This window comes from Pseudomonas sp. SWRI154 (assembly GCF_014268645.1).
Taxonomy (GTDB): Bacteria; Pseudomonadota; Gammaproteobacteria; order Pseudomonadales; family Pseudomonadaceae; genus Aquipseudomonas; species Aquipseudomonas marvdashtae.
On the sequence record NZ_JABWQW010000030.1, the window covers coordinates 1 to 57,671 of the forward strand.

Below are 57,671 nucleotides of genomic sequence, written 5' to 3' on the forward strand. Positions count from 1 at the left end.
GTTTATCCGTATAACCTGAACCGCCGTATACGGAACCGTACGTACGGTGGTGTGAGAGGACGGCGGATGTAAATCCGCCTCCTACTCGATGCACGCTCGCACAAGGATCTACGCAGACGCTGAAACATATTCATCCAACGGCGTCCTAAGAAAACTCCCGCCTCTGCCGTTACAGCGATGGCAGTGTGACATCCGTCACATCCCGCGTGCCTTAATGATCCAGTTGCAGGCACAATGCCATCTTTGATCAGCCGGGTCGGAGCTTTACCCTTGCCGCGTTTTTCTGCAATGCGTTTCAGCCATTTCCTACCGTCGACTGTGCTATTGCTTGCGGGGCTGGCGGCTGCCTACGTCAAGGACCTCAACGTTTTCTTCACCTCCCTGTTCAACGTGCTTCCCACGTTGGTGCTGCTCTTGGGAGGTGCGTACTGCGCGGTTTACCGACGTCAGCGTGAACTGTTTCTGATGGCAACGGTGTACATCGCTTATTTCCTGCTGGACACCCAAACCGATTTCTACCGCGATAACGGCAAGGTCCGCGAAGACGCGGCTGTAGTGTTCCATCTTGTCTGCCTGTTGTTACCGCTGTTGTTCGGGCTGTTCGCGGCGTGGCAGGAGCGTACTCACTTGTTCCAAGACATGGTGGCGCGTTTTGCGGTGCTACTGGCATTTGGTGGCGTGGCCTTGGCCTTGGAGCAGAGCTTTCCCCAAGCCTTGCTGCTGTGGCTCTCGGAGATCCGCTGGCCGGCGTTGCACGGCGCCTGGATGAGCCTGATCCAACTGTCCTACCCGGTGTTCGCCGCTGCGTTCTTGCTGCTGGCCTGGCAATACTGGCGCAACCCGCGTCCGTTGCACGCGGCGCAACTGGTGGGATTGCTGGGGCTGTTCTGGATGCTGCCGAAGACATTCATCTTGCCGTTCACCCTGAACATCATGTGCAGCCAGGTGATGCTGATGATCGCCGCCGCGGTTGCCCATGAGGCCTATCAAATGGCCTTCCGCGATGAGCTGACCGGCCTCCCGGGCCGTCGGGCATTGAATGAACGCATGCAGCGGCTGGGACGCAACTACGTGCTGGCGATGAGCGACGTGGACCACTTCAAGAAATTCAACGACACCCACGGCCATGACGTGGGTGATCAGGTGCTGCGCCTGGTCGCCAGCAAATTGTCGAAGATCGGCGGTGGCGGTAGGGCATATCGCTACGGCGGTGAGGAGTTTGCCCTGGTATTCGCAGGCAAGACCATCGATGAATGCATGCCCCATCTGGAAGTCATCCGCCAGTCCATCGAGACGTATGCCATTCAGCTGCGCAATCCTGACAATCGTCCCCAGGACGATCAACAGGGTCGCCAGCGTCGCGCCGGCACTGGCGCCTCCAGCGTCTCGGTGACGGTCAGCATCGGAGTGGCCGAGCGCATCGACCAGCGCACCCCCGAAGAGGTGCTCAAGTCGGCGGATCAGGCGCTCTATAACGCCAAGGGCGCGGGGCGTAACTGTGTGATTGCCTTCGGGCAGAACCGGCGCGGCGCGGTGCGCATGGAGGCCGCCGCGGGTTGAGTGATGACGGCGCATTCAGCGTCTGGACTGTGATTGTGGGCCTTGATCGCCGGCAGTAGGTTGAAACGATCTGCTACCGGAGAAAACCACCATGCCCGAGTACAAAGCCCCCCTGCGCGACATGCGCTTTCTGATCGATCACGTCTTCGATTTCCATGGCCGTTATGCCGAATTGGGCGCCAGCGATGCCAGCCCGGACATGGTCAGCGCGATCCTGGAGGAAGGTGCCCGGTTCTGTGAAAGCGTGCTGGCGCCACTCAATCGTCCAGGTGACGAAGAAGGCTGCCATTTCGACAATGGCGTCGTGACGACGCCTACAGGTTTCAAGCAGGCTTTCGCACAATACGTAGAAGGCGGCTGGCATGGTCTGGCGGCGGATCCGGCCTATGGCGGCCAAGGCCTGCCCAGTTCACTGGGTCTGGTCATCAGCGAAATGATCGGTTCCAGCAATACGTCCTGGGGCATGTACCCGGGCCTGACTCACGGCGCCATGTCGGCCATCCACGCCCACGGCACCGAACAGCAGAAGCAGACCTATCTGGGCAAACTCACCGCCGGCCAGTGGACCGGCACCATGTGCCTGACCGAAGCCCACTGCGGCACGGACCTGGGCATCATCAAGACTCGCGCCGTGCCCCAGGCTGACGGTAGCTACGCGGTGACCGGTAGCAAGATATTCATCAGCGCCGGCGAGCACGACATGAGTGACAACATCATTCACTTGGTGCTCGCCAAGTTGCCGGAGGCCCCCGCCGGCACCAAGGGCATTTCGCTGTTCATCGTGCCCAAGTTCCTCCCCGACGCCACGGGCGAGGCCGGCGAGCGCAATGGTGTTTCCTGCGGATCGATCGAACACAAGATGGGCATCAAGGCATCGGCCACCTGCGTGCTGAACTTCGATGGGGCCAAGGGTTTCCTGATCGGCGAGCCGAACAAAGGCCTCAACTGCATGTTCACCATGATGAATCATGCTCGCCTCGGTACTGGCATGCAGGGCCTGTGTCTCGGCGAGGCAAGTTTCCAAGGCGCGATCAAGTACGCCAACGATCGTTTGCAGATGCGCTCGCTGACCGGCCCCAAAGCGCCGGAAAAAGTCGCCGATCCGATCATCGTTCATCCCGATGTGCGTCGGATGCTGTTGACCATGAAAGCCTTCAACGAAGGCAACCGTGCGCTGACGTATTTCACTGCGCAGTTGCTCGACACCGCGCATTTGAGCCGCGACGAAACCGCCCGCCAGGAAGCCGAAGACCTGCTGGCCTTCCTGACCCCGATCTGCAAAGCCTTCATGACCGACACCGGCCTGGAGGTGACCAACCACGGTATGCAGGTCTTCGGCGGCCACGGCTTCATTCGCGAATGGGGCATGGAGCAACTGGTGCGCGACTGCCGCATCGCGCCGATCTATGAAGGCACCAATGGCATCCAGGCCTTGGACCTGCTGGGGCGCAAGGTCCTGGGCAGCCAAGGCAAGTTGCTGCGCGGCTTTACGAAGATTGTCCATAAGTTGTGCGTGGCCAACGCCGCACACCCGCAGCTCAAGGATTACATTGCCCAGCTCGACGGGCTCAACCAGCAATGGGGCGAGCTGACCACCCAGGTCGGCATGGCTGCTATGAAAAACCCGGATGAGGTGGGGGCCGCCTCGGTGGATTACCTGATGTACAGCGGTTACATCATCCTGGCCTACCTTTGGTTGCGCATGGGACTGGTGGCGCAATCGCAACTGGATGATGGCAGTGGGGACGCAGATTTCTGCCGGGCCAAGTTGGCGACTTGTGAGTTTTATTTCAAGCGTCTGCTGCCACGTACAGCCGCTCATCGGGCCGCTATCGAGGCAGGAAGCGATTGCCTGATGAAGTTGCCGGCGGAGCTGTTTGCCCTCTGAGTTTGTGACCGTTAGTTGAAGATAAGTCACAGGTTGACCCTATGTGTCTCAAAAGTTGTTGAGGTACACTCCCGATCACTGCGAGAGCCGTTTTCCTACGAACCAATTGTTTAGATCCTGCGAGGTTTGCCATGGCTGACTACAAAGCGCCCCTGCGCGATATGCGCTTCGTCCTCAATGAAGTGTTCGAGGTCGCGAAACTCTGGGCTCAACTGCCGGCGTTGGCCGAAACCGTAGACGCTGAAACTGTCGAAGCGATCCTTGAAGAAGCCGGCAAGGTCACCAGCAAGAGCGTCGCGCCTCTCAGCCGCGCGGCTGACGAGGAGGGTTGCCACTGGGCCGACGGCGCTGTCACCACACCGGCAGGTTTCCCACAGGCTTATAAGACTTACGCTGAAGGCGGTTGGGTCGGTGTCGGTGGTGATCCAGCGTACGGCGGCATGGGAATGCCCAAGGCTGTGTCGGCCCAGGTCGAGGAAATGGTCAACTCCGCCAGCCTCTCCTTCGGCCTGTATCCGATGCTGACAGCCGGGGCCTGCCTGTCGATCAACGCCCATGCAAGCGACGAATTGAAGGCTGCGTACCTGCCGAACATGTACGCCGGTATCTGGGCCGGCTCCATGTGCCTGACCGAACCGCATGCCGGCACGGACCTGGGGATCATTCGCACCAAGGCTGAGCCCCAGGCCGATGGTTCCTACAAAGTCAGCGGCACGAAGATTTTCATCACCGGCGGCGAACACGACCTGACCGAAAACATCATTCACTTGGTGCTGGCGAAACTCCCCGACGCACCGGCGGGCCCAAAAGGCATTTCGCTGTTCCTGGTGCCCAAGTTCATGGTCAATGCCGATGGCAGCCTGGGCGCGCGTAACGCGGCCAACTGTGGCTCGATCGAACATAAGATGGGCATCCAGGCGTCGGCCACCTGCGTAATGAACTTCGATGAAGCGGTGGGTTATCTGGTTGGCGAACCGAACAAAGGCCTCGCGGCGATGTTCACCATGATGAACTACGAACGCCTGGGCGTTGGCATCCAAGGCCTGGCCACCGGCGAACGCTCGTATCAGAACGCCATCGAATACGCCCGTGATCGCCTGCAAAGCCGTTCGCCTACCGGCGCGCAAAACAAGGACAAGGTCGCCGACCCGATCATCGTCCACCCGGACGTGCGCCGCATGTTGCTCACCATGAAAGCCTCGAACGAAGGCGGTCGCGCATTCTCCACCTACGTGGCGATGCAACTGGACACCGCCAAGTTCAGCGAAGACCCGGCCACCCGCAAACGCGCCGAAGACCTCGTCGCCCTGCTGACGCCAGTGGCAAAGGCCTTCCTGACCGACCTCGGGCTGGAAACCACGGTCCATGGCCAGCAGGTTTTCGGCGGCCACGGCTACATTCGCGAATGGGGCCAGGAACAACTGGTGCGCGATGTTCGCATCACCCAGATCTACGAAGGCACCAACGGTATCCAGGCGCTGGATCTGGTTGGACGCAAGATCGTTGGCACCGGCGGGGCGTTCTACAGATTGTTCGCTGATGAAATCCGTCACTTCACCGCTACCGCGAGCAGCGACCTGGCGGAGTTTACCCAGCCATTGAACGATGCTGTCGGCACTTTGGACGAGTTGACCGAGTGGCTGCTGGACCGGGCGAAAAACAACCCTAATGAGATTGGCGCGGCTTCGGTGGAGTACCTGCAAGCCTTCGGTTACACCGCCTATGCCTACATGTGGGCCTTGATGGCAAGAGCAGCCATGGGCAAGGAAGGCCAGGATGACTTCTACGCGAGCAAACTGGGCACGGCGCGATTCTACTTCGCCCGCTTGCTGCCGCGTATTCATTCCCTGAGCGCCTCGGTGAAGGCCGGCAGCGAGTCGTTGTTCCTGCTGGAACCCGGTCAATTCTGAAATGTGACGTCATGTAAGCAAATGCTTACATGACGTGCTGGCGATTTCCCTCTACCGGCCGATTGGATCCAGGGCTAATCTAGCTTCCATGGACGTAGCGCAGGACGCGCAAGTAACAACACGGACACGTAGGATTCTGCCAGGAAGGCGGAGTGAAATGGATGTCAGGGAAACAGTCTGCAAAGCCCCGCTTCGGCGGGGTTTTCTTTTAGCCGCGTTTTTTGTCTTGTCCAAAGGCCCGTTCGGGCCGTCTCTGTGTCGACTCTCACTGAACCCTGACGAGTGGTCAGGTGTCCATGGGCTATATGGCAATGTGGCCATCGTCTCAGGAGCTATCCATGGATTTCGTTCGCATCATCATCGCCATTCTGCTGCCACCGCTGGGTGTCTTCCTGCAAGTCGGGTTTGGCGGGGCGTTCTGGCTGAATATTCTGCTGACGCTGTTGGGTTATATCCCTGGCATCGTGCATGCGGTGTACATCATCGCCAAGCGCTGAGTTCTCTGCCGGAGATCGTATCTACTGTGGCGAGGGAGCTTGCTCCCGTCGCAAGCGCTTGGGGCCGCTACGCCCGAAGCGTCGGACCGGCCCAGCGGGAGCAAGCTCCCTCGCCACAAAAACTCGCCATTTCATAAACCAGCGTCCATCACCTTGCGATAAAACAACCACTCCTGCTCCAGCGCATGCGCCTGGTTCGCAGCCTTGCGAAAGCCGTGACGCTCATCGGCGTAATAGTGCGCCTCGACCGCGACACCGTTGTCCTCCAATGCCTTGACCATGTCCCGGGTCTGCTGTGGCACGACCACCGCGTCCAATTCGCCTTGGAAAAATATCACCGGGGCGCGAATGCTTCCCGCGTGCAGCAGCGGAGTCCGGGCCCGGTAGCGTTCGACGTCCTGTTGCGGGTCGCCGATCAACCAGTCCAGATAGTCTCCCTCGAATTTATGGGTGGCATGGGCCAGGGCGATGGGGTCGCTGACGCCATAGAGACTGGCGCCGGCACGGAATACATCACGGAACGCAAGGGCGCACAGCGTCGTGTACCCACCGGCGCTGCCTCCGCGAATGAATGCACAACGGCCATCGATCCGGCCTTGCTCGTTCAAGTACGCAACGACCGCGCAGGCATCCTCGACGTCCGCTACGCCCCAGTCCAGATGCAGTGCCTGCCGATAGGCGCGGCCGTAGCCGCTGCTGCCGCGGTAATTGAGGTCGGCAACGGCAAAGCCGCGCTGGGTCCAGTACTGGATCCGCGGATCGAACATCGGGTAGCAAGCTGAAGTTGGCCCGCCGTGGATAAACACCACCAAGGGCGGTTGCTCTTCGGCGTTCATGGCCGGATAAAAGAATCCGTGGGCTTCACTTGAGGCAGAAGGGTAGCGCAGGGTTTGAGGGCGACTGATCTGCTCGGTGGGCAATGGCGCGATGCCGCCCGCCAATACCACCGCTTCACGGCTTTGCCGTTCGATGACGATGATTGCCGATGGGCTGACCGGCGAGGCGGCAACGGCATAAACGAATTGCTCATCGAGCGCCAGGCTGCGAAAGCGGCTGTAACTGCCGGTGAGATCTTCGAGCACGCTGCCGCTGCGCAGGCCCAGCCGCCCAAAGCCGGCTTCGGTCCAGCTTGCCAGGTAAGTGGTTTCATCTACCGGCAACCAGGTACAACCGCCTAACTGCCAAGGTGCGGGGCCGTGATCGGCGTCGACGGCGGACAGCGGCTCGAGAACGCCGGCACGTTCAACCCAGGGCTGCCAGTACCCGCCGCGGTCGGTCAGGCAATAGAGGCGACTGGACGCATCGAAGCGCGGCTGTTGAATCGACTCTTCGTCCTTGTCGCCTGCCACACAACGCGGCTTTTCCCAACCTGTGGCGTTGCGCTCGGCAAGCATCAGCCGCGTCACCGTCCAGGGCTGGTGTGGGCGACTCCACTCGATCCAGGCGAGTCGCAGGCCATCGGGGCTCTGCGTCGGCGCGGCATAGAAATCAGCACCGGCTGCCAGCACGCGCCGCTGGTGGTCCCCCAGCCCGATCGAGACCAACCGATGCTGATTGGCCTGTTCTTCCACCGCCAGCACCTGCCCGGCGGCGAAGCGCAAATCCCCATATCGACAGTCGCCCCGGGTCAGAGCCAACGGAGGCCCTCCCGCCAGCGCCTGGTGGTACACCTGTTGGTCCGCCTCGTTGACAAACAGCACGCCGTCATCGCTCAGGCAGAATGATCCGCCGCCGTATTCGTAGACCCGACTGCGTGCGCTGAAGCCGTCCGGGGTCAGGCAGCGGGCCTTGGCGTCTTGCCACTGCCAGATCCGGCAAGCGCCGTCTTCGGGACGGTATTCATTCCAGAACAGTCCCTGATGCCCCAGTTGCAGTTCGGCAAAGTCGACGCCCGCCGCGACGGCTTGGGCGGCGCTGAAGGGCTCAACCCTTAACGATGAGGCGCGAGTTTCGTTCATTGCGAAAGGCCAGTTGCTCGATGGTTTGAGTGGCGTGCTCGGCGTCTTCGCGAGCCTGGAGGATCATCCCGTGATGCGCGGATTTGCTGCACACCGGATCGGCATTGCTGGCGTCGCCCGTGAGCATGAACGCCTGGCAGCGACAGCCTCCGAAGTCCTTTTCTTTTTCGTCGCAGGAGCGGCACGGTTCGGGCATCCAGTCATAACCGCGGAAACGGTTGAAGCCGAACGACTCGTACCAGATGTGTTGCATGCTGTGGTCGCGCACATTGGGAAACTGCACCGGCATCTGCCGGGCGCCGTGGCATGGCAATGCCGTGCCGTCCGGCGTGACGGTCAGGAAAATACTGCCCCAGCCGTTCATGCAGGCCTTGGGACGTTCTTCGTAATAGTCCGGGGTTACGAAGATCAACTTGCACGGATTGCCCTCGGCTTCCAGCTTGGCGCGATATTCGTTGGTGATGCGTTCGGCCCGCACCAATTGTTCACGAGTAGGCAGCAGGCCGACGCGGTTGAGGTGTGCCCAGCCATAGAACTGGCAGGTGGCGAGTTCGACGAAGTCGGCTTCCAAGGCGATGCAGAGCTCGATGATGCGGTCGATCTTGTCGATGTTGTGCCGATGGGTGACGAAATTCAGCACCATCGGGTAGCCGTGGGCTTTCACCGCCCGAGCCATTTCCAGTTTCTGCGCGAAGGCTTTCTTCGAGCCGGCCAGGAGGTTGTTCACCTGCTCGTCGCTGGCCTGGAAGCTGATCTGGATGTGATCCAGCCCGGCCTTCTTGAAGTCGCTGATCTTCTGCTCGGTCAAACCGATGCCGGAGGTGATCAGGTTGGTGTAGAAACCCAGCTTGCGCGCCTCGCCGATCAGCTCGGCCAAGTCCTGGCGCACCAGCGGCTCGCCACCGGAAAAACCTAACTGCGCGGCGCCCATTTCCCGGGCTTCGCGAAACACCTTGAACCACTGCTCGGTGCTGAGCTCCTTGCCTTGCTCGGCAAAGTCCAGCGGGTTGGAGCAGTACGGGCATTGCAACGGGCAACGATAGGTCAGCTCGGCCAGCAACCACAGCGGTAGGCCGACGTCCGGCTTGGGCGGCAGGCCGGTGATGTCAGGCAAGTTCGATCCAGTGCTCTGCACGGGCGACCTCCATGAATTGCTCGATGTCGTCACCGAGTTCCGGCACGTCGGGGAACTGCGTCGACAACTCGCCGATGATCGCCGTAACATCCCGTTTCCCGTCGATCAAGCCGCCGATCAGCGCCGCGCTGTCATTGAGCTTGATCATGCCTTCAGGATAGAGCAATACATGGCCTTTCTGGGCCGGTTCGTACTGGAAGCGATAGCCCGGGCGCCAGCGAGGGGTTTTGCTGCGATCGAAACTCATAAGGAGATCCCTTTGTGCCAGACGCGCTGCCCGGTCACGCTGTGATAGGGCGGGCGATTCAATTCGTAGGCCATGCTCATCGCGTCAAGCATGCTCCAGAGGATGTCCAGTTTGAACTGGAGAATCTCCAGCATGCGCTCCTGACCCGCACGAGTGGTGTAGTGCTGCAAGGTAATGGCCAAGCCATGCTCGACGTCGCGCCGGGCCTGGCCCAGGCGGGTGCGGAAATACTCGTAGCCGGTCGGGTCGATCCAGGGGTAATGCTGCGGCCAGCTGTCCAGGCGCGATTGATGGATCTGTGGGGCGAACAGTTCGGTCAAGGAACTGCTGGCGGCTTCTTGCCAAGAGGCGCGGCGGGCGAAGTTGACGTAGGCGTCCACCGCAAAGCGCACGCCCGGCAACACCAATTCCTGGGAGCGCAGTTGATCGGGGTCCAGGCCCACCGCTTCGCCCAGCCGCAGCCAGGCTTCGATACCACCGTCTTCGCCGGGCGCGCCGTCATGGTCGAGCAGGCGCTGGATCCACTCGCGGCGGATTTCCCGATCCGGGCAGTTGGCCAGGATCGCGGCGTCCTTGAGCGGAATGTTTACCTGATAGTAAAAGCGGTTCGCGACCCAGCCCTGGATCTGTTCGCGAGTGGCGCGGCCTTCATACATCGCCACGTGATAGGGGTGATGGATGTGGTAATACGCGCCCTTGGCACGCAGGGCGGCTTCAAATTCTGCAGTGGTCAATGGTGTGTCAGTCATTCCGGGCGCTCCTACAGTTCGATGCTCATACCGTCGTAAGCGACTTCGACATTGCGTCGCGCCAACTCGGCCCGCTCGGGAGAGTCTTCATCGAGGATCGGGTTGGTGTTGTTGATGTGGATCAGCACCTTGCGCTGCTTCGGCAAATGCTCCAGCACTTCGAGCATGCCGCCCGGGCCATTTTGTGCCAGGTGGCCCATTTCCCGGCCAGTGCGGGTACCGACACCACGGCGCTGCATTTCATCGTCGTCCCACATCGTGCCGTCCACCAACAGGCAGTCGCTGCCGGCCATGATCTCCAGCAGCGGGGCGTCGACTTTTCCAAGGCCCGGGGCATAGAACAATTTACCGCCTGTACGCAGGTCCTCGACGATCAGCCCGATGTTGTCGCCCGGATGCGGGTCGAAGCGGTGCGGAGAATAGGGCGGTGCGGCGCTGCGCAGCGGCAGCGGGGTGAAACGCAGGTTCGGGCAGGCCGGGACGGTGAAGCTCTGGTCCAGTTCGATGCGGTTCCAGCTCAGCCCGCCATTCCAGTGAGTCAGCATATTGAACAGCGGAAAACCGGTGCTCAGGTCTTCGTGGACCATGTCGGTACACCAGACCTGATGCGGGCAGCCCTCGCGCAGGCTGAGCAGGCCGGTGGTGTGGTCGATCTGGCTGTCCATCAGGATGATCGCGCCAATGCCAGTGTCGCGCAGGGCCCGGCCAGGTTGCATCGGAGCGAAGCCCTGGAGCTGCGCGCGGATGTCCGGGGAGGCATTGCACAACACCCAACTCACACCGTCATCGGAGATCGCGATGGACGACTGGGTGCGCGCCTGGGCCCGCAGGCTGCCGTTGCGAAAACCTGCGCAATTGGCGCAGTTGCAGTTCCACTGGGGGAAACCGCCGCCGGCGGCGGAACCTAGAATCTGGACGAACATGGCCGCTCCATCTGCAAACCGAAATAAAAACGCCCCGGATGACCGAGGCGTTGTGTTGCGTACTGATCGCCTGCTGCCATTAACGGCTGGCGAAGTACATGGTGACTTCAAAGCCGATACGCAGATCGATATATGCGGGTTTGGACCAGGACATGGGAATACTCCTTTGGTTGGGGTGCTTGGGTTAGTTAGGACTATTGGGACCTATACATATAGTCCATCTCCGACAGAAGATGTTCAGATGCCTAAACACCTATGTTACTAAATCTGACAAATTCGTTCGCCGCGATTCTTTGAGAAAGCTCGTTGCACTGGCTGCAATGATCACTGCGCCGCTTGCCAAGAGGCTCCCGGAGACGGCTCGTTGCTGAGGCAATAATACCCTCCTTGCGCGTTGATCAAGCGGCGGGCCGCGTTTATCAATGGCTCGCGCTCCATCTGCACGATGGCGTCGGCCAGCAGCTGCAGATAGTCCGAAGAACGTCCGGCCAGTTTGCCTTGCCAGAGCAATTGCGCCGCTTGTGCACAGGGCAGCACGGCGCTATCAAGTTGGCGGGCCAGCGCTTGCTGCTGGCTGGCCAGGCTTGAATCATCGATCTGTTCGATCAGCGCCGGCAACTCGCCCAGGAACTGCTCCATGTGAGCAATCAACTGCGCTGCCGAGGCGCTGGGGGATTGGGCACCGAACAACAGGCCTGTCTGGCCGTTGATCTGCTTCAAGCCACTGAACACGGCATAGCCCAATTGCAACTCAACTCGCAGGCGCTGGTAAAACGGCGTCTGGCAGAGATGGGCAAGCAACCGCCACGCGGCCTCGTCAGACAAGTCTTGGGTCGGTGTGGGGCAAAACAGCAAAACGGCGTATTCGTCGCCCTGGGTCTCAAGCCTGTTCCAGACGCAGCCGCGGGATTGCACCAAGGCTGGCGGGTCGTCCTCACTGGCGATGCCTGGAACCCGGGTCAGCGCAGGGCCCATGGCGGCCTGAGTAGCGGCCGAGAGTCCGATGGCCAGGCCATCCCAACGGGCGCTTGTCCAGATACCTTGTTCGCTGTCGGGCCGTGGCAACGCCGGGTCTTGTGCATGTGGCTGACAATGATTCGGCAACGCCTTCAACAGGTGTCGAATCGGTATCAAGGGCGTGTCGCTGTCGGGCTGGGCGGGGGGCAGCGGTTGCCCAAGCTTCGTCAGGAGGTGTTCGAGCACTAGCGGCATCGGTGCCTGCAAGCCAACCATTTTCAGCAGCCATTGATTGCCGCAAGGTTCAAAGACAAGGTCCACGCCGGCCTGCCGAGCGTCTTCGCGCAAGTCCGCCAGATGCTGGTCGAGCCTGGACTGAAGATAGAGCGGCGCCCGAGTCGCCAATCGCCAGCGCACATACACCGCACTTTCACGGGTGTCATCCGCCAGCGCCTGGCTGAACTGCATCGGCGAGCGTTCCCGCCGGCCTCGGCTGCGGTCCTGTGCAAACGTCCGCAAGCCACGGTGGGCGCTGGTTTGGCCGCGTATCAAGCCGGCGCGGGGCGGCTCGCTGGCTGTTTGCAGGAACGGGTTGGGCGGCGGCAATTGCCATGGCCCGGCGACGTTATCCACCGGGTGCAATTGCGTGAGGATTGCCCGGAGCCGCATCAAGTCGTCTTCCGATAGAGGCCCGTCGCGTCCTTCGCTGTCCCCACGAGCCAGTTGCAGGGCTGTTGCCGTCTCCTGACGACGTTGCAGCCGTGCGTTGAATTCCTTGCGCAACGGCGCCCAATCGTCGTGGGCGGCTAAGAACCCCAGCCAATCGCGTAATAAAGGCTGGATATCGGCAGGTACTTGGTCGTTGTCGAGCTTGAGTTCGATGTGCAACAGCGCCTGGCCGGCAAATTCGTACAGCGGCGTGGCCTTGAGGCTGTCGGCCAGGCTGCGCTGGCGCAACAGCGCCAACAAGCTGCCCGGTTTATTGGTGTTCAGCCAGTTGCACAAGAAATCCAGGGCTTGAGGCGAGGCGGCCGGCAGTTGTTCGAAGGCAAACAGCATGTCCCGCCCGCCCGCACGAGTGCGTTGATAACTGGGCTCGGAGGCCTCCATGAGTGGTGGCGGCAATTGCCTGTCCACCGTTTTACCCGCAGGCACGCTTTCAGCAAACGTGGCGGCCAGCGTACCCAAGGTCTCGATGTCTTGCGGGCCGACCAGGCTCAAGGTCATTTGCCCGCTCTGATAGAAGCGCTGGTAGAAACCTTGCAGTGCCGTTTGGAATTCAGGCTTTGACACTGCCAGGCTGTCGCGATTGCCGGCATGAAAGCCTCGCAGCGGGTGAGCGGCCGACAATCCGTCATGCAGGGCAACTTGTCGCTGGGCTGCTGCGTCTTGGGACCAGGCAATGAATTCGGCGTGCAGCACTTCCCGCTCGCGCAACTGACTGTCTTCGTCCAGGCGCGGATGACGGAGCATGTCCGACAGTCGCTCCAGTCCGCCGGCGATAGCGGCGGGCGGTAATTCAAGAAAAAAATCGGTGGTGCGTTCGCTGGTGCGGGCGTTGATTTGCCCGCCGTGGCCCTGCACGTAGGCCATCAGGTTCTGCCCTGTGGGAAAGCGCTCTGTCCCCAGGAAGAAAAGATGCTCGAGAAAGTGCGCCAGTCCCGGCCAGGCCTCAGGCGCATCGTGACTGCCGGCCGCCACGCGCAACACCGCTGCGCAGCGTTTGAGGCCGCAGACATGACGTAATGTCACCTGCAGACCGTTGGCCAGGGTTTCGGTGTGAGGATGAAGGGAATCGGCGGCCAGCATGAGCACTTCCAGGAAAAAGATCTGCTCATGCTAGCGGATTCGTTCGGGTCAGTGTTTATGCAAGTCGCCGTAAAGCGTTGGTTGACGGTCGTGCAGATAGCTGTAGGCGGCACGGGAGTCCTCCATCAGTTGGCGATCCAGCTCACCCACGATCAGGGCCTCGTCCAGCCCAGCCAGGGCAGGGCGGCTGCCGTCCGGTGCGGCGATGCTGCTTTGGCCGCAATAGCGCAATTCGCCTTCATGGCCGCAATAATTGGCGTAGGCCACGAAGCATTGATTCTCGATAGCCCGCGCACGCACGGTGACGTCGGCGATGAAGTCGTAGGGCTGCATGTTGGCGGTCGGCACCAGGATCAACTCGGCGCCGGCCAAGGCCAGGCGCCGGGCATTTTCCGGGAATTCCAGGTCATAGCAGATCAGGAAACCGAGCTTCCAGCCGTTGAGCTCCACGATAGGCAGCGCCGCGTCGCCGGCGCTGAACATCGTATGATCCAGGTCGCCGAACAGGTGGCTCTTGCGATAGTTGGCCAGGCGTTCGCCGTGGGCATCGATCAGTTGGACGGCGTTATAAATCTGCCCGTCTGCGCTGCGTTCAGGATAGCCATAAAGAATCGCCAGGCCGGCCGCCTTGGCGATTCGACCAATCTGCTGCGCCCATTCGCCGTTGTAGACCTCCGCCAGTACATTTACCGCATCGACGCCAATGTTGTAGCCGGTCAGGAACATTTCCGGCAGCACCAATACATCGGCGCCCCTGGCTTCCAACGCGACCTGGTGCAGGCGCTGCAGGTTGCCGGCCGGGTCCATCGGCAGTGGTGGACATTGGTAAAGGGCTACGCGCATCGAAAACTCCTTTTATTCGGGTAGGACGATGGGGCCGATTTCGTCGAACACATCACCTGGGCCCGGGTTCTCGGGGTGAGTTTCACCACCGAAGTGCTTCATGATTCCCCACACGGCATTGAGCGAGGTCTGGACCGCGCCTTCGACCCATGCAGGTGTCCATGAGACGTCGTCACCGGCGATAAAGATCCCTTTTTGTTCGGCCGGCATATCGTCCTGCATGAAATGCGCGTACATGCGCTGGTTGTAACGGTAGTGGCCGGGCAGGGCGCCCTTGAATGCGCCAAGGAAATACGGATCGGCTTCCCAGGACACGGTAATGGGATCGCCAATGATCCGCGCCGCGATGTCCACCTTCGGATAGATTTTCTTGAGGGCATCCAGTGCCAGCCTCACGCGTTTCTCCACGGGATACGGGAGCATCTTCAGCGCATCGCTCATCCAGGAGTAGGACAGGCAAATCACCCCTGGCTTGTCATCGCCGTTATCGAACAGGTAGGTGCCACGGGTCAGGCGGTCGGTGAGCGTCATGCTCATCAGGTCGCGGCCGGTTTCCGGATCCTTGTCCTTCCAGAATGGCCGGTCGACCATCACGAAAGTCTTTGACGCCTGCATATAGCGGGTGCGGTCCAGGGCCATCCACATTTTTTGCGAGAACAGCGCTTCCTCGCACTCGATCTGGGTGGTCAACAGCCAAGTCTGGCAGGTCACCAGCACGGCGGCATATTCACGCGTGTCGCCCCAGACGTCAGTCACGCTGAACCGACCGTTGTCGGCTCGTGCAATACGTTTCACGCCGCTACGAGGCGCGCCCAGGTGCAACGAGTTCAGGCTGGTGCCTTGCGGCCAATGCGCGCAGCGCTCCGGTACGTGTTTCCAGATCCCGTGCGGTACCTGCTCCACCCCGCCAACCACCAGATGCTGATGATCGTCACAGTTGGTCATCACCACGCGGAAGATCTCGAGCATCGAGTTGGGGAAGTCCGAATCCCAGCCGCCGGTGCCGAAACCGACCTGGCCAAACACTTCGCGATGTTGGAACGAAAGCTTGGCGAACGCCTTGGAGGTGGCGACGAAGTCGTAGAAGGTGCGGTCATCCCACAGCGGCACAAGGGTGTTCCACAGTTCCTTCAGGCGCGGCACGTCGCGGTCGCGGATCGCTTGCTGGATATCGCCGAAGCGCGAGCCGGCCTCCAGTGCATCGGCCCAGGCGTCGGCGACTTCCTGGAACAGCGCGGGTAGGTCAGCCATGCTCTCGGCGTAATAGGTCTGGCCTTCCAAATCGATCACGGTACTGCCTGAAGCCGAGGTCAGCGGGTTGGGGAAGGGTTTTGTCTCCAGGCCCAGCTTGTCGACGTAGTGATAAAACGCCGTGGACGACACCGGGAAACGCATGCCACCCAGCTCGGCGACGATGCCGTCGGCGCCGTTGAACGCTTGGGAACGCAGGCGCCCGCCCAGCTTCGAGGCCTCATAGACCACAGGCTTGAGGCCCATTTTCATCAACTCATAAGCCGCCACCAGGCCAGCGATGCCGGCCCCGACAATCGCCACTTCGGCCCCGTGGTTGTGCTTGGGAATAACGCCGAGGCCGGCCGGGTGTTCGATCCAATCGTCAAAGGCGAACGGAAAATCCGGTCCAAAAATGGTGATGGGCTTCTTGCCGTCTGCGGGGTGGCGATTGTTCTTGTTCATGGCTGACCTTGAAGGGCGACTCGACGCGGCGTGAGCGTCTGAGTATAGGAAAGATGCCAGCCATTCTAGAGAGGGTGAAACACGTTAATAAGACGCAATGTGTCGTCGTTTTTAGCGGGTTTACGTCAATATGACGACGCGATGATCGTTAACGACGAGTATTCTGCTGGCAGGCTTCAGACTGGCTGTCCCCGATCAATCTTGCTGCTGAGAATGATCGATGTGGTGGTCTTATCAACCCCGTCCACGCCACCGATCTGGTCGAGCAACTGATCCAGTTGCTCCGGTGAGTCCGTGCGCAGCCACGCCACGTAATCGAATTCGCCGCTGACCGCACACAATTGCTGGACTTGAGCCATGGCGCTCAAGCGTCGCAGCACTTCCTTGCCGGAGCGCGGTTGAACCTTGATTCCAACGTAAGCCTGCAAGCCGCCATCGATCACTCGTTGCCCCAGGCGCACGCCATACCCGGTGATCACCTTGGTTTTTTCCAGTCGCGCCAGCCGTGACGTCACCGTCGTTCGGGCAATGCCCAATTGTCGGGCGAGCATGGCGACGCTTTCGCGAGCATTGATTTGCAGCGCCGCGATCAACTGGCGATCGATTTCGTCGAGGACGGGGGGGCGGGTGTCAGTCACGGTCGGCTCCGGCGCAAGCATCAAGGTCGGGCATGTTACAGGCTCTGGCGCTCGAAATAGCCAATGGCAGGTAAAGCCAGCGCTTGCCAGGCGGTTGCCCGCTGCGTTTGCGAAGCGTTGAGCCAGAAGCCGTCCTGGCAGACCAACTGCTCAATGGGCGCTTGCAGTAAAACGTCCAGCGAGAAAGCCTGCACCGAGCCCGGGTCCTCAGCGTCTTGCGCTTCCCATTCCCGCTCGAAACAGCGTATGCGCAGCTGACTTTCATCGAAACCCTCGAACAACGGTCGATTGCCCAGCCATTGCGGATGAACCCGCAACGTGCGGTCCTGAACATCAAGCAGCAGCAGTTGCCAACCCCGGTAGCTTCCACACTGTTCTGTCACGTCGGTTGCCATGCGGGTCAGGGCCAGATAACGCCCATCTTCCGACCAGATCATCGAGGGCGCCAGGTCAACCAGCGCGCAACCTGACGCCGTCAGCAGATGCCCTCCAAGACGGGGCGTACCGGCACGCACCCAACTGTCGGCGTATTCCGTCTCGCTGCCAAACAGCCAGGCGGCATCCTGATGATTTGGAGCGGGCTGAATGAAGTCGCCGTCGGCGATGGCCGCTTGTGGGCGATCGACCAGTCGCCAGGGGGCGACGACACTCAATTGGGAATCTTTCGGCTGCAACTGCATCGTGTCGTAAAAAAGCCGGGTTCGCTCGTCAGGGCGAAAGAAAGACGAGTCGTTGCCGACCGCTGGCGCGGCGACGCTGAAGCGCTGCAACGGGGTGGTTTCCACATCGTTATCAAGACGACCTGCGATCACCGCCAGACTCAACCGTCCATCACGAAAATCGAGTATTCGCTCTACCCACATCGCGGGTCCCTGCAGTAGACGTTGACCCTGCACGTCCGCGACCACGCCGTGGGTGGCGATCTTCGACGAGTCTTCAAAAGGCAGCAGCGCCAGATAGCGCCCGCAATCAGAGACCCGGTGATCCAGGAACCAGCTCCCCGGCAACGTCCATTCTCCGATCTGGCAGCGATAACCTCCCAGTCCTTCGCGATTGTCACAAAGCCAGGTCAGGCGAGCCCTTGCTCCGTCCTGCAAAGGTTGCGTCTCGATGGACGAGTCGCCTCGCCGCCCCTGGCTGTCCAACGGCATCACAATGGCCATGCGGCTCAGTTTGAATTCGCCGACCTGCACCCGACCTTGGGCGTCATGACCGGTCTGGGTCTCGGTATCGCTGTGGATACTGTCCAGGCGATAGCCATACCGGCCGGAACCCGGGCGCGGATAGTCGAGGTACGCGCCGATACGCACATGGCTTGCATCGAGGCTCAACACGTCATGCCAGTAGAAAGAAGGCTCGGCGGCGGCGCTTACCCAAGGCGAGGGCAGGGCGCGCCAGCCGCTGTCCAGTTGCCATAGCCAGTACTGGTCGCCATCCGCATCGTTGGTCTGCTCGCGGGCCAGGCACACCAAGGTGCGGTGATCGGTGCCCCATACCAACGGCGCATCGGCGGCCATCGCCAGCCCGGACGATTGCCCATTGACGCTGACGGCATAGCGCGGCGCATACAACGGCTCCAGCGGTTGATCCAGGTCGCGAAAAGTCGAGGGCAATAACAGGCGGCCCTCCAGGCATTGACGTCCATCGGCAGACGGTCGCGCGAAGCTGTGCGCAACATTGTCTGGATGCCAGCCAGGCTCCAGCCAAAGGTCCGCGACGGCAATCAGGTCGGTGACTTCGGCGGTTTGTAGCAGCTCATCCAGCCGGGCCTGACGGACGCTGTTGTCCACCAGTGGGCTATGGCGGCCGCTCAACTGGTCAAGGTCCATGGCGTCCAGCTCCCAGAACTCGCTGTCGGCACAGCGGTATACCTTGCGTTGCTGGCGGTCGAGGACCACCAGTCCCCATTCCTGTCGGGACGGCACGGGCGCTGCAAAGTAACGACCGTCATTGGAAAACACCGCCGAAGCACCGAGTCCTTGCAAGAGCACGCCATCGGGAAACAGATAGTCGCAACAGACAGGGCCGCCCATGGCGATTTCGCCGTGGTTGAACACCCGGATCGGCTCGCCCTCGGGCGTCAGATGCGGCTCGTTTCCACCCCAGGCACTCGGGCCATTCCTGAGCGCCGACGCCGGCGCCAATCCGAGACGTCGCTCCCAGCTACTGACGCAAGCGAGCCCGACAACGATGCCGACAATCGCCGCCAAAATCCCCCACCACTCAGGCAACGCCCGACCCAGGCTGAAACCCAGGCCAAACACTGCCCCGACTGTCAGCCGGGCAACGCCTCGTCCCACCGCTGAAAAACCTAGTCGCGCGGCGAGTCCCATCATCAATCCGAGGAACACCACCGTCAGCAAAGCCAGCGGGGGCGGCAGTATTGTGACAAAAAAGGCTGGCACCACCAGGATGCTGAGTTGCCAGAAAAGTTCGAGGAAGAGTCGGGACAGGCTGGGGCTGGCGATGATGGGCGTCTCGATGGGGGGCGGGAATCTTCGATTGTAAGTGAGGGGAAGCAAAAAAAACGATGGCGTGGCCTGGATTTTCCACGCCCTGGAACGACAAAAGCCGCGCAATGCGCGGCTTTCAAGATGGTGGGCCCACACGGACTTGAACCGTGGACCAAAGGATTATGAGTCCTCTGCTCTAACCAACTGAGCTATAGGCCCTCAGTAGGCCGCGGATTATAGCGACGGTTTCTCGGCTGTGCTATCCGAAAAATCCGATACGGTCACATGCAGAAACGTCGCGGCGAATTCTTCGGCGCACAGGGGCAGGCTGACGATGTAGCCCTGGATCTGCTCGCAGCCCTCCTCTGCGAGGAATTGCTGTTGGGCCAAGGTTTCGACGCCTTCGGCGATGATGGTGAATTGCATGCTCCGGCCCAGGGCGATGATTGCTCGCACGATGGCCGCATCGTGCGGGTCGTCGGGCAGGCCGCGGACGAACGACTGGTCGATCTTGAGAATGTCCAGCGGCAGGCGCTTGAGGTAGCTGAGGGAGGAATAACCCGTGCCGAAGTCGTCGATGGCCAGTTGGACGCCCAGTTTTTTCAGTTGGTGCAGCACCGCCAGGGCTTCCTCGGCCTGGCTCATGATGAAGTTTTCGGTAATCTCCAGTTGCAATAAGCCAGGCTCAAGATGGTTTTCCCGCAATAGCTGCTCGATGCGACCCAGCAGATTGGGTTGGCGCAGTTGGACTCCCGCCAAATTCACGGAAAGCGGGCCGAGGCTATCGTGGTTGCTGTTCCACTCATGAAGTTGCCGGCAGGCGGTTTCGAGCACCCAGTCGCCGATCTGCAGGATCATGCCGTTTTCTTCGGCCAGGGGAATGAAATGCTCTGGCGGTACGTCGCCAAATGTTGGATGTGTCCAGCGAATAAGCGCTTCGGCGCCCACCAGCCGGTTGTCGATGAGGCTGATTTTCGGCTGGAAAGACAATGACAACTCGTTGCGCTCTATCGCCCGTCGTAGTTCATGTTCCAACGCCACGCGCTCACTGGCTTGGGCGGTGAGGTCGCGGGTGTAGCTTTCCACCCGGTTGCGGCCCTTGGCCTTGGATCGGTACATCGCCGCGTCGGCATTCTTGACCAGCGTGGCGACGTCGCAGCCGTCCTGCGGATACAGGCTGGTGCCTATGCTGGCGCTGATGAAGAACTCGTGCTCGCCGGCCTGGAACGGCGCGCCAAAACAGCTAAGGAGTTTCTGGGCGATATGCTCGGCATCGCTGGGCTGTTGCAGGCCGGGCAGCAGGATGATGAATTCATCGCCACCCAGGCGCGCCACGGTGTCGATATCCCGTAGCTGCTCGCGCAGGCGCACGGCAATACCCTTGAGCAGCAGGTCGCCGACCGGGTGTCCGAGACTGTCGTTGATGTGCTTGAAACGATCCAGGTCGAGGAACAATACCGCGCCCTGGCCGCCGTTCTCCTGCTGGTTGTTGAGCGCTGTCAGCAAACGGTTTTCGAACAGGGTGCGATTCGGCAGGCCGGTAAGCGGGTCGTGATGCGCTTGGTAATCGAGCCGCGCCTGGGCGTGTTTGAGACTGGAGATGTCGGCGAAAACCGCGACGAAGTGGGTGATGTGTTGTTCCTGGTTGCGCACGGCGCTGATGGTCAGCCAGCTGGGGTATAGCTCGCCGTTCTTGCGTCGGTTGGAGATTTCTCCCTGCCAGTGGCCCTCGGCCGTCAGTTGGTGCCACATCGCGGCGTAAAACGCGCTGTCATGCAGGCCGGACGCCAGCAAACGAGGCGTATGGCCCAGGGCTTCGGTTTCGCTATAGCCGGTGATTTCGGTGAAGGCTCGGTTCACTGCGCTGATGTGCTGTTGGGTGTCGGTGATCAGTACGCCCTCGGCGGTGCTCTCGAACACCGTGGCGGCCTGTTGCAGTTTTTCCTGCATGAAATGGCGTTCGGTGATATCTCGGGCGATGGTCAGCATGCAGTCTTCGTTGCCGATGGGCAGGGGGCGGCTGGACACTTCGCAGAGCCGGATCTGCCCGTCGTTGCGGCGGATATGGCAGCTGAAATCCCTCACGAAACCGTCTCGCTGCAGCAGGTCGAGCATCTGTTTGCGTTCGTTGAGATTGACCCAGATGCCCAGGTCGAGAGTGGAGCGGTCGACCGACAATGCGCTGTTGAAGCCGGTAATCCGACTGAAGCCTTCGTTGACTTCAATCAACAGCCCGTCGCTCTGGCGGGACAGCAACAGGCCATCGGGCGAAGCATGGAAAGCCTTGGCGAACTTCTCTTCTGAGGTTTGCAGCTGCTGCTGGGTTTCCTTGAGCTGGCTGATGTCTCGCACGACCACGACCAGGGCGGGCGTCGTGTCGAGGTCGAAGGGTTCGGCGGAAATCAGTCCGGTGAAGACTTGGCCATTATTGCGCCGGAAGGGCATTTCAAGGTTGCGAATGCTCCCGGCCTGCAAGCGCAGCAGCAGACCAGGGCCAACGCCCTGTATGCCCCAGATGTCCAGGTTGGTGGCGCTTTTGCCCACGACTTGCGCGGCACTCAGGCCGATCTGTTCTTCAAAGGCTTTGTTGACTTCCAGCAGGCAGCCGTCATGCAGCCGTGCAATCACCAGGATGTCCGGGCATTGGCGAAACACCGAGGCGAACTTCTGCTCGGAAAGGCGCAGCGCTTCCTCGGTGTGCTTGGCTTCGCTGATGTCGATCATCAATCCGCGCATCAACGGCTCGTGGCCATGCCTGATCAGGCTGACGATGTCCCGTACCCACAAGCAGCGACCGTCAGCGGTGATCACCCGATAATCGATGCAATGGTCGCGACCGGCGAGCACTTCGTGATCGCAATAAGTCTGGGCGCGGATGAGATCGGCCGGATGAATGATGTTGCGCCAGAAGCCCGGAATGAGCCAATGGGCGAGGGGATAGCCGAGCAGTGCTTCGGCGTGGGGCGACACATAGCTGTAGGTAAAGTCGCTGACCCTGGCTTCCCAAGCAATAGCCGAAAGGCTCTCGACCAATCCGCGATAATGGTATTCGCTGCTGCGCAGCTCTTGTTCGAGATCGACGCGTCGGGCTATTTCCGAGCTAAGGCGGCGATTGATGCGAATCACCACGGCCAGAATACCGACCAGGAGCAGTAGTCCTGGCAGGCCGTAGACCAGCAGGTCCGACCAGAACCGCCGATAATCGCGGACGTTGCCGATCCATTTTTCCTGGATCTCGGCGATTTCGACCGGCGTCATATCCGCCATGACCTTGTCCAGGATGCCCACCAGTATCTTGTTTTCCTGCGGGACGGCCATCGCCAGTTGATAACGATAAGGCGTTTCCCCGCTAACGTAGAGCCCGTCGAGCTTGAGCTGGCGCAGGCTCCAGACACTGGATGCCAAGTCGCCCACCACGGCGTCCACTTCGTCGGTCGCCAGCGCCTGCAAGGCCGAGCTGACGTTGGGCAGCGCGACCAGGTTCAGATCGGGATGATGGTTGCGCAACAGTTCGTGGGGTGCATAGTTTTCCACCACGGCGATTTTCAATCCATAAAGATCCTCCAGCCTGCGCGGTTGGGCGCCGCCGTGATGGGCGAGAATGACAATCGGAAAGTCAAGGTAAGGGCGCGTGAAGGCCAGGTAGTTCTGGCGTTCGGGGGTGGACATGATGCCCGGCAGAAGGTCGATCTTGCCCTGGGCGACCTGTTCCAGCACCACGGTCCAACTGACAGGTTCGATGGGCGTGAGGGTAACTGCCAGCCGCTCGCGAATGATGTCGACGTAATCGGCGGCCAAGCCTTGGTAGCGGCCCTGGTCGTCACGAAATTCGAACGGCGGCCACGAAGCATCAACGCCCAGGCGCAGGTCGGGGTGGTCCTTGAGCCAGCGGCGCTCTTCATCGGTGAGCGTCAACGCGCCGGCCGTTGCGGTCCAGGTCATCAGTGACAGCAAAAGCGCGGCCGTCAGTCTGGGCATCTACGGTCTCGTCATGGCTTGGGGAGGATGTTTCGAGTGTAGACGGGCAATAGGGAGGGGGTGGCAACGAAGGACGTTTTATCTGCACATAACAAAACCCCCGGCAGGGCCGGGGGTTTGAAGGTCACTCGTCGAGGAACGAACGCAAATGTTCACTTCGCGTCGGGTGGCGCAGTTTGCGCAACGCCTTGGCTTCGATCTGACGAATCCGCTCACGCGTCACGTCGAACTGCTTACCGACTTCCTCAAGGGTGTGGTCGGTATTCATGTCGATGCCGAAGCGCATGCGCAGTACCTTGGCTTCACGTGCTGTGAGGCCGGAGAGTACTTCGCGAGTCGCTTCCTTGAGGCTCTCAACGGTGGCGACATCGATCGGCGACTGCATGGTGGAGTCTTCGATGAAGTCACCCAGATGGGAGTCTTCGTCATCACCGATCGGGGTTTCCATGGAGATCGGCTCTTTGGCGATCTTCAATACCTTGCGGATCTTGTCCTCAGGCATTTCCATGCGTTCGCCCAGCTCTTCCGGGGTCGGTTCGCGACCCATTTCCTGCAACATCTGCCGGGAAATGCGGTTGAGCTTGTTGATGGTCTCGATCATGTGCACCGGGATACGGATGGTGCGGGCCTGGTCGGCGATCGAGCGAGTGATCGCCTGACGGATCCACCAGGTGGCATAGGTCGAGAACTTGTAGCCGCGACGGTATTCGAACTTGTCCACCGCTTTCATCAGGCCAATGTTGCCTTCCTGGATCAGATCGAGGAATTGCAGGCCGCGGTTGGTGTACTTCTTGGCGATGGAGATCACCAGACGCAAGTTCGCTTCGACCATCTCTTTCTTCGCGCGGCGGGCCTTGGCCTCGCCGATCGACATGCGACGGTTGATGTCCTTGATCTCGGCGATGCTCAGGCCGGTCTCGGCCTCCAGTGCGCTCAATTTCTGCTGGCAACGGATGATGTCCGGCTGCAGGCGAGCAATGGCTTCGGCGTATTTGCTCTTGCCTTTGGCCAGTGCGTCGGTCCAGCTTTCGTCGACTTCATGACCTGGAAACTGGCGCAGGAAGTCGGCACGCGGCATACGGGCATCACGAACGCAAAGCTGCATGATCGCGCGCTCTTGCTGACGCAAGCGATCCAAGGCACTGCGAACGCGCTCGACCAGGCCTTCGAACTGCTTGGGCACCAGCTTGATCGGCATGAACAGCTCGGCCAGCGCCAACAGCTCGGCGATTGCCTGCTTGTTGGAGCGGCCATGCTTTTTCAGCGCCTTGCGGGTGATTTCCATCTGGTCGGCCACGGCGCCGAAACGCTGGGCAGCGATGACCGGATCCGGACCGCTTTCGGCTTCTTCTTCGTCGTCGCTGGCTTCGGCGTCGTCGTCATCGGTCTCGTCGTCGGCCTTGACGGCTTTCGGGTCAATCGGTGGCGGAACCTCGGCGGCAGGTGGCGCGATGCCGTCGTCCGGGTCGATATAGCCGCTCAGAACGTCGGACAGGCGCCCACCTTCGGTGGTGACGCGGGTGTACTCGGAGAGAATATGGTCGACCGTGCCAGGGAAGTGCGCGATTGCGCCCATCACTTCACGGATGCCTTCTTCAATACGCTTGGCGATTTCGATTTCGCCTTCACGCGTGAGGAGCTCTACCGTACCCATTTCGCGCATATACATGCGCACGGGGTCCGTGGTGCGACCAATGTCGGTCTCGACCGCTGCCAACGCTGCGGCCGCTTCTTCAGCGGCCGCCTCGTCGGTATCGGCGTCGGCCAGCATAAGGGCATCCTTATCTGGAGCAACCTCGAATACGTTGATCCCCATGTCATTGATCATGCGGATGATGTCTTCCACCTGTTCCGGATCTGAAATATCCTCCGGCAGGTGGTCGTTGACCTCCGCGTAAGTCAGGTAGCCCTGCTCACGACCCAATAGGATCAACTCTTTGATACGAGACTGCTGTTGCGCTTTTCCGGACATAACACCCTATCCACTGAAGGTCTTGGCGGGCAAAAAACAAGCCGAGGATTATACCTGAGCTGTGACCTCACGCGCCAGTTGAGGTCGGGTTTGATGCGCAAACATTGCGGCTGAGTAAATCACGCAATTGATTTTTCTCTTCGCTGGTCAGCTCGCTTTGGCGAGCCTTGCGCAGAAGTTGTTCCAGGTTTCGCTCGCGTTGGCGGGCGGACAAGCTAGTAATGGTGTCGAAAAACTGTTGTTCAAGGTTCTCTCCGTCTATAAGCCATTCCTTCTCGGCCAGCGCCTTCAACAGGCGCCCCTGCTCGGTGCCATGCCACCGTGCGATCAACTGGAATGAGTTTAGCTTGGGGTTCTTCTGCACGGCTTCAAGGAGTGCGATCAGCAATTGTGTGTTGCTGTGGTCCTCGGCGGCGAAGTGCCCGGCGTCCTCGACTTTTTCGGCCAGTTGCGGGTGGTGGAGCAAAGTGCGCAAGGCGGCCAGTGTTGGTGGTTCGACGGCGGCCGGCACGCGCGGGGCACGTGGCTGGTCGCGATCGCCGCGCTTGCCGTTCTTGTCCCAGGGTTTCTTGTCCCATTTCTTGCCGCCGCTGCCGGGTTTCTTGGGTGTCCATTCCTGTGCAGGTGCGTAGTCCTGCTGAGGTTGATGATAGTCGGCGAAGTCTGGCATCGCGTCGTAATCGACGCCCGGATCGTAGGCAGGCGGCGCCTCTTGGGGGGCGTTGTGGACCAACTGGTTCATCGCTTCGCTGTTGAGGCCGGTGATTTCGGTCAGCCGCTGACGCATCAGCGTTCGAAGGTTGGCGCCGGGGACTTTGTCGATCAGCGGCGCCGCCAGGGTGGCCATGTGGGCCTTGCCTTCTAGCGAGCGTGGGTCGGCTTCCTCGGTCAACTGCTGGAAAAAGTAATCGGCGAGCGGTTGCGCATGTTGGTTGATCCGCGCCCGGAACGCATCGGTGCCTTCGGAGCGCACCAGGGTGTCCGGGTCTTCGCCCTCGGGTAGGAACAAGAAGCGCGCGCGTCGTCCGTCCTGCAGGCAAGGTAGCGTCGCTTCCAGTGCGCGCCAGGCGGCATTGCGGCCGGCTTGATCGCCATCGAAACAGAACAGCACGCTGGGCACGACCCGAAACAGGCGCTTCATGTGCTCTTCGCTGGTGGCCGTGCCCAGGGTCGCCACAGCGTTGCGCAGGCCTTGCTGGGCCAGGGCGATGACGTCCATGTAGCCCTCGACGACGATGATCTCGTCGAGGTTGCGGTTGTTCTTGCGTGCCTCGTAGAGGCCGTAGAGTTCCTGGCCTTTATGAAAAACCGGGGTTTCCGGGGAGTTCAGGTACTTGGGCTTGTCGTCGCCCAGAACCCGGCCACCAAAGGCGATGATTCGTCCACGTGAATCGCGGATCGGGAACATCACTCGGTCACGGAAGCGGTCGTAGCGCTTGCCGGTCTCGGCGTTTTCAATCAGCAGGCCGGCGTCGATCATGGCGCGCTGTTGCAAGGTGTCGCTGCTTAAATGTTTGTAGAGATTGTCCCAGCCGGGCGGGGCGAAGCCGAGGCCGAAGTCCCGGGCGATCTCGCCGGTCAGGCCACGGCCCTTGAGATAATCCACCGCCGCCTTGCGGGCCGGATGGCTTTTGAGTGCCTGACGGTAAAAATCGGCTGCCGCCGTCAGTAGCGGGTAGAGCGGTGAATCGGTGGGTTGGCGCGGCTTGTGCTGTCGACCGCTTTCCTCGCGGGGAATCTCCATGCCGGCGGCTTTGGCCAGTTCTTCGACAGCCTGGGGAAAGTCCAGGTTGTCGTGGTCCATGATGAAGCCGAGGGCGTTGCCGCCAGCGCCACAGCCAAAGCAGTAATAGAACTGTTTGTCCGGGCTGACGCTGAAGGACGGGGTTTTTTCTTTGTGAAACGGGCAGCAGGCTGTGTAGTTCTTGCCTGCTTTTTTCATTTGCAGGCGAGAACTGACCACATCGACGATGTCGGTGCGGTTCAGGAGGTCGTCAATAAAGCTCTGGGGAATTAGCCCGGCCATGGCGTTCTCATCATCACTGCGCGAAATAGGGTCCGAAATCAGCAGGGCGTCATCGGTTCCTGGGTCTGAGGCACGATAAAGCGTTGGCTCGACCGGGTCGTCTGCATCATTGCTGTCGGGAAGTGTATCTGCCGATTATCCACTGACGTTAATGGCTATCAGTATTCGACCATGTGAATGTGTTGCGCTGAGTCCGGTAACGGCCGGTCTGGCCTCGGATAGCTCATCAAGCGGGCACGCAAGCAGGTGCCTTGGGCTGATCGTCGTTAGAGGAATCAGGGTGTGCTCGTCAGTAGCCTTGGAAGGCTCGTCAGAAAAGACGTGCACCGCTGGCAAAAGAGCCAGGTCTGACGCGGTGAAGCGGGTTGTCTAGGTCGCGTCTGCGGCTTTGACGAGTAAAGCATCAAGCGGTTTCCGCAAATGCCATAAGCCCGGCTTGAGGGCCGGGCTAGGCAGAAGCTTGCTACGGACGTCTGTGTATTAGTACAGGCGTACGGCGCGGCGCTGTTCGCGCTGAACTTTCTTGGCGTGACGCTTAACAGCGGCTGCTGCTTTGCGCTTACGCTCAGAAGTCGGCTTCTCGTAGAATTCGCGGCTACGAACTTCAGCCAGAACACCGGCTTTTTCGCAGGAGCGCTTGAAACGACGCAGAGCTACGTCGAAGGGTTCGTTCTCTTTTACTTTGACGGCTGGCATCCAGAGCTACCTTCATTCATTACCGGGGTCAACATCCTCGCGGCAAAAGAGCACTTGAAGACGTCGGTTTTTAAGGGTTGCGGATGTTAACCCCTCATCGCTCGGAATGCAAAGCCTCTGATCGAAAACCGCTGGTCGGGGCACAACGCGGCGACTATTATGCGCGCCTTCGAATTCAGCCTCTACAAGGCGCAAACCCATGCTAGTACTGGGATTAGAAACTTCCTGCGACGAAACCGGCGTCGCACTGTACGACAGTGAGCGCGGCCTGCTGGCCGATGCGCTGTTCAGCCAGATCGACTTGCATCGAGCCTACGGTGGCGTGGTGCCTGAGCTTGCCTCCCGCGACCACGTCAAGCGCATGCTGCCCTTGATCCGCCAGGTCTTGGCCGAGGCGGACTGCGTGCCGACGGAGATCGACGCCATTGCGTATACCGCCGGCCCCGGCCTGGTCGGCGCGCTGCTGGTTGGCGCGTCCTGCGCCCAGGCGCTGGCGTTTGCCTGGGGCGTTCCGGCGCTGGGTGTACATCACATGGAAGGTCATTTGCTGGCGCCGATGCTGGAGCCTCAACCGCCGGAGTTTCCGTTCGTCGCTTTGTTGGTGTCAGGCGGTCATACGCAGCTGGTCCGTGTGGATGGCATCGGCCAATACGCGCTCATGGGCGAATCGCTCGACGATGCCGCCGGTGAAGCTTTCGACAAGACTGCGAAAATGATGGGCCTCAATTATCCTGGTGGACCGGAAATCGCACGACTGGCAACCCAAGGGCTGGAAGGACGTTTCGTATTTCCCCGTCCGATGTGTGATCGACCTGGCCTGGACCTCAGCTTCAGCGGCCTGAAAACCTTCGCGCTCAACACATGGCAGCAGTGCGTCAATGCCGGGGACGACAGTGAGCAAGCCCGTTGCGACATCTCCCTGGCGTTCCAGCAGGCCGTGGTAGAGACTTTGACCATCAAGTGCAAGCGCGCCTTGAAACAGGCCGGGCTCAAGCGACTGGTGATCGCCGGCGGTGTGAGTGCGAACAAGGCTTTGCGGATATCCCTGGAAAAAATGCTCGGTGACATGAAGGGCGACGTTTACTACGCCCGGCCGGAGTTCTGCACGGATAACGGCGCGATGATCGCCTTTGCCGGTTGCCAGCGGCTGCAGGCGGGCCAACATGAAAGCTTGGCGATCAGTGTGCAGGCACGTTGGCCCATGGAGCAGTTGTCACCGCTGTGAGGCATTGTTTAGAAATGCCGTTCGCGCCCGGCGAACAGGTCGCGTAGATTGCTCCGGTGACGCCAGACGATCAGCGCAACCAACGCTGTCATCGGCAGCAAGGCCGCCGGTTCCTGCCAAGCCAGCAGCGGCAGGGTCAATGGCGTTGCGATCAGCGCGGCCAGGGAGCTGGTGCGGGTCAGATAGAAGGTCAGCAGCCAGGTGAGAACGGCAAGCAGTGCGGCGGGGGGATACAGGCCCAGCAGCATGCCGGCAGCGGTGGCGACGCCCTTGCCGCCGCGAAAGCGAAAGTACAGTGGAAACAGATGGCCAATGACCGCGCAGACGCCGACCCAGGCCTGCTGCTGCAACGAAAGTCCTGCAAGGCTGGCGACCAGTACCGGGAACAAGCCTTTGCAGAGATCGCCCAGCAGGGTCAGGACGGCGAGTTTACGTCCGGCCAGGCGCAGCATGTTGGTGGCGCCGGCATTGCCTGAGCCACTCATTCGCGGATCCGGACGACCGGTCAGGCGGCTGAGCAAAATGGCGAAGGACAGTGAGCCGAGCAGGTAGGCGAGGATCGCCAGTAACCAAAACATGCTAACCATTCCGGGCGAGGACGCCCTGATTCTAACGGGGCAATGCGCCCTTGTCGTGCTGCGGAGAAAAGTGCTTGGACAGAGTGTTTATCGAAGGCCTGGAAGTCGACACGGTTATCGGTGCCTACGACTGGGAGCGAGGCATCCGACAGTGTTTGCGGCTTGACCTGAGCTTCGCCTGGGACAACCGCCCGGCTGCCGCGGGCGACGACCTGACCCTGGCGCTCGACTATGCCAGCGTGTCTTCGCGCATCCAGGCGTTTGCCGAGCAGGCGCAGTTCCAATTGGTCGAGACTTTTGCCGAACGACTGGCCCAGGCGCTCATGGAGGAGTTCAAGATCACCTGGCTACGCTTGAAAGTGACCAAGCCAGGCGCCGTACCGGCCGCCAGCGGCGTTGGCGTGGAGATCGAGCGCGGATGTCGCTGACTCAGGTTTTTCTCGGGCTCGGCAGCAACATCGAGCGCGAAACCCATTTGTACGCGGGACTTGAAGCGCTGGCCGGTTTTCTGGTGGATATGCGCTGTTCGGCTGTATTCGAGAGCCAGCCCGTGGGAATCAAGAGCGGGCCATTCTTTAATTTTGTCGTCTCGGCCTTCACGGATCTGCCGCTGATGGAACTGGACCGTCGTCTCAAGTTCATCGAGGCCGACAATGGTCGCTACGCGCCGGACCGCAAGGGGCTGCCACTGGATATCGACGTGTTGCTGTACGGTGAACAGGTTGGCAACTTCGATGGGCTGATTCTGCCACGTGCCGAAATTCTCAAGAACGCTTTTGTCCTATGGCCTTTGTCGTTGATCGCACCAGATCGGATTCATCCTGGCGTAGGGAAAAGCTTTGCCACCCTGTGGGATGAATCGCAGATTGACCAAGTGCTTGCGCCGGTGGCTTTCGAATGGCGAGGCCAACAGCTTACTCCGGGGCATCTGCTGTGAGGCGCCGGCCGTCATCCCGAGCGAGCTGACCCGAAAAACCCGTCAGCTCCCTGCTTCCTTGTAGATCTTCAGCGCCCTCAGGCGCTCCCGCTTGATCGCCTCGCCCAACTGCGGCCCCTTGAAGCCTTTCTCCAGCAGTGGCTGCACTGCCACGCCTCGAGCCGCCGACGCTGCACCTCGCAAATAATCCGCCTGTGGGTAACTTCGATCCTCCAAGCCTTTGCGCCCACGAGCATCCATCTCGCAAGCCGCAATGAATTCCTCGAAGCGCTGAGGCCGGCGGTACACATCAAAATTTTGCAGCAGCTCAAGCAGCGTAGACGCCTTCAGCTCGAGCGCGCGATGGCCATGGGTGTGATATTGGCCCACCAGCAATGCCAGTTCCTGACAGTCGCGAGGTGCCTTGAAGCGCTCGTTGACGGCTTTGATCAACTTCAGGCCCTTGTGCTCATGAGCAATGTGGCGTGGCCATTCATGCTCCGGAGTCAGGCCTTTACCCAGGTCGTGCAGCAGGCAAGCCCAGCGCACAGTCAGCGGCTGTTGATGCAAGGCTGATTGTTCCAGCACGCTCAGCGTGTGAGCGCCGGTATCGATTTCCGGATGGTGAGCTTCAGGTTGTGGCACGCCGAACAGTGCGTCGACCTCGGGCATCAAGATGCTGAGAGCGTTGCAGTCGCGCAAGACCTTAATGAAAACTTGTGGTTGATTTTCCATCAGCGCACGGGAAATTTCTTTCCAGCTGCGTTCTGCCGTCAACGCCTCTAGTTCGCCGGAATCACTGAGCTGACGCATCAGTTCAAGTGTCTCGTTCGCCACCTTGAAACCCAGCGAGGCATAACGCGCAGCGAAGCGGGCAACGCGCAGCACTCGGAGGGGATCCTCTGCGAACGCGGGGGAAACGTGGCGCAGCAGGCGTGCTTCGAGGTCGCGTTGGCCGTGGTAGGGATCGGTGAGGTTGCCCTGATCGTCTTCGGCCATCGCGTTGATCGTCAGGTCCCTGCGGATCAGGTCTTCTTCAAGCGTCACTTCAGGGCTGGCATGGAACACGAAGCCACCGTAGCCCCTGCCACTTTTGCGCTCCGTGCGGGCGAGGGCATATTCCTCGCCAGTCTTCGGGTCGAGGAATACCGGGAAATCAGCCCCTACAGGGCGAAACCCCCTGGCAAGCATTTCCTCGGCGGTAGCGCCCACCACGACCCGGTCGATATCGGTGACGGGAATGCCCAGCAGGCGATCGCGAACAGCGCCGCCGACTTTGTAGATCTGCATAAAAAACCTCCGTTGAGCCGACAGGATAAACCTTTACGTCGGCCGTTCGGAGGCGAAAGCGGAGTTCAAAGATGAATAACGGCCAAGTCCAGGCGCCCATAATCTCCTTCTGCTTGTTCGTTTCGTGGAGGGACATGGTGGATTTTCATCACTTGATCGCCCTGTAGGGTTTCCAGATGAATGTCGAATCCCCAAAGGCGATGCAGGTGCTTGAGTACCTCGTCAGTCGATTCACCCAAGGGTTTACGGTTGTGCTGCTGATGACGCAACGTGAGGGACCGATCCCCGCGACGGTCGATGCTATAGATCTGCACGTTGGGCTCGCGGTTGCCCAGATTGTATTGCGCCGCCAAGGTTTCTCGGATGGTGCGATACCCGCCCTCATCATGGATGGCGGGCACCAGCAGGTCGTCCTTCTGGTCATCGTCCAGGATGCTGAACAGCTTGAGGTCACGGATTACCTTGGGTGAAAGATACTGCAGGATGAAACTCTCGTCCTTGAAGCTGCTCATGGCGAACTTGATGGTAGACAACCAATCCGAGCCGGCGATTTCCGGGAACCAGTGACGATCCTCGTCGGTTGGGTTTTCGCACATGCGCCGGATATCGCGGTACATGGCAAAGCCCAGCGCGTAAGGATTGATGCCGCTGTAATACGGACTGTCGAAGCCAGGCTGGAACACCACGCTGGTATGGGACGTGAGGAACTCCATCATGAAGCCATCGGTGACCAGGCCCTCGTCGTAGAGGTCGTTCATCAATGTGTAGTGCCAGAACGTCGCCCATCCCTCGTTCATGACCTGGGTTTGGCGTTGCGGATAGAAATACTGGGCGATCTTGCGCACGATGCGCACGATTTCCCTCTGCCAGGGTTCCAGCAGCGGCGCGTGTTTTTCAATGAAGTACAGGATGTTTTCCTGGGGCTCGGCCGGGAAGCGCGCGTTGTCTTTCTCGCTGTACTTGTCGGCGCCTTTGGGAATGGTCCGCCATAGGTCATTGATCTGTTTTTGCAGATGCTCCTCACGGTCCTTCTGGCGGCGACGTTCTTCCTCGGCGGAAATCGGATATGGCCGCTTGTAGCGGTCCACCCCGTAATTCATCAGGGCATGACAGGAATCCAGCAGGTCTTCCACCGCATCGATCCCGTGGCGCTCTTCGCATTGCATGATGTACTGCTTGGCGAACACCAGGTAATCGATGATCGAACTGGCATCGGTCCAGGTGCGGAACAGGTAGTTGCCCTTGAAGAAGCTGTTGTGGCCATAGCACGCGTGAGCCACCACCAGCGCCTGCATGCAGATGGTATTTTCCTCCATCAGGTACGCGATGCATGGGTCGGAATTGATCACGATTTCATAGGCCAGCCCCATCTGGCCGCGACTGTAGGATTTCTCTGTGCTGAGAAAATGCTTGCCGTAGGACCAGTGGTGGTAACCCAGTGGCATCCCGACGGATGCGTAGGCATCCATCATTTGCTCGGCGGTGATCACTTCGATCTGGTTTGGGTAGGTGTCCAACGCATAGCGGTCCGCGATACGGCTGATTTCGCGGTCGTAGGCCTGGATCAGCTCGAATGTCCACTCGGAGCCGGTGGAGATAGGCTGGCGCTTCTGCTCTTTTTTGGCGGTCATGTCACTAACCTGCGCTGGAAGAGTTCACGGAAGACCGGGTAGATATCCCCGGCCGAGACCAGTTGCTGTTGGGCAAACGTATCGGAAAAAGCTTCGGCGATGCGTTCGTATTCGTACCACAGGGCCTGATGTTCGCGTGGGGTAATCTCCACGTAGGTGTAGTACTGGACGAACGGCATGATCTGGTTGATGAGAATGTCCCGGCAGATAGGCGAGTCATCGTTCCAGTTGTCACCGTCGGACGCCTGTGCCGCGTAGATGTTCCACTCGTTGGCCGGGTAGCGTTCAGCCATGATTTCCTGCATCAGCTTCAAAGCGCTGGAAACGATAGTGCCGCCGGTTTCCCTGGAATAGAAGAATTCTTCTTCGTCGACTTCCCGGGCACTGGTGTGATGGCGGATGAACACCACGTCGATCTTGTCGTAATTTCTTTTCAGGAACAGGTACAACAAGATGAAGAACCGCTTGGCGATGTCCTTGGTGGCCTGGGTCATGGAACCGGACACATCCATCAGGCAGAACATTACCGCCTTGGAGCTGGGATTCGGTTGTTTTACCAGCAGGTTGTATTTGAGGTCGAAGGTATCGAGGAACGGTACGCGATGGATGCGGGCGCTGAGTTTCTCGATTTCCGCTTCCAGGTTCTGAATGTCGCCGAAGTTGTCGGGTTCTTCTCTTTTAAGGCGAGCCAATTCTTCCTTGGCCTCGCGCAGTTTTGCCCGGCTGCTGCCCGACAGTGCGATGCGTCGGGCATGAGCTGAGCGAAGGGTGCGGATTATATTGATACGCGATGGATTGCCTTCGTTGCTGATACCGGCACGCACCGTCTTGAAGGTGTCGGTGCCGGTCAGGTTGCGCTTGACCAGGTTCGGCAGCTCCAGATCCTCGAACATGAACTCAAGGAATTCCTCCTGGGTGATCTGGAACACGAACTCGTCCATGCCTTCGCCAGAGTTGCCAGCCTTGCCAGGCCCCTTGCCACCGCCTCCACCGGGTGGCCGAGGGATGTGCTCGCCACTGGTGAATTCCTTGTTTCCCGGATGCACGACAGTCTGCTTGCCACCGCGACCATGGTGAAGCACCGGCTCGTCGATGTCGCGGCCGGGGATGCTGATTTGTTCGCCGTGTTCCATGTCCGTGATGGAGCGCCGGCTGACCGCCTCTTCGACGGCTTTCTTGATGTGGTCACGGTAGCGCCGCAGGAACCGCTGGCGGTTTACCGTGCTCTTGTTCTTGCCATTCAGGCGTCGGTCGATCACATAGCTCATGGGTGGCCCTCCGGGCAGCTTCAAGTTGTGAGCTACAAGCTGCAAGTAGAAGCCACCCGATACCCGGGCGTACGCGCTTTCTCTTGCAGCTTGTAGCTTGTAGCTTGCAACTGCGTTACTGCGACTTCCGGACCCGCAGGTACCACTCGGAGAGCAGCCGTACCTGTTTGTCGGTGTAGCCACGTTCGACCATGCGCGTGACGAAGTCGTTGTGCTTTTGCTGGTCCTCCTTGCTGGCCTTGGCGTTGAAACTGATAACAGGCAGCAGGTCTTCGGTGTTGGAGAACATTTTCTTCTCGATGACCACCCGCAGTTTCTCGTAGCTGAGCCACGTCGGGTTCTTGCCGTTGTTGTTGGCCCGGGCACGCAGCACGAAGTTGACGATCTCGTTGCGGAAATCCTTCGGATTGCTGATGCCAGCCGGTTTCTCGATCTTTTCCAGTTCCTCGTTAAGAGCCACGCGGTTGAGGATCTCGCCGGTTTCCGGATCGCGGTATTCCTGGTCCTGGATCCAGAAGTCTGCGTACAGCACATAACGGTCGAAAATGTTCTGACCGTATTCGCTGTAGGACTCCAGGTAGGCAGTCTGGATTTCCTTGCCGATGAACTCGATGTAGCGGGGCGCCAGGTACTCCTTGAGGAAACGCAGGTAGCGCTCGCGGGTTTCCGCCTGGAACTGTTCCTGCTCGATCTGCTGTTCGAGCACGTACAACAAGTGGACCGGGTTGGCGGCGATTTCATGGGGATCGAAGTTGAAGACCTTGGACAGGATCTTGAACGCAAAACGCGTCGACAGCCCATTCATCCCTTCGTCCACCCCGGCGTTGTCGCGGTACTCCTGGATCGACTTGGCCTTTGGATCGGTGTCCTTGAGGTTCTCGCCGTCGTACACGCGCATTTTGGAATAGATGTTGGAGTTTTCCGGCTCCTTGAGGCGCGACAATACGGTGAACTGGGCAAGCATTTTCAGCGTGTCGGGCGCGCAATGGGCCTTGGACAGCGAGCTGTTGAACAGCAGCTTGTCGTAGATCTTCACCTCATCGGACACTCGCAGGCAGTACGGCACCTTGACGATGTAGATCCGATCGATGAAGGCCTCGTTGTTCTTGTTGTTGCGGAACGTATGCCATTCCGACTCGTTGGAGTGAGCCAACAGGATGCCGGTGAACGGGATAGCCCCCAGGCCTTCTGTACTGTTGTAGTTGCCTTCCTGGGTAGCGGTGAGCAGTGGGTGCAGCACCTTGATAGGCGCCTTGAACATTTCGACGAATTCCATCAGGCCCTGGTTGGCCCTGCACAGCGCGCCGGAATAGCTATAGGCGTCGGCGTCGTTCTGCGGGAATTCCTCGAGCTTGCGAATATCGACTTTACCCACCAGGGCCGAAATGTCCTGGTTGTTTTCATCCCCGGGTTCGGTCTTGGCTACCGCGATCTGGTTGAGGATCGACGGATAGAGCTTGACCACGCGGAACTGGCTGATGTCACCGCCGAATTCGGCCAAGCGCTTGGTGGCCCATGGCGACATGATGGTATTGAGGTAACGGCGAGGAATGCCGAAGTCCTCTTCGAGAATCGCGCCGTCCTCGGTGGCGTTGAACAGCCCCAGTGGGGATTCGAAGACTGGCGAGCCCTTGATCGCGTAGAAGGGCACCTTTTCGATCAGTTGCTTGAGTTTTTCGGCCAGGGACGATTTGCCGCCGCCCACCGGGCCGAGCAGGTAAAGGATTTGTTTCTTCTCTTCCAGACCTTGGGCGGCATGGCGGAAATAGGACACGATCTGTTCGATGCATTCTTCCATCCCATGGAAGTCCGCAAAAGCCGGGTAGCGGCGGATCACTTTGTTGGAAAAAATCCGCGAGAGCCTCGAGTTGGTCGAGGTATCCAGCAGCTCCGGTTCTCCGATGGCCAGCAACAGACGCTCCGCGGCCGATGCGTAGGCACTGCGGTCCTGCTTGCAGAGTTCGAGGTATTCCTGCAGCGAGTACTCCTCCTGCCGCGTGGACTCGAAACGTTGCTGGAAGTGGCTAAAAATACTCATGACGTCACCTCGCTCGATACGTGGAGCCGGTGTCGGATCAATCAGTCGATGCTGGACAGCCGCTGGGAACCCAGCTGCCGTTTACCCCCCAGAATGCTTTCAAGAATGTACGTTCCTGAAAGCTGACTCCCGATGACCCGCGCGCCGGTGTACCGGCTCTCCCCTGTTTTGGATGGCCTGAGGCTAAGGATAGTTCGGAATCGGAGAGGTAAAGGTTGAATACGTAATTAGTTGTGGCAGACCGTTCGTCTGCCATCGCCCAAGCCCGCGGTTCTCGTGGGCTTGGGTGTCATAAAAAATTATTCGTGAGTGCCTTGCGCTGTTTCGTCAGGATAAGTCGCGCGCCACAGCTCAAAACCGCCGTCCAGGCTGTAGACATCGCTGAAGCCCTGGCTGACCAGATAACCCGCTGCGCTCTGGCTGGAGTTGCCGTGGTAGCAAACCACAACGGTAGGCGCATCAAGGTCGGCGTCGCGAATGAAATCGGCAATGGAATGATTATCCAGATGCTTGGAGCCACTGATATGCAAGGCGGCAAAAGTTGCTGGGTCGCGCACATCGACGACGACAGCACCCTTCTCGCGCAGGGCCTGTGCTTGTTCGGGAGGGATACGTTTGAAATCGGTCATACAGGACTCCTGTGGCCTAAAGCGCAACGCCGATCAAACGGCGGTGCCGGCCGGCAATGATGCAGTGGTCGGTTGTTGAGGTTTGGCATGGCCGTCTTCGACGCAATCGCAGCGCAGCAACTCGCCGCTGTCGACATTCATCAGCGTCATTGCACTGCCCCAGACGCAGCCGGTATCGAGGGCGAAGACGCCTGGCTCGTCGCTTTGACCCTCAAGCGCAGCCCAATGTCCAAAGATAATCTTCAGGTTCCGGGTCTTGCGTTCCTTGTGCTTGAACCACGGCGCGTAGCCGGGCGGGGCGGTTTCGATGCCTTCCTTGCCCTTGAGGTCAAGCTTTCCGTCGCGGGTGCAGAAGCGCATGCGGGTGAAATAATTGGTGATGACACGAAGGCGCGCCGCGCCGGTGAGATCATTGTCCCACTTGACTGGCTCATTGCCGTACATGCCGTCCAGGTATGGGCCGAACAGGTTGTCGTCACGCAACGCCTGCTCAACCTCGCTGGCGCATTTCAGTGCCTTGCGCAGTGACCACTGGGGCGGGATGCCGGCATGGACCAGCGCCAGATTGCGTGCCTCGTCGTAGTGCATGAGCTTTTGCTGGCGCAACCATTCGAGCAGCTCGATGCAGTCCGGGGCATCGAGGATTTCGCTCAATGTGTCGGACTTTTTCAAGCGCTCGATATTCCGCCAGACGGCCAGCAGGTGCAGGTCATGATTGCCCAGCACGCACACCAGCGACTGACGGATGCCATAGAGGAAACGAAGGGTTTCGAGCGACTGCGGGCCCCGATTGACCAAGTCGCCCACCAGCCAGAGCGTGTCTTTTTGCGGATCGAACGCGACCCGTTCGAGCAAGCACTTGAGCGGGTCGAGGCAGCCTTGCAGGTCACCGACCGCATACGTCGCCATCAGTGCAACGCTCCTGGCACCGCCAGGCGAAAGGGCTTGATGATGGCGTCGAAGCGTTTACCGTCTTCGGCCAACATCTGGTAGGTGCCCTGCATCGTACCGACCTGGGTGGTCATCACGGTGCCGCTGCTGTAGCTGTGGCTCTGGCCCGCGTCGATCAGCGGCTGCTGGCCAACCACGCCGTCGCCACGGACCTCCTCGACATGGCCGTCGCCGTTGGTAATGACCCAATGCCGCGAGAGCAATCTGGCCGGTAACGAGCCGTCGTTGCGCACGGTGATGGTGTAGGCGAAGGCGAAACGGTTGTGCTCGGGTTGCGACTGTTCTGCCAGAAAGCGGGTGGCGACGCTGACGTCGACCTTATAACGAGGATCGGACATGCAAAAAGGCCTTAGAAGCGGGACGCGGGCGTAACTGAAGAGATCAGTCTAGGCCAAGTATCGGGTAGTAGACCAGACCGGCGTACTGCCCGATAGCGTCTTGGCTCGTCAGCTGGCATCGGCCTTGGGCGCCACCTGTTCACTGAGCGTGTCGGCCAAGCGTACGAACGCCGCCAGGTCCAGTTGCTCGGGGCGCAAGCTGCCGTCGACGCCGGAGGCTTCGATCTCGGTGCTGCTGAGCAGCAGCTTCAAGGTGTTGCGCAAGGTCTTGCGACGCTGGTTGAAGGCTTCGCGTACAACGCGCTCCAGCAGGCGATGGTCCTTGGCTGGGTGCGGCAGGACCGCATGGGGCACCAGGCGAACGATGGCGGAGTCGACTTTCGGCGGCGGGTTGAACGCGCCAGGCCCCACGTTGAACAGGTGATCGACCCGGCAATGGTACTGGACCATGATCGACAAACGACCCCAGTCGCCTCCGCCAGGACCCGCGGCGAGTCGCTCGACCACTTCTTTTTGCAGCATGAAGTGCATGTCGCGAATCAGGCCGGCATTGTTCAGCAGATGGAAAATCAGCGGCGTGGAAATGTTGTATGGCAGGTTGCCGACGACTCGAAGGCTGCCCGGCGCTGCATTCAGGCTGTTGAAGTCAAACTTCAGCGCGTCGCCCTGATGCAGGTTGAAATTGCTCTTGCCGGCGAACTGCTGGTTAAGGATCGGGACCAGGTCCTTGTCCAGTTCCACCACGTCCAGTTGCGCGCCGCTGTCGAGCAGACCTTCGGTCAGCGCGCCCTGGCCCGGCCCGATCTCAAGCAATCGGTCGTCGGGCTTGGCATTGATGGAGCGCAGGATGCGATCGATCACGCCTGCGTCATGCAGGAAGTTCTGGCCGAAGCGCTTGCGTGCGCGGTGTTGGTATTGCTCGGTCATAAATGGGTCTCGGCCATCTGGTAGGCGGTTTCCAGCGCGACTTGCAGGCTGCCGGTGTCGATCTTGCCGCTGCCGGCCAGGTTCAGGGCCGTGCCGTGATCCACTGAGGTGCGGATGATCGGCAGGCCCAGGGTCACGTTGACCGCCGCGCCGAAGCCTTTGTACTTCAGCACGGGCAGGCCCTGGTCGTGGTACATCGCCAGCACCGCGTCGCAGTGCTCCAGGTATTTGGGAGTAAACAGAGTGTCGGCAGGCAGCGGGCCACGCAGGTCCATGCCCTCGCTGCGCAAGCGCTCCAATGTAGGTTCGATGATGTCGATTTCTTCACGGCCCAGGTGTCCGCCTTCGCCGGCATGGGGGTTCAGTCCGCACACCAGGATGCGAGGCCGGGCGATGCCGAATTTTTCCTTGAGGTCGGCGTGCAATATCCGCGTGACCCTTTCCAGGCGTTGCGGCGTGATTGCGTCGGCGATGTCCCGAAGGGGCAGGTGAGTGGTGACCAGGGCCACGCGAAGGCCTCGGGTGGCAAGCATCATCACGACTTGCGTGGTTTGGGTCAGGTCGGCCAGGAACTCCGTGTGCCCGGAGAAGTGGATGCCCGACTCATTGATTACGCCTTTGTGCACCGGTGCGGTAATCATGCCGGCAAATGCTCCGTCCAGGCAGCCTTGGCCGGCGCGGGTCAGGGTTTCGAGGACGAATGCCGCGTTGGCGATATCCAGTTGTCCGGCGGTGACCGGGGCGCCCAAGGGCGTATCCCAGACATACAAGCTGCCGGCAGGTGCCGGGGCATCTGGCCAGGCGTCTGGCGCCACCGATAAAAGGTTTATGGCCAGGCCCAGCTGCGCGGCCCGCTCAAGGAGCAGGTCGCGGCTGGTGATGGCGATCAGGGGGTGCGGCTGGGCTTGCGAGGCGAGCAGCAGGCACAGGTCGGGACCGATGCCGGCGGGCTCGCCGGGGGTCAGCGCGAAACGCTTGGGTTTCACTGCGCTGCCTGGTCTGCACCAGGGAGTTTGATCTCGACGTAGGCTTCGTCGCGAATCTGACGCAGCCAGGTTTGCAGTTCTTCGTCGTACTTGCGGTTACGCAATACCGTCATCGCCTGCTGCTCACGTGCCTGGGTGGTGCTGTCGGTGGCGCGGCGGCCAAGGACTTCCAGTACGTGCCAGCCATAAGGGCTCTTGAACGGCTTGGACAACTGGCCTTGCGGTGTCTCGGCCATGACCTGGCGGAACTCGGGAACCAGCGCGTTCGGGTCGACCCAGTTCAGGTCGCCGCCGTTCAGGGCTGATCCAGGATCTTCCGAGAAGCTCTTCGCCAGTTCCGCGAAGTCTTCGCCCGAGGTGATGCGCTCGTACAGCTTTTCGGCCAGACGCTGGGTCTCGGCTTCGCTGCGGATTTCGCTGGGTTTGATCAGGATATGACGAACATGCACTTCGTCACGCACCTGGGTACCGCCACCGCGTTTTTCCAACAGTTTCAGAATGATGAAACCGCCAGGGGTGCGGGCCGGCTGGGTAATGTCGCCCACGGCCATGGTGCTTAGCTCACGGTCAAACGGAGGTGGCAACTGGGCGGCCTTGCGCCAGCCCATGTCGCCGCCTTCCAAGGCGTTTTCACTGGCCGAGCGGGCTACCGCCATCTGGCCAAAGTCAGCGCCTTGCTTGAGCTGCTGGTAAACGTCCATTGCCTGACGGTAAGCACTCTGAATTGCTTCGGAGTTGGCGCTTTCCGGCGTAGGAATCAGGATATTCGCCAGGTGAAGTTCTTCAGACAGCTGCATCTTGCCGAGGTCGGAAGCCAGGAAGTTCTTCACTTCCTGCTCGGACACCTGGATGCGTTCTGCCACGCGGCGCTGGCGTACCCGGCTGATGATCATCTCGCGACGGATCTGGTCGCGAGCATCGTCAAAAGACAGGCCGTCGCGGGCCAGGGCGGCGCGGAACTGGTCGATGGTCATATTGTTGCGCTGGGCAATGGTGCCAACGGCCTGGTTCAGTTCTTCATCGGTGATGCGGATGCCGGAGCGTTCGCCAATCTGCAGTTGCAGGTTTTCGACGATCAGGCGCTCGAGCACCTGCTGGTCCAGCACGCCAGGTGGTGGCAAGCCGCCGCCACGTTTGGCGATGGTTTGCTGCACTTCATGGACCCGCTGGTCCAGCTGGCTCTGCATGACCACGTCGTTGTCGACGATGGCCACTACCTTGTCGATGGACTGTACCGCGGCGTTTGCCGCGGTACCCAGGAACAGCGCGCCCAGCATCAGCGGGCGCAGACAATCAGAAAGCTTGATCTTCACGTTCACGATAACCTTGGATGCCTTTGTCGAGGAAGCTCTCTACCTTGGCGCCGGTCAGGCCGCCGAGTCCCTTCAGAACAATTTGTAGGAAGATGCCGTGGTCGCCTTTTTCGTTTTCCGGGGCGGCTTGACTGAACTCTTCATAGTCGACCCAGTAACGGTTGATCAGGCGCAGTTTCCAGCAGCAGTTGTCGTATTCGAAACCACCGAAGGCTTCCAGGGTACGGTTGCGGTTGTAGTCATACTGCCAGCGGCTGATTGCGTTCCACTGCGGCACGATCGGCCAGATGACCGAGAAATCGTGCTGCTTGATCTTGTAGTAGTCCTTCACGTAGCCAGGCGTACCCGGCGTACCGTAGTCGCCGCCGCCCACTTGCCATTGACCCGTGGCCTCGTCGTAGCGGACCTGGTCGTTGCGATAGCGGTAACCGGCGTTGATGACCTTGTTCGGGTTGTCCTCAGGCTGGTAGTGGAACATCGCGCTGCCCGAGCGAGGGCTGTGGGTGTCCGGATCCCAGTTGTAGGAAGCCGTGGTGCGCCAATCGCGGTTCCAGCGGAATTCGTATTCCAATGCGTACGGGGAAACGTCCGACTTGGCGTCTTCACGTGTCTTGAAGTCGATACCCGGCAGTTGGACTTCGCGGTCCTTGAAATAAAGGGCCTGGCCGACGCTGATGCGCTGGCGCTCGAAGCCGTTTTCTTCGATCCAGCGGCTGGTCACGCCCAGGGACAGCTTGTTCTCGTCGCCGACACGGTCGGAGCCGGTGAAGCGGTTGTCCCGGAACAGCGAGGAATAGCTGAAGGTCGATTCGCTGGTATCGAACACCGGAATATCGCTCTGGTCCTTCTCTGGTACGTAGAGGTAGAACAGGCGAGGTTCCAGGGTCTGGCGGTAGTTGCTGCCGAACCATTGGGTATCGCGGTCGAAATACAGGCCGCTGTCGATGCTGGCGATCGGAACACCACGGCTCTGGCTGCTGCTGTAGGTGCCGCGCAGGCGGTCGGCCTCGGCGCTCTGCGAGGCAACCTGTGCTTGGCCTCTGCTATCCAAGTCCAGGTCATATTGGGTGTACTGGTACTTGAGCGACGGTTTGATATAGCCATAGCTTGCCGTCATCGGCAGGCTGACCACAGGTGCCAGGTTCAGGCGATTGCCATTAGCCCTGGCCAAACCGCTGATGTTGTTGTCAAGGAACGGATCGGTATTACCGTCTTCGTCGGTGTAGTCACCGGTCCGCAGATCACGGTCAAACCGCACCAGTTCAGTCTTGTAAGCGAAGTCCAGGCCATACGGGTGGTCGGGCAGCGAGCCGTTGAAGGTGATCTGAGGCAGGCGGTTATACGGCGTGATCTTCGAGATCGTCGCCATCTGGTAAGCCTGGGCATTCAGCCGCGCGGTGTAGTTGTCGCCGCGATAGCTCACCACACCCTGCTGATTCACATAGTCCCTGGACTCGACGCCAATCTGATCGGTCTGCAGATCCTGGAAGTAATACGGATCGCTGATCTTGGTGTAGTCGACTTCCGTCAGCACGCGCGAATCCAAGCCGCCCTTGTGCTGCCAGTTGTACATATAGCGGGTCTTGCTGTAGTCGGACTGCTTGGCGCGTTCGTCTTCTTCGTCGTTGAGGTACGCGGCGCCAAACTGACCTTCGCTGGAAGGAGTCAGGTAGCGGAACTCGCCTTCCATCAACAGGCCGCGCTTGCTCATGTAGCGCGGGTATAACGTGGCGTCGTAGTTCGGTGCCAGGTTGAAGTAGTACGGAGTGACCAGCAGGAAGCCGGTATCGCTGCCGCTGCCGATGGTCGGCGGCAGGAAGCCGGACTGACGGCGGTCGTCGATCGGGAAGTAGATGTAAGGCGTATACAGGACCGGAATGTCCTTGACTCGCAGCGTCACGTTGGTCGCGGTACCGAAACCGGTGGCCGGGTTCAAGGTGATGTTGTTGCCCTTGAGCGCCCACGCGTTGCTGCCCGGTTCGCACGTGGTGTACGTACCGTCCTTGAGGCGGATGATCGCGTTTTCGGCGCGGCGCGCATAAAGGGCGTTACCTCGGATACGCGACTTGTGCATCACGTACTCGGCGTTGTCGACCTTGGCTTCGCCAGTGTCCAACTGCACATCGGCGTGGTCGCCGACAATCAGGGCACCGTTGTCACGCACGCGCACGTTGCCGTTCAGCTCGCCGCGGTTCTCGGCCTGGTACAGGCTGGCCTCGTCTGCCTCGACCTGCATGCTGCCCTGGCGCATGACGACGTCACCGGCGAGGGTTGCCACCTGCTGTTCCTGCTCGTAGCGCGAAGCCTTGGCGCCCAGGAACGTCGGGGCGTCGCTTTTGGCCGTCTTGTCGTTCATGCCGGGGCGCGTCGGTTCGATATACGCGCCGGCGCAGTAAGGGCCGGTTTCGGCCAGTTGCGCAGGCGTGAGGTTTTCGCGCGGAACCCAGTCCAGGTGACTGTAGTCTGCACTGCGCGACTTCAGGCCTCGGCCCTTGGCTTCGGTAACGAGCATCGGCTTTTCGCCGGCTTCTTCACTCGAACCGCTCTCGGCCGGGGCGCTGCCGCTGTCGGCGACCGCGCTGCCTTCATGCACGGGACGCGGCGGCAATGCGGCGGCCGGAGTCTTGGGTGAACAGTCCCAGGCACCCGAAGCGGAGACGGAGCAGTCATACTGCTGCGCCGCGACGACGAATGAAGAGGCCAGGGGTTGCAGGGCCAGCAGACTGCCGGTGACCAGCAACGGAAATTTTTTACGAAACGCGGGGGATTTCAATGCCATCTTATTAGTCCGGGCTTCCTGCGTGCCATCTGCCCGCGGTGTGGGCCGCACGCCTCTCGATGGTCTGAAAAAGATGCTGGATAATAAAGCATGACCCGCTTGACGGCTAGCGCCGTCGGAGACCCTTGTAATGCCCGACCAAGATGTACGCCTGCAACACCTGAAAGTTTGGCTCGATGAGCAACTGCCGATCCTTTTCAATCAACAGGGCTGGGGTGCCGTACCCCCGGCCACATTGACCGCGGCCAGCAGCGACGCGAGTTTCCGGCGATATTTTCGCTGGGAAGGCGAGGGGCGCAGTTTGATCGTCATGGACGCGCCACCGCCCCAGGAAAACTGCAAACCCTTCGTGGATATCGCTTTTTTGCTGGCAAAATCCGGCATCAATGTGCCAAAAATTTATGCCGAGGACCTCGAGCGCGGTTTTCTTTTGCTCAATGACTTGGGCAACCAGACCTATCTGGATGTCATCAGCGGCGAAAATGCCGACGATTTATTCCGCGATGCCCTGCAAGCCTTGCTGGCTTTTCAGCAACTGCCGAAGGTGGCCCCGTTGCCCAGCTATGACGTCGCGTTGTTGCGTCGCGAGCTGGAACTATTCCCTGAGTGGTACGTCAAGCGTGAGCTGGGCATCGAGTTCGATGGAGCGCAGCAACAGCTTTGGCAGCAGGCGAGTGATCTGCTGATCGACAGCGCCCTGGCCCAGCCCAAAGTGTTGGTGCACCGCGACTACATGCCGCGCAACTTGATGCTCAGTGAACCGAATCCTGGCGTGCTGGATTTCCAGGATGCGGTCTATGGTCCGGTGACCTACGACGTGACCTGCCTGTTCAAGGACGCCTTCCTCAGTTGGCCCGAAGAGCGCGTGCGCGGCTGGCTGGAGGATTACTGGCAGCAGGCCGGTGCCCTCGGCATTCCCGTCCAGCCGGACCTCGAGGATTTCTTGCGAGCCAGCGATTTGATGGGTGTGCAGCGCCATCTGAAGGTTATCGGGATCTTCGCGCGCATCGGTCATCGTGATGGCAAGCCGCGTTATCTGGGCGATGTGCCGCGCTTCTTTGCTTATATAGAAGCGGTCATTGCTCGTCGCCCGGAACTGGCGCCGCTCGATGAGCTGCTTTGCAGTCTGCGGCAATCGAATGGAGCGAGCACATGAAGGCGATGATCCTGGCGGCGGGCAAGGGCGAGCGCATGCGCCCCTTGACGCTGACCACGCCCAAGCCGCTGATCCGCGTCGCCGGCATCCCCTTGATTGAATATCACCTGCGGGCGCTGGCCGCCGCCGGGTTCAGCGAGATCGTGATCAATCACGCCTGGCTCGGCCAACAGATCGAAGACCATCTTGGGGATGGTTCGCGGTTTGGCCTGCGCATCACGTATTCCCCGGAAGGCGAGCCGTTGGAAACCGGTGGCGGAATTTTCCGTGCGCTTGGGCTGCTGGGCGATGAAGCGTTCCTGGTGGTCAATGGCGACATTTGGACCGATTTCGATTTCAGCGCCTTGCGCCGGCCGCTCGCCGGCTTGGCTCACCTGGTGTTGGTGGACAATCCTGCGCATCACCCCGGTGGTGATTTCGTTCTGGCCGATGGAACGGTTCATGAAGGGGCGTCGGCTGCCGACAAACTGACCTATAGCGGCATCGCGGTCTTGCATCCACGGTTGTTCGACGGTTGCGTGGACGGCGCGTTCAAGCTGGCGCCGTTGCTGCGCAAAGCCATTGCGCAAGGGCAGGTCAGTGGCGAGCGGCTGGAAGGGCATTGGATAGATGTCGGAACCCACGAACGTTTGACGCAGGTTGAAACATTGATAGAAGCGAGCCGTTGATATGTGGTGGCCAGGGACTCTGATCGGAGCGGGAGCGGGCTTTGCCATAGCCAGCATCCCGGGGGCCATGCTCGGTGCGTTGCTGGGCCAGGCGCTGGACCGGCGCTTGGACCTGCACAGCTGGGCGCAACTGCGTGAACGCCTGGGCGGGCGCCCGGCGTTGCGTAACGATGAATTGTTATTTGTATTGTTGGGGCGTCTGGCGAAGAGCGACGGACGGATCGTCGATGGGCACATCCAGCAGGCTCGCCAGGAAATGCGCGCGCTTGACCTGAGCGAGTCGGCGCAACGTCGTGCCATTGCGGCGTTCAACCGAGGCAAGTCGGAGAATGATCGCCTGCGCGGTTATCTGCGTCGCCTCGCCACTCAGCCCCACGCGGCAGAAGGCGTACTAAGGGCTTGCTGGCGGATGGCCTGGGCCGATGGCCGAGCAGGCGCCAGTGAGCGCGAGTTGCTTGCCCAGTGGGGCAAGTGGCTGGGCTGGACGCCGCAGCAGGTCCAGGCGCTGGCCATGGATTACGAACCGCAGAGATTGTCTCAGCCCAGCAGCGGCGTGACCTATCAGGAGGCGCTGCGGTTGCTCGGGGTTTGCGCCACCAGCGAACCCTCGCAAATCAAGCGGGCTTACCGTCGCCTGCTCAGTCGCCATCATCCGGACAAGATCGCCGGCAGCGGGGCGACTCCGTTGCAGGTGCGTGAAGCGACCGACAGGACCCGGGAATTGCACAACGCCTATCGGTTAATTCGCGAACGGCGGGATTTCCGTTAGCCTCTGCGGCGCGAGAATCAGCCCTTATTCCCCTGGACTTTGCGGATTCAACCAACCCCGAACCCGGCGAAACAGCTGCTCCTGCTCCGCCGACGGGTTCGGCAAGGCCTTGAGGGCGACCTGGCTGAAGTTTGCCCCCTTCAACCGCTTGCTCGCCTGCAAACGTTCCAGCGCCGCGTTGCGGTCCAGCGGCTTGTCCATATAGAAGATATCGGCGGTCGCCAACTTCAGGGCTGGCGTCAGTTCAGCCAGGCCGGGTTTGGCGGCGACGGGTGTCTGGGCCGCAACCATCACGAAGCGTTCGATTTGCGTCGGCTGCTTTTCGCTAAGGTAGCGGGCTGCCCAATAGGCGCCGGTACCGTGGCCCAGCAGCACAATACGGCGCGAGCTCTGTTGTTCGGCGAAGGCCAATGCCGCATCGATGCGCGCGAAAATACGCTCGGCGTCGGCGTCGGCGTGTTCTTCACCGGTTTCGGCGAGGGCCGGGTCTGCCGCATCGGCTTCGCCTCCTGCAACTTGTTCGATTGGCGCTGCGGTGGTGGCGTCCGGCGCGGCGGCAACCACGTCGGCCGGCTTGGTCTGTGGCGAAGCTTCTACCGTGCGGGGGGCGATGACGTCGCTTTGCAGGTCTGGCAGCGTGATAGTCAGACTGCTCCACTCGGCGTCGGGCAGTTTTTTGCGCAACGGGCCGATTGCCTGAGGCCAGTCCGCGGTTTCGCCGGCACCTGGAATGATGATGACGGCGCCCTTGGGGTCGCTGGTGTTGGCGGGTTTCCACAGGGCGAGAAAAGCATCGCTGCCGGTTTGTAGCTGCTGTTGTTCCTGCGGCGGGACTTTTCGTGCAAGCGCCAGCGCTTCTTCCTGGCTACGCTCGAGCAAGGGTTGGCGTTCGACCGGTTTCGCCTCGGTGGATTGTTCCGCCGCGGCGGGCGCTGGTTCGCCTGCCTGTACAGAAAATGCACTCGGCAGGATCAACGACAGGCACAATGCTGGCAATGCCAGGCGATAAACAGAGGGCATCGGATATTCCATGACCAGAAGTATTTCCGGCAGCCTAATGGGTTGGTCAGTATTTGTCAGTGCGTGAGACTTCGATGATGCGTTTTTGCTGCCTGTGGGTTATCGGCTGTTTATGGCTTCCCTTGATGGCGTGGGCTGCCCCCGCGCCGCAGACCCACGGCGTGCAATTGAGTGCTGAGCAGCGGCAATGGTTGACGCAGCATCCACAGCTGCGGGTCGGCCTGGTGTTGCAGGCGCCCTACGCGCAATACGACCGGCGCCTGCAGCGTCTATCCGGTACCAATGTCGAATTGATGCAGTGGTTGGGCAAGGCCCTGAATGTCGAACTGACCTGGCGCAATTTTCAGGACGTGACGCAACTGGAAGCCGCGGTGCGCGACGGCGAAGTGGATATCGCCCCAGGCCTGACCCAGACCCCGGTCGGGCTCAGGCTTTGGCAGTTCTCCGACCCTTATATGCGCGTGCCGCAATTGATCGTCGGTGCGCAGAAAGGCGCCGAGGGCGTGGAACTGGAAAAGCTTGATCCTCAGGTCCGCGTTGCCGTGCGCATGCCCAGTGCCACGGCAGACTATCTGCGCAGCAACTTCCCGATGCTCAACCTCCAGGGCGTGCCGATGGAGCGGGAGGCCTTGCAATTGCTGCTGACCCAGCAGACTCGATACGCAGTGGTCGATGAGGCTCAGCTCGGGCGGCTGATGGTCGAGCCCGAATTCGCCGAACTGGTGGTGGTAGGCGACATCGGCGTGCCGCAGTTGCTTCGTGTTGCCACGCGTCGAGACTGGCCGGAGCTGGCCGGGATTCTCGACGCTACCCTGCAGGCCATTCCGGCCAAGGATCTGGAGCAACTGCATAGCCGTTGGCTAAAACCAAAATACCCGCGCCTGACCGAGACCCCGGGCTTCTGGCAGAACCTGACCCTGTTGCTGCTGGCCCTGCTATTGAGCAGCGTGGCCATTGTGTTCTGGCAGCGCCGCCAGCAACGTGGCCTGGAGCGGCGACTGCGTGCCGCGCGGGAGGACATCGTCCAGCGAGCCGCCAGTGAAGAGGCCTTGCGCCTGACGCAGTTTTCTATCGATCAAAGCACCGTCGGCATTCTCTGGGTCAACTGGGACAGCCACGTGCGCTACGCCAACCGCGCAGCCGAAACCATGCTGGGCTATGCGCCGGGTGCGATCATCGATCGGCCGTTGATCGACTTCGAGCCGGGCCTGCACATGGATCGCTGGCTGAACCTGTGGAAGCGCGCTCGGGCCAGCGAAGATGGGCCGCAGAGTTTCGAGACCGAGTGCGTGCGCGCCGATGGCAGTATCCTGCCGGCCGACGTTTCCCTGAGTTTCCTGCGTTTTCGCGATGCCGAGTACCTGGTGGTCTACCTCAATGACGTGACCGAGCGCCGTCGCGCACTGGCGGCGCTGCGCGAAAGCGAGGCGCGGTTGCAGGGCATCGCCGCCAACGTCCCAGGCCTGGTCTTTCGCCTGGAGCGGGCGCCGGTGACCGGCCAGATCGACTTTGCCTACATCAGCGAAGGCAGCGAAAGCCTGGTGGGTTATTCCCCCGCAACCCTGGCCCGCAGCGACACCGGTTTGCGCAGCCTGGTGCACCCGCAGGACAAGGCTAATTATCACCGCACCCAGGACCTGGCGCTGGACAGTGACAGTGACTGGTCGTGGCAAGGTCGTATCCTGACCCGTGAAGGCCAGGAGCGTTGGGCCGAGATCAAGGCAATCACGCGTCGCCTGGAAGATGGCGCCTACGTCTGGGACGGCATCGTCTGGGACATCACTGAAAGCAAGCGTATCGAACTGGAGCTGGCCAGTTCCCGGGAACAATTGCGTGAGTTGTCGGCACACCTGGAAAGCGTTCGGGAAGAGGAAAAGGCCCGCATAGCTCGCGAAGTCCATGACGAGCTGGGACAGATGCTGACGGTGCTGAAACTGGAAACCTCCATGTGCGAGCTGGCCTACGCCCAACTGGATCCTGGCCTGCAGGAACGGCTCAACAGCATGAAGCGCCTGATCGCCCAGTTGTTCCAACTGGTACGGGACGTGGCGACAGCGTTGCGCCCGCCGATTCTAGACGCCGGTATCGCCTCGGCCATCGAATGGCAGGCTCGGCGTTTCGAGGCGCGCACGCAGATTCCGTGCCTGGTGCAGGTGCCGGACAACCTGCCGCCCCTGAGCGACGCCAAGGCCATCGGCCTGTTTCGGATCCTCCAGGAGGCGCTGACCAATGTCATGCGCCATGCCCAGGCGCATACCGTGGAGCTGACGCTGGAGCAGCAAGGCGACCAGTTGTGCCTGACGGTAAGCGATGACGGTGTAGGATTTATTGCTCGCGCAGACCGGCCGACGTCCTTTGGCCTGGTCGGCATGCGCGAGCGCGTGTTGATCATGGGCGGACAGTTGTCGCTGGAAAGCGAGCCGGGGGAGGGGACGACCCTCGCGGTGCGGGTGCCATTGCATGGGGCCTGACGGGCTTGCCGAGCGTAAAGTAGCCATTGTGAACCCGTTCGCGACGAAATCCTCAATCTGGAGAACACTGTGATTCGTGTACTGGTAGCCGAAGACCACACCATCGTCCGTGAGGGCATCAAGCAACTGATCGGCCTGGCCAAGGATCTGGTTGTCGTCGGGGAGGCCAGCAATGGCGAGCAATTACTTGAGACCCTGCGCCACGTGCCCTGCGAAGTGGTGCTGCTGGATATTTCGATGCCCGGCGTCAACGGCCTGGAGGCGATCCCGCGGATTCGCGCATTGAATAATCCGCCCGCGATCCTGGTGTTGTCGATGCATGACGAGGCGCAAATGGCGGCTCGCGCGCTTAAGGTCGGCGCCGCTGGCTACGCTACCAAGGACAGCGATCCGGCTTTGCTGCTGATGGCGATTCGCAAGGTCGCGGCCGGCGGTCGATATATCGATCCGGACCTGGCCGACCGTATGGTCTTCGAAGTGGGCCTGACTGACGCGCGGCCGTTGCACTCGCTGTTGTCGGAGCGCGAATTCTCGGTCTTCGAACGCTTGGCGCAAGGCGCCAACGTCAACGAAATTGCCCAGCAACTGGCCCTGAGCAGCAAGACCATCAGTACCCATAAGGCGCGGCTGATGCAAAAGCTCAACATCAGTTCACTGGCCGAGTTGGTGAAATACGCGATGGAGCACAAGTTGCTCTAATCCTCAGCCACTCCCAGAGCAGGATGCGTAGGCATATCTATTTGCGACACACCCCGACAGCGCTTTTGCCTCTACTTGCAGCTTGCCGCTTGAAACTCGCCACTGCATTTATCCAATCCCGCCATCCGTGTAGGGCAATCCCTACCCCGACGCTTCCATCCGGCTGAGGCGATTCTCTCCTGCGGCCCGATTTGCGTAGGGGCTCGGCTCCACTAGGCTTGACTCACAAGCAGTCATCAATACAAAAGGTGCGGGTATGAGCCAGGTTGATTCAAGCGCGGGGGCCAGTGATGTGCTGGTCAGCTTTCGTGGTGTGCAGAAGAGCTACGATGGCGAGAACCTGATCGTCAAGGACCTCAACCTGGATATTCGCAAAGGTGAATTCCTGACCTTGCTCGGGCCATCCGGCTCCGGCAAGACCACCAGCCTGATGATGCTCGCCGGGTTCGAGACCCCGACTGCCGGGGAAATCCTGTTGGCCGGGCGATCTATCAACAATGTGCCGCCGCACAAGCGCGACATCGGCATGGTGTTCCAGAACTACGCTTTGTTCCCGCACATGACGGTCTCCGAGAACCTGGCGTTCCCGCTGACCGTGCGCGGCCTGAACAAGAGCGACGTTGGTGATCGAGTCAAGCGCGTCCTGAGCATGGTCCAACTGGATACCTTCGCCCAGCGTTATCCCGCGCAGTTGTCCGGCGGCCAGCAACAGCGTGTGGCCTTGGCCCGGGCGCTGGTGTTCGAACCGCAACTGGTGCTGATGGACGAACCCCTCGGCGCACTGGACAAACAACTGCGCGAACACATGCAGATGGAAATCAAGCACCTGCACCAGCGCCTTGGCGTGACCGTGGTCTATGTGACCCACGACCAGGGCGAAGCCTTGACCATGTCCGACCGCGTGGCGGTGTTCCACCAGGGCGAAATCCAGCAGATCGCTCCGCCACGCACCTTGTATGAAGAGCCGAAGAACACCTTCGTCGCCAATTTCATCGGTGAAAACAATCGCCTCAACGGGCGCCTGCACAGTCAAACCGGCGATCGTTGCCTGGTGGAGCTGGGGCGCGGCGAGAAGGTCGAGGCCTTGGCGGTCAATGTCGGCAAGCCCGGCGAGCCGGTCACCCTGTCGATCCGTCCGGAACGGATAAGCCTGAACAGCGCAAGCGAACAATGCGTCAACCGCTTCTCAGGGAGGGTGGCGGAATTCATCTATCTGGGCGACCACGTCCGGGTTCGCCTGGAGGTCTGCGGCAAGCAGGACTTCTTCGTGAAACAACCGATTGCCGAGCTCGATCCCGGGCTCGCCGTCGGCGACGTGGTTCCGCTTGGCTGGCAGGTCGAGCACGTCCGCGCGCTCGATCCCCTTCTAGAGGCGAATTGATCGCCCCCTGCTGTACCAACACCAACCCTGCACGTGGAGAGAACAATAAATGTTGAGATCCCTGAAGTTCACAGCCCTGACACTGGGCATGATGGGTGCGGCAAGCGCGATGGCGGCGGGCCCGGACCTGACCGTGGTGTCTTTCGGCGGGGCGAACAAGGCGGCTCAGGTCAAAGCCTTCTACGCACCGTGGGAAGCGGCCGGCAATGGCAAGATCGTGGCGGGCGAGTACAACGGCGAAATGGCCAAGGTCAAGGCCATGGTCGATACCAAGAGCGTCTCCTGGGACTTGGTTGAAGTCGAATCGCCGGAATTGTCCCGCGGTTGCGACGAAGACATGTTCGAGCAACTTGATCCAGCCCTGTTCGGCAAGACCGAAGACTACGTCAAAGGCGCGATCCAGCCTTGCGGCGTCGGTTTCTTCGTGTGGTCGACTGTGTTGGCCTATAACGCCGACAAACTGAAAACCGCGCCAACCAGTTGGGCGGATTTCTGGGACACCAAGCAATTCCCAGGCAAGCGCGGCCTGCGCAAGGGCGCCAAATATACCCTCGAATTCGCCCTGATGGCCGACGGTGTGGCGCCGAAAGATGTCTATAAAGTGCTGGCCGGCAAGGATGGCCAGGATCGCGCTTTCAAGAAACTCGACGAACTCAAACCGAACATTCAGTGGTGGGAAGCCGGCGCCCAGCCGCCGCAATACCTCGCTTCCGGTGACGTGGTCATGAGTTCGGCCTACAACGGCCGTATCGCTGCGGTACAAAAAGAAAGCAATCTGAAAGTGGTGTGGAACGGCGGCATCTACGACTTCGACGCCTGGGCCATCCCGCGTGGCCTGGACAAAGCCCGCGCCGAAGCGGCGAAGAAATTCATCGCGTTCTCGGTGGCTCCGCAGCAGCAGAAGACCTACTCGGAAAACATCGCCTACGGCCCGGCCAACACCCAGGCAGTTCCGCTGCTGGCCAAGGATGTCTTGAAAGACATGCCGACCACCCCGGAAAACATCGCCAACCAAGTGCAGATCGACGTCAGCTTCTGGGCTGACAACGGCGAGCAACTGGAGCAGCGCTTCAATTCCTGGGCAGCGAAGTAACCGCTGATGGGGATCGTTCCCACGCAGAGCGTGGGAACGATCCGCTCAAAGGCCAGCGTTTTAAAAGAACAGAGGCGGCTCGCCGCCCTGTAACGATAAAAAAGATTTGCGGAGTTCGCCATGGCCATCGCCGTTCCACTGAACGAAGGCACCAGCCCCACCCTGAAACAGCGGCTCAAGCGTGCCGAGCGGGTCAACCGCTGGAAGGCCCAGGCCTTGATCGCGCCGCTGGTTCTATTCCTGTTGCTGGTGTTCCTGGTGCCGATCGTCGCTCTGCTGTTCAAAAGCGTCAGCAACCCGGAAGTGGTCGGCGCCATGCCGCGCACCGTGGCTGCCGTTTCTGCATGGGACGGACGCGGATTGCCGGGCGAACCGGTGTACAAGGCTGCCAGTGAAGACCTGGCCGAAGCCCGCAAGAATCAAACCTTGGGCGATTTGTCCAAGCGACTGAACATGGAACTGGCCGGCTATCGCAGCCTGCTGACCAAGACAGCCCGGGCGCTGCCATTCGCCACCGAGCCTGTTTCTTATAAAGAAGCGCTGGAAGGCCTCGACGAGCGCTGGGGCGATCCGGCGTATTGGCAAGTGATCCGCCGCAACACCAGCGAGGTGACCCCGTATTACCTGCTGGCGGCTGTCGATCATCGTATCGACGACCTCGGTGAACTGGCTCCGGCCACTCCTGACCAGGCGATTTACCTGGACATTTTCACCCGCACGTTCTGGATGGGCCTGGTGATCACCGCGATCTGCCTGGTCCTGGCCTATCCATTGGCCTACTTGCTGGCGAATCTGCCGTCGCGCCAGAGCAACCTGCTGATGATCCTGGTGCTGTTGCCATTCTGGACCTCGATCCTGGTGCGCGTCGCAGCGTGGATCGTATTGCTGCAGTCAGGCGGCTTGATCAACAGCGGCCTGATGGCCATGGGCATCATCGATAAACCCCTGGAACTGGTGTTCAATCGCGTCGGGGTCTACATCTCCATGGTCCACATTCTGTTGCCGTTCATGATCTTGCCGATCTACAGCGTGATGAAGGGCATCTCGCCCACCTATATGCGCGCGGCGATTTCCCTGGGCTGCCACCCGTTCGCGAGCTTCTGGCGAGTCTATTTCCCGCAGACGTATGCCGGCGTCGGCGCCGGGTGTCTGCTGGTCTTCATCCTTGCGATCGGCTACTACATCACGCCGGCATTGCTGGGTAGCCCGAACGATCAGATGGTCAGCTACTTCGTCGCGTTCTATACCAACACCAGCATCAACTGGGGCATGGCCACGGCGCTCGGCGGGCTGCTATTGCTCGCAACCATCGTGCTTTATCTGATTTACAGCTGGCTGGTGGGCGCCAGCCGCCTGCGCCTGAGCTAAGGGGAGATCGAAATGCTGAGTCCTTACATGTCCCCCGTCGAACGGGTGTGGTTCTACAGCTTGCGCATACTCTGCGGGCTGATCCTGCTGTTCCTGATCCTGCCGGTGCTGGTGATCATTCCGTTGTCGTTCAACTCCGGGAGCTTCCTGGTCTACCCGCTCCAGGGCTTTTCGTTGCAGTGGTACCACGACTTCTTTGCCTCGGCCGAATGGATGCGCGCGTTGAAGAACAGCATCATCGTTGCCCCGGCGGCGACCGTGCTGGCGATGATCTTCGGCACGCTGGCGGCCATCGGCCTGACCCGTGGCGATTTCCCAGGCAAGGCGCTGGTCATGGCCCTGGTGATTTCGCCCATGGTGGTACCGGTGGTCATCATCGGCGTGGCCAGCTATCTGTTTTTTGCACCGCTGGGGATGGGCAACAGCTTCTTCTCGCTGATCGTGGTGCATGCGGTGCTGGGCGTTCCCTTCGTCATCATCACCGTCTCGGCGACCTTGCAGGGATTCAACCACAACCTGGTCCGGGCAGCTGCCAGCCTGGGGGCGTCGCCGTTGACCGCGTTCCGTCGGGTGACCTTGCCGTTGATCGCTCCGGGCGTGATCTCCGGAGCGCTGTTCGCCTTCGCCACGTCGTTCGATGAAGTGGTCGTGACCCTGTTCTTGGCCGGCCCCGAGCAGGCCACGTTGCCACGGCAGATGTTCAGCGGCATTCGCGAGAACCTCAGCCCCACCATTGCCGCTGCGGCGACGCTGCTGATTGCATTTTCGGTGGTCCTGTTGCTGACGCTCGAGTGGTTGCGTGGGCGTAGCGAGAAGCTGCGCACGACCCAGGTGTAATGTCACCCGACTCCAGGATCGAGCTTGCTCGCTCCTGGACGTGAGTCAGCGCATTCACGAGCTGAATAGCAGACAACCCGCCAGACCGAGCTATCCTTGTGCCAGCCCATACTCGAACAAGAGGCCGCGCACATGAGTCTTTCCTCATTCAAGATCGCCCATAAACTGATCACCGGGGCCGCTGCCATCGAGCAACTGGCGGCGGAACTGACACGCCTGGATGTCGACAATCCGCTGATTGTCACGGACGCCGCTCTGGTCAAGTCCGGCACCGTGGAGTTGGCCCTGCAGCACTTGGGAGGGCGCGCCTATGAGATTTTCGACCGGGTCATGCCTGACCCGGAAATTGCCATCGTCGAAGACTGCATGCAGGCCTACCGCGACGGCGGCCATGATGGACTGATTGGCCTGGGCGGCGGCAGTGCCATCGACATCGCCAAGAGCGTGGCCGCCTACGCCGGTTATCACGGCGAGCTGCAAGACCTGTTCGGCGTCGACCAGGTGCCACGCAAGGGCCCGCCATTGATTGCCATCCCCACCACGGCCGGCACCGGTTCGGAAGTCACCAACGTGGCGATCCTCTCCGACAAGGCCGCGCAGCTGAAAAAGGGCATCGTCAGCGACTTCCTGTTGCCGGACGTGGCGCTGGTCAGCCCGCAGATGACCCTCACTTGCCCGCGCAGCGTGACAGCCGCCAGTGGCGTCGACGCGCTGGTGCACGCCATCGAGTCCTATCTGTCGTTGAATGCCTCGCCGATCACCGATGCCCTGGCCATCGGCGCGATCAAACTGATCACCCGCGCGTTGCCCAAGGCCTACGCCAATCCGTCACACCTGCAAGCCCGCGAAGACATGGCCACCGCCAGCCTGATGGCCGGCATGGCGTTCGGTAATGCCGGGGTCGGTGCCGTGCACGCGCTGGCCTATCCGTTGGGCGGTCGCTTTCACGTCTCCCATGGCGTCGCCAATGCATTGCTGCTGCCCTATGTCATGGCGTGGAACAAAATGGCCTGCGTCGAGCGCATGCGTGACATCGCCGAAGCCATGGGCATCAAGACCGCTCATTTGAGTGACCTCGAAGCCGCCGACGAGGCCGTGGAGGCCATGGTTGCGCTGTGTGCCGCCGTGGAAATTCCCCAAGGCCTCAGTAGCCTGGGCGTGACTGATGAGGTGATTCCGTCCATGGCCCTGGAGGCGGCGGGTATCGAGCGGTTGATGCGCAACAACCCGCGCCAACTGAGTGCCGCCGATATCGAGAAGATCTACCGCGCGGCGTATTGATCGTGTGTCACGGTGGGCGCGCCAAATCTTGAGGTATACAATGCGCGCCATCGTGATTTCGCTCAAAACAGGTGCGTCATGCAGCCCTTCGCTATTGCTCCGTCGATTCTCTCCGCCGACTTCGC

General features: G+C 60.5%; 46 protein-coding genes and 1 tRNA gene (1 of these 47 running past the window's edge). 18 read left to right on the forward strand and 29 right to left on the reverse strand.

The window, feature by feature from the left end; all coding sequences use genetic code 11:
- The first annotated feature begins 270 nt into the window (after positions 1-270).
- The 4 genes from HU806_RS21800 to HU806_RS21815 all read left to right on the forward strand — a co-directional run bounded on the left by HU806_RS21800 (position 271) and on the right by HU806_RS21815 (position 5,855).
- A complete protein-coding gene (locus HU806_RS21800; RefSeq protein WP_186614262.1) occupies positions 271-1,560 on the forward strand; it encodes a GGDEF domain-containing protein in 1,290 nt (429 codons plus the stop codon).
- Between the two features lie 91 nt (positions 1,561-1,651).
- Positions 1,652-3,448: an acyl-CoA dehydrogenase C-terminal domain-containing protein gene (locus HU806_RS21805; RefSeq protein WP_186614264.1), complete on the forward strand. Its 1,797-nt coding sequence runs from the start codon at positions 1,652-1,654 to the stop codon at positions 3,446-3,448.
- 131 nt (positions 3,449-3,579) lie between these two features.
- On the forward strand, positions 3,580-5,358 hold the full coding sequence (locus tag HU806_RS21810) for an acyl-CoA dehydrogenase C-terminal domain-containing protein (protein WP_186614266.1): 1,779 nt from the start codon (positions 3,580-3,582) through the stop codon (positions 5,356-5,358).
- A gap of 338 nt (positions 5,359-5,696) precedes the next feature.
- Positions 5,697-5,855 (forward strand): YqaE/Pmp3 family membrane protein, encoded by a 159-nt coding sequence (locus HU806_RS21815; protein WP_186614268.1) that lies wholly within the window; start codon positions 5,697-5,699, stop codon positions 5,853-5,855.
- 131 nt (positions 5,856-5,986) lie between these two features.
- Here the strand turns inward: HU806_RS21815 and HU806_RS21820 are convergent, their stop codons facing one another.
- From HU806_RS21820 to rpsU, 16 genes are all read right to left on the reverse strand, one after another.
- A complete protein-coding gene (locus HU806_RS21820; protein WP_186614270.1) occupies positions 5,987-7,813 on the reverse strand; it encodes an alpha/beta hydrolase family protein in 1,827 nt (608 codons plus the stop codon).
- Positions 7,779-8,918 (reverse strand): pyrroloquinoline quinone biosynthesis protein PqqE, encoded by a 1,140-nt coding sequence (gene pqqE, locus HU806_RS21825; RefSeq protein ID WP_186614379.1) that lies wholly within the window; start codon positions 8,916-8,918, stop codon positions 7,779-7,781. The genes HU806_RS21820 and pqqE overlap by 35 nt, the downstream gene beginning before the upstream one ends.
- Position 8,919: 1 nt before the next feature.
- Complete coding sequence (pqqD, locus tag HU806_RS21830; RefSeq protein WP_186614272.1) at positions 8,920-9,195, reverse strand: pyrroloquinoline quinone biosynthesis peptide chaperone PqqD; 276 nt, start codon at positions 9,193-9,195, stop codon at positions 8,920-8,922.
- On the reverse strand, positions 9,192-9,944 hold the full coding sequence (gene pqqC, locus HU806_RS21835; RefSeq protein ID WP_186614274.1) for a pyrroloquinoline-quinone synthase PqqC: 753 nt from the start codon (positions 9,942-9,944) through the stop codon (positions 9,192-9,194). Before pqqC ends, pqqD begins: the two co-directional genes overlap by 4 nt.
- Before the next feature lie 11 nt (positions 9,945-9,955).
- Entirely contained in the window at positions 9,956-10,867 is a 912-nt protein-coding gene (gene pqqB / locus HU806_RS21840; RefSeq protein ID WP_186614276.1) for a pyrroloquinoline quinone biosynthesis protein PqqB, read from the reverse strand.
- A 79-nt stretch (positions 10,868-10,946) separates the two neighbouring features.
- Positions 10,947-11,021, reverse strand: coding sequence for a pyrroloquinoline quinone precursor peptide PqqA (gene pqqA, locus HU806_RS21845; RefSeq protein WP_003177660.1), 75 nt, complete (start codon positions 11,019-11,021; stop codon positions 10,947-10,949).
- Positions 11,022-11,191: 170 nt separating this feature from the next.
- Positions 11,192-13,633: a pyrroloquinoline quinone biosynthesis protein PqqF gene (pqqF, locus tag HU806_RS21850; protein WP_186614278.1), complete on the reverse strand. Its 2,442-nt coding sequence runs from the start codon at positions 13,631-13,633 to the stop codon at positions 11,192-11,194.
- A gap of 48 nt (positions 13,634-13,681) precedes the next feature.
- A complete protein-coding gene (locus HU806_RS21855; RefSeq protein ID WP_186614280.1) occupies positions 13,682-14,476 on the reverse strand; it encodes a carbon-nitrogen hydrolase family protein in 795 nt (264 codons plus the stop codon).
- 12 nt (positions 14,477-14,488) lie between these two features.
- Positions 14,489-16,171, reverse strand: coding sequence for a flavin monoamine oxidase family protein (locus HU806_RS21860; protein WP_186614282.1), 1,683 nt, complete (start codon positions 16,169-16,171; stop codon positions 14,489-14,491).
- A 176-nt stretch (positions 16,172-16,347) separates the two neighbouring features.
- Complete coding sequence (locus HU806_RS21865) at positions 16,348-16,809, reverse strand: Lrp/AsnC ligand binding domain-containing protein (RefSeq protein WP_186614284.1); 462 nt, start codon at positions 16,807-16,809, stop codon at positions 16,348-16,350.
- 35 nt (positions 16,810-16,844) lie between these two features.
- Entirely contained in the window at positions 16,845-19,292 is a 2,448-nt protein-coding gene (locus tag HU806_RS21870; protein WP_527251164.1) for a hypothetical protein, read from the reverse strand.
- 112 nt (positions 19,293-19,404) lie between these two features.
- Positions 19,405-19,481, reverse strand: a tRNA-Ile gene (locus HU806_RS21875).
- A 15-nt stretch (positions 19,482-19,496) separates the two neighbouring features.
- Positions 19,497-23,240, reverse strand: coding sequence for a bifunctional diguanylate cyclase/phosphodiesterase (locus HU806_RS21880; RefSeq protein WP_186614286.1), 3,744 nt, complete (start codon positions 23,238-23,240; stop codon positions 19,497-19,499).
- Positions 23,241-23,364: 124 nt separating this feature from the next.
- Positions 23,365-25,212: an RNA polymerase sigma factor RpoD gene (rpoD, locus tag HU806_RS21885; RefSeq protein WP_186614288.1), complete on the reverse strand. Its 1,848-nt coding sequence runs from the start codon at positions 25,210-25,212 to the stop codon at positions 23,365-23,367.
- A 67-nt stretch (positions 25,213-25,279) separates the two neighbouring features.
- Positions 25,280-27,238 carry a DNA primase gene (dnaG, locus tag HU806_RS21890; protein WP_186614290.1) on the reverse strand — a complete coding sequence of 653 codons (1,959 nt, stop codon included), beginning with the start codon at positions 27,236-27,238 and terminating at the stop codon, positions 25,280-25,282.
- A gap of 480 nt (positions 27,239-27,718) precedes the next feature.
- Complete coding sequence (gene rpsU, locus HU806_RS21895; RefSeq protein WP_002551877.1) at positions 27,719-27,934, reverse strand: 30S ribosomal protein S21; 216 nt, start codon at positions 27,932-27,934, stop codon at positions 27,719-27,721.
- A 199-nt stretch (positions 27,935-28,133) separates the two neighbouring features.
- Here rpsU and tsaD point away from each other — a divergent pair, with 199 nt between their 5' ends.
- Complete coding sequence (gene tsaD, locus HU806_RS21900) at positions 28,134-29,159, forward strand: tRNA (adenosine(37)-N6)-threonylcarbamoyltransferase complex transferase subunit TsaD (protein WP_186614291.1); 1,026 nt, start codon at positions 28,134-28,136, stop codon at positions 29,157-29,159.
- Positions 29,160-29,167: 8 nt separating this feature from the next.
- Here tsaD and plsY read toward each other — a convergent pair whose 3' ends face one another.
- Positions 29,168-29,737 (reverse strand): glycerol-3-phosphate 1-O-acyltransferase PlsY, encoded by a 570-nt coding sequence (gene plsY / locus HU806_RS21905; protein ID WP_186614293.1) that lies wholly within the window; start codon positions 29,735-29,737, stop codon positions 29,168-29,170.
- 74 nt (positions 29,738-29,811) lie between these two features.
- Here plsY and folB point away from each other — a divergent pair, with 74 nt between their 5' ends.
- A complete protein-coding gene (gene folB, locus HU806_RS21910; protein ID WP_186614295.1) occupies positions 29,812-30,165 on the forward strand; it encodes a dihydroneopterin aldolase in 354 nt (117 codons plus the stop codon).
- Positions 30,156-30,674, forward strand: a complete 519-nt coding sequence (gene folK, locus HU806_RS21915) for a 2-amino-4-hydroxy-6-hydroxymethyldihydropteridine diphosphokinase (RefSeq protein ID WP_186614297.1) — start codon at positions 30,156-30,158, stop codon at positions 30,672-30,674. The genes folB and folK overlap by 10 nt, the downstream gene beginning before the upstream one ends.
- A 42-nt stretch (positions 30,675-30,716) precedes the next feature.
- Here folK and HU806_RS21920 read toward each other — a convergent pair whose 3' ends face one another.
- From HU806_RS21920 to HU806_RS21970, 11 genes are all read right to left on the reverse strand, one after another.
- Positions 30,717-31,943, reverse strand: coding sequence for a multifunctional CCA addition/repair protein (locus HU806_RS21920; protein ID WP_186614299.1), 1,227 nt, complete (start codon positions 31,941-31,943; stop codon positions 30,717-30,719).
- 65 nt (positions 31,944-32,008) lie between these two features.
- The gene (locus tag HU806_RS21925) at positions 32,009-33,574 is read right to left on the reverse strand and encodes a SpoVR family protein (protein WP_186614301.1); all 1,566 of its coding nucleotides are present in this window, start codon (positions 33,572-33,574) and stop codon (positions 32,009-32,011) included.
- Complete coding sequence (locus HU806_RS21930) at positions 33,571-34,842, reverse strand: YeaH/YhbH family protein (protein ID WP_186614303.1); 1,272 nt, start codon at positions 34,840-34,842, stop codon at positions 33,571-33,573. Before HU806_RS21930 ends, HU806_RS21925 begins: the two co-directional genes overlap by 4 nt.
- A 115-nt stretch (positions 34,843-34,957) precedes the next feature.
- Positions 34,958-36,880, reverse strand: a complete 1,923-nt coding sequence (locus tag HU806_RS21935) for a PrkA family serine protein kinase (protein ID WP_186614307.1) — start codon at positions 36,878-36,880, stop codon at positions 34,958-34,960.
- Between the two features lie 299 nt (positions 36,881-37,179).
- Positions 37,180-37,509 (reverse strand): thiosulfate sulfurtransferase GlpE, encoded by a 330-nt coding sequence (glpE, locus tag HU806_RS21940; RefSeq protein WP_186614309.1) that lies wholly within the window; start codon positions 37,507-37,509, stop codon positions 37,180-37,182.
- 33 nt (positions 37,510-37,542) lie between these two features.
- Positions 37,543-38,418, reverse strand: coding sequence for a symmetrical bis(5'-nucleosyl)-tetraphosphatase (locus HU806_RS21945; protein ID WP_186614311.1), 876 nt, complete (start codon positions 38,416-38,418; stop codon positions 37,543-37,545).
- Positions 38,418-38,798 carry a Co2+/Mg2+ efflux facilitator ApaG/CorD gene (gene apaG, locus HU806_RS21950; RefSeq protein WP_186614313.1) on the reverse strand — a complete coding sequence of 127 codons (381 nt, stop codon included), beginning with the start codon at positions 38,796-38,798 and terminating at the stop codon, positions 38,418-38,420. The genes HU806_RS21945 and apaG overlap by 1 nt, the downstream gene beginning before the upstream one ends.
- Before the next feature lie 108 nt (positions 38,799-38,906).
- On the reverse strand, positions 38,907-39,725 hold the full coding sequence (rsmA, locus tag HU806_RS21955) for a 16S rRNA (adenine(1518)-N(6)/adenine(1519)-N(6))-dimethyltransferase RsmA (RefSeq protein ID WP_186614315.1): 819 nt from the start codon (positions 39,723-39,725) through the stop codon (positions 38,907-38,909).
- Positions 39,722-40,711 (reverse strand): 4-hydroxythreonine-4-phosphate dehydrogenase PdxA, encoded by a 990-nt coding sequence (pdxA, locus tag HU806_RS21960; RefSeq protein WP_186614317.1) that lies wholly within the window; start codon positions 40,709-40,711, stop codon positions 39,722-39,724. Before pdxA ends, rsmA begins: the two co-directional genes overlap by 4 nt.
- Complete coding sequence (gene surA, locus HU806_RS21965) at positions 40,708-42,024, reverse strand: peptidylprolyl isomerase SurA (RefSeq protein WP_186614319.1); 1,317 nt, start codon at positions 42,022-42,024, stop codon at positions 40,708-40,710. Before surA ends, pdxA begins: the two co-directional genes overlap by 4 nt.
- On the reverse strand, positions 42,005-44,803 hold the full coding sequence (locus HU806_RS21970) for an LPS-assembly protein LptD (RefSeq protein WP_186614321.1): 2,799 nt from the start codon (positions 44,801-44,803) through the stop codon (positions 42,005-42,007). Before HU806_RS21970 ends, surA begins: the two co-directional genes overlap by 20 nt.
- Positions 44,804-44,933: 130 nt before the next feature.
- Between HU806_RS21970 and HU806_RS21975 the strand changes: the two genes are divergently transcribed.
- Genes HU806_RS21975 through HU806_RS21985 form a run of 3 tightly spaced genes read left to right on the forward strand, consistent with a single transcriptional unit; the run spans position 44,934 to position 47,396 of the window.
- Positions 44,934-45,959 carry an aminoglycoside phosphotransferase family protein gene (locus HU806_RS21975; protein WP_186614323.1) on the forward strand — a complete coding sequence of 342 codons (1,026 nt, stop codon included), beginning with the start codon at positions 44,934-44,936 and terminating at the stop codon, positions 45,957-45,959.
- Complete coding sequence (gene murU, locus HU806_RS21980) at positions 45,956-46,627, forward strand: N-acetylmuramate alpha-1-phosphate uridylyltransferase MurU (RefSeq protein ID WP_186614325.1); 672 nt, start codon at positions 45,956-45,958, stop codon at positions 46,625-46,627. The genes HU806_RS21975 and murU overlap by 4 nt, the downstream gene beginning before the upstream one ends.
- Position 46,628: 1 nt before the next feature.
- Positions 46,629-47,396 carry a TerB family tellurite resistance protein gene (locus HU806_RS21985; protein WP_186614327.1) on the forward strand — a complete coding sequence of 256 codons (768 nt, stop codon included), beginning with the start codon at positions 46,629-46,631 and terminating at the stop codon, positions 47,394-47,396.
- Positions 47,397-47,420: 24 nt separating this feature from the next.
- On the opposite strand, the gene HU806_RS21990 is transcribed toward HU806_RS21985, so the two are convergent.
- A complete protein-coding gene (locus HU806_RS21990) occupies positions 47,421-48,416 on the reverse strand; it encodes an alpha/beta hydrolase family protein (protein ID WP_186614329.1) in 996 nt (331 codons plus the stop codon).
- A 74-nt stretch (positions 48,417-48,490) separates the two neighbouring features.
- Between HU806_RS21990 and HU806_RS21995 the strand changes: the two genes are divergently transcribed.
- From HU806_RS21995 to rpe, 8 genes are all read left to right on the forward strand, one after another.
- On the forward strand, positions 48,491-50,887 hold the full coding sequence (locus tag HU806_RS21995; protein ID WP_186614331.1) for a PAS domain-containing sensor histidine kinase: 2,397 nt from the start codon (positions 48,491-48,493) through the stop codon (positions 50,885-50,887).
- A gap of 69 nt (positions 50,888-50,956) precedes the next feature.
- Entirely contained in the window at positions 50,957-51,586 is a 630-nt protein-coding gene (locus HU806_RS22000) for a response regulator (protein ID WP_186614333.1), read from the forward strand.
- Positions 51,587-51,842: 256 nt separating this feature from the next.
- Positions 51,843-52,967, forward strand: a complete 1,125-nt coding sequence (locus HU806_RS22005; protein WP_186614335.1) for an ABC transporter ATP-binding protein — start codon at positions 51,843-51,845, stop codon at positions 52,965-52,967.
- A gap of 49 nt (positions 52,968-53,016) precedes the next feature.
- Positions 53,017-54,060, forward strand: coding sequence for an ABC transporter substrate-binding protein (locus tag HU806_RS22010; protein WP_186614337.1), 1,044 nt, complete (start codon positions 53,017-53,019; stop codon positions 54,058-54,060).
- A 120-nt stretch (positions 54,061-54,180) separates the two neighbouring features.
- Entirely contained in the window at positions 54,181-55,428 is a 1,248-nt protein-coding gene (locus HU806_RS22015) for an ABC transporter permease (protein ID WP_186614339.1), read from the forward strand.
- Positions 55,429-55,440: 12 nt separating this feature from the next.
- Entirely contained in the window at positions 55,441-56,265 is an 825-nt protein-coding gene (locus HU806_RS22020) for an ABC transporter permease (protein ID WP_186614341.1), read from the forward strand.
- A gap of 132 nt (positions 56,266-56,397) precedes the next feature.
- Entirely contained in the window at positions 56,398-57,546 is a 1,149-nt protein-coding gene (locus HU806_RS22025) for an iron-containing alcohol dehydrogenase (RefSeq protein WP_186614343.1), read from the forward strand.
- Positions 57,547-57,624: 78 nt separating this feature from the next.
- A protein-coding gene (rpe, locus tag HU806_RS22030; RefSeq protein WP_186614344.1) for a ribulose-phosphate 3-epimerase crosses the window boundary here: on the forward strand, positions 57,625-57,671 show its start. Its footprint extends 628 nt past the window's final position; only the first 47 of its 675 coding nucleotides appear in the window; its start codon is at positions 57,625-57,627; the stop codon falls past the right edge of the window.

Coding starts and splice junctions, on each gene's coding strand:
- HU806_RS21805 (WP_186614264.1), top strand. CDS start 1,652: ATGCCCGAGTACAAAGCCCCCCTGCGCGACATGCGCTTTCTGATCGAT.
- HU806_RS21810 (WP_186614266.1), top strand. CDS start 3,580: ATGGCTGACTACAAAGCGCCCCTGCGCGATATGCGCTTCGTCCTCAAT.
- HU806_RS21815 (WP_186614268.1), top strand. CDS start 5,697: ATGGATTTCGTTCGCATCATCATCGCCATTCTGCTGCCACCGCTGGGT.
- HU806_RS21820 (WP_186614270.1), bottom strand. CDS start 7,813: ATGAACGAAACTCGCGCCTCATCGTTAAGGGTTGAGCCCTTCAGCGCC.
- pqqD (WP_186614272.1), bottom strand. CDS start 9,195: ATGAGTTTCGATCGCAGCAAAACCCCTCGCTGGCGCCCGGGCTATCGC.
- pqqC (WP_186614274.1), bottom strand. CDS start 9,944: ATGACTGACACACCATTGACCACTGCAGAATTTGAAGCCGCCCTGCGT.
- pqqB (WP_186614276.1), bottom strand. CDS start 10,867: ATGTTCGTCCAGATTCTAGGTTCCGCCGCCGGCGGCGGTTTCCCCCAG.
- pqqF (WP_186614278.1), bottom strand. CDS start 13,633: ATGCTGGCCGCCGATTCCCTTCATCCTCACACCGAAACCCTGGCCAAC.
- HU806_RS21855 (WP_186614280.1), bottom strand. CDS start 14,476: ATGCGCGTAGCCCTTTACCAATGTCCACCACTGCCGATGGACCCGGCC.
- HU806_RS21860 (WP_186614282.1), bottom strand. CDS start 16,171: ATGAACAAGAACAATCGCCACCCCGCAGACGGCAAGAAGCCCATCACC.
- HU806_RS21880 (WP_186614286.1), bottom strand. CDS start 23,240: ATGCCCAGACTGACGGCCGCGCTTTTGCTGTCACTGATGACCTGGACC.
- rpoD (WP_186614288.1), bottom strand. CDS start 25,212: ATGTCCGGAAAAGCGCAACAGCAGTCTCGTATCAAAGAGTTGATCCTA.
- dnaG (WP_186614290.1), bottom strand. CDS start 27,238: ATGGCCGGGCTAATTCCCCAGAGCTTTATTGACGACCTCCTGAACCGC.
- rpsU (WP_002551877.1), bottom strand. CDS start 27,934: ATGCCAGCCGTCAAAGTAAAAGAGAACGAACCCTTCGACGTAGCTCTG.
- tsaD (WP_186614291.1), top strand. CDS start 28,134: ATGCTAGTACTGGGATTAGAAACTTCCTGCGACGAAACCGGCGTCGCA.
- plsY (WP_186614293.1), bottom strand. CDS start 29,737: ATGTTTTGGTTACTGGCGATCCTCGCCTACCTGCTCGGCTCACTGTCC.
- folK (WP_186614297.1), top strand. CDS start 30,156: ATGTCGCTGACTCAGGTTTTTCTCGGGCTCGGCAGCAACATCGAGCGC.
- HU806_RS21920 (WP_186614299.1), bottom strand. CDS start 31,943: ATGCAGATCTACAAAGTCGGCGGCGCTGTTCGCGATCGCCTGCTGGGC.
- HU806_RS21925 (WP_186614301.1), bottom strand. CDS start 33,574: ATGACCGCCAAAAAAGAGCAGAAGCGCCAGCCTATCTCCACCGGCTCC.
- HU806_RS21930 (WP_186614303.1), bottom strand. CDS start 34,842: ATGAGCTATGTGATCGACCGACGCCTGAATGGCAAGAACAAGAGCACG.
- HU806_RS21935 (WP_186614307.1), bottom strand. CDS start 36,880: ATGAGTATTTTTAGCCACTTCCAGCAACGTTTCGAGTCCACGCGGCAG.
- glpE (WP_186614309.1), bottom strand. CDS start 37,509: ATGACCGATTTCAAACGTATCCCTCCCGAACAAGCACAGGCCCTGCGC.
- HU806_RS21945 (WP_186614311.1), bottom strand. CDS start 38,418: ATGGCGACGTATGCGGTCGGTGACCTGCAAGGCTGCCTCGACCCGCTC.
- apaG (WP_186614313.1), bottom strand. CDS start 38,798: ATGTCCGATCCTCGTTATAAGGTCGACGTCAGCGTCGCCACCCGCTTT.
- rsmA (WP_186614315.1), bottom strand. CDS start 39,725: ATGACCGAGCAATACCAACACCGCGCACGCAAGCGCTTCGGCCAGAAC.
- HU806_RS21970 (WP_186614321.1), bottom strand. CDS start 44,803: ATGGCATTGAAATCCCCCGCGTTTCGTAAAAAATTTCCGTTGCTGGTC.
- HU806_RS21975 (WP_186614323.1), top strand. CDS start 44,934: ATGCCCGACCAAGATGTACGCCTGCAACACCTGAAAGTTTGGCTCGAT.
- murU (WP_186614325.1), top strand. CDS start 45,956: ATGAAGGCGATGATCCTGGCGGCGGGCAAGGGCGAGCGCATGCGCCCC.
- HU806_RS21985 (WP_186614327.1), top strand. CDS start 46,629: ATGTGGTGGCCAGGGACTCTGATCGGAGCGGGAGCGGGCTTTGCCATA.
- HU806_RS21990 (WP_186614329.1), bottom strand. CDS start 48,416: ATGCCCTCTGTTTATCGCCTGGCATTGCCAGCATTGTGCCTGTCGTTG.
- HU806_RS21995 (WP_186614331.1), top strand. CDS start 48,491: ATGATGCGTTTTTGCTGCCTGTGGGTTATCGGCTGTTTATGGCTTCCC.
- HU806_RS22005 (WP_186614335.1), top strand. CDS start 51,843: ATGAGCCAGGTTGATTCAAGCGCGGGGGCCAGTGATGTGCTGGTCAGC.
- HU806_RS22010 (WP_186614337.1), top strand. CDS start 53,017: ATGTTGAGATCCCTGAAGTTCACAGCCCTGACACTGGGCATGATGGGT.
- HU806_RS22015 (WP_186614339.1), top strand. CDS start 54,181: ATGGCCATCGCCGTTCCACTGAACGAAGGCACCAGCCCCACCCTGAAA.
- HU806_RS22020 (WP_186614341.1), top strand. CDS start 55,441: ATGCTGAGTCCTTACATGTCCCCCGTCGAACGGGTGTGGTTCTACAGC.
- HU806_RS22025 (WP_186614343.1), top strand. CDS start 56,398: ATGAGTCTTTCCTCATTCAAGATCGCCCATAAACTGATCACCGGGGCC.